Here is a 57671-nt window from a genome sequence, read left to right as displayed (position 1 = left end):
AGGGCGCCGCAAGCGCGAGCCGCTCAACGACATCGGTGATGGCCGCTGATTCAGCGCGCTCGGAGCGCAGGAATTTCAAGCGCGCGGGGGTAGCAAAAAAGAGATCGCGGACCTCGATTGTCGTGCCCTGCCCGCGCGCCGCAGGATAAGGATCACCCTTGCGACCGCCTGTCACATCGAGCGCCAAGGCGTGCGGGGCGTCAGCTGTGCGGGTGGTGATTGAAAGCCGCGCCACCGAGCCGATCGAGGGCAGCGCCTCGCCGCGAAAGCCGAGCGTGCGGATATCAACGAGATCATCATCAGGAAGTTTGGAGGTGGCGTGACGATCAACACAGAGCACGAGGTCGTCGCGGTTCATGCCGGCGCCGTCATCGCTCACCGCAATCAGCGTGCGCCCGCCATCGCGCACGCCGATCTCGATCGACCGCGCCCCCGCATCGATGGCGTTCTCGACCAGCTCCTTGACGACGGATGCCGGGCGCTCGACGACTTCGCCGGCAGCAATACGGCTCTGCAGGGTTTCAGGCAGCTGGCGGACAGGCATGGCGATTCGCACAAAGAGAGGGGTGCAGTATGCCCCGACCCACCAGCCGGCAACAGGTGCCAGCGGCGAAAAACCTGGAGCAAATGGCGCTTGCGCGGAATGGCCATCCGCTCTTGTCTTATTGTTGGTGCAACCGTTATCGAAAAACCGGTTTCCGCTTTTTCAAGAGCACGCGCTAGCGCACGCCTTTTTCGCCAAGCCCCTGCGGGCGCCCGACCAGAACAAAGAACGGATCGGCGGCGAGAAGGCGCCTGGCGACGCGTCTGGCGTCATCAAGCGTCACGGCGCGGATCAGCTCATTGCGCTTGTCGAAATAGTCAATGCCAAGGTCGTCGAGCTGGAGGGCCAGCACCTGACCGGCAATCTTGGCGGACGTATCAAAGCGCAGGAGGAACGAGCCGATGAGGAAGGATTTCGCCTTGTCGAGTTCATCCTGTGTCGGCCCCTCAGCCGCCATGCGCCTGATCTCGTTTTCCATGATCTCGACGGATTGTGCAGCCTTGTCGTTTCTTACCGATGTCGCGCCGACGAGGAGGCCAGCCTTGTCGAAGGGTTGAAGCTGGGTCCCGACCGAATAGGCAAGCCCGCGCTTTTCGCGAATTTCGACCCATAGACGCGATGAAAACGAGCCGCCGCCAAAAATATGGTTCATCACACTGGCGGCGATGAAGTCGGGATCGCTGCGCTTCAATCCGGGCAGAGCGAAGCGGATGATCGTTTGCGGCGTATCGAGGTCAGTGACACGGCGCTCGCCCAAGCCATTGATTTTCGCCTCAGCAATCGGCCGACGGTCGGATGTCGCCGGGAGGGCGGAAAAAACCTTGTCGAGCAGCGGCGCCAGGGTTGCAGCGTCAATGTCGCCCACCACCGCGATCTTGAGCGTGTCGCGGGCGACAATCCTGCGATAAAAGCCGCGCACGTCATCAACGGTTATGGCTGGCACACTCTCCAGCGTGCCCAGGCCGGGGCGCGCATAGGGGTGCCCGGCAAAGACCGTCTGGTTGAACAGGCGGCCGGCGATGGCATTGGGTTCGGTTTCATTCGACCGCAGGCGCGCCAGAACCGACGCACGGACCCGGTCGAGCGCGCCTTGATCAAAGCGCGGCTCGCTCAAGGCCGCCCGCAGAAGATCAAAGGAGGCTTCACGATTGGCGGTGAGCGCGCGGATGGAGCCGGAAAGCGTCTCGGCGCCGGCCGAAAATCCGAGTTCCACGACAAGGCGCTGCATCGCCTGCTGGAAGGCTTCCGAATCAAGTTTGCCCGCGCCCTCATCGAGAAGCGAGGCCATCATATTGCCCACACCCGGCCGGCCTTCCGGATCCTGTGTCGAGCCGCCGCGGAAGGCGAAATCCATGGCAATCAGCGGAACCGAATGTTCCTCAACCAGCCATGCCTCGATGCCTTTGGGCGAGACAACGCGCTGGATGGTGGTGGCTGATGCCGGGCCGCTCCAGGAGAGGGCAAGGAAGGCAGCGAGCCACAGGGCGCTGCGCGTGATCTTCGACATATACATTCTCCGCTTCATCCGCCTCAGCTGCGTTTGCCTTCAGCCCGTGACAGGGTGCCGGTGACCGAGCGGCGCACATCAAGCCATTCGCGGGCCGCCTTGTTGACGTCCTCGACGCGGACCTTGGCGACGCGAGCAGGCCAGGACTGCAATTCTTCCAGGCTCATGCCCTCCATCAGGCTTGACCCGAAAATACGGGCAACCTGGCTCATGCTGTCCTGCGAGGTGATGGCACTGGCAAGCGAGGCGTTGACCGCACGCGCCACCTCGTCCTCGCTCACGCCCTTGTCGACGATTTCGGCAATGACGGCATCGATGGCAGCCTCGATCTGATCGAAACTAACACCGGGGCGCGGATTGGCTGAAAAAACAAATCGCCCGTAATCAAGCCCTGAGCCGGAAAAACCGGCATTGGCGTTGGCCGCGATCTGCCCGTCGATGACCAGCTTCTTGTAGAGCCGGCCGGTCTGGTTGCCGAGGATTTCACTTAGAATATCAAGAGCCTCGATCGTTCCATCCTTCAGCGTGTTGGCTGAAGGGGTCAGATAACTGCGGGTCCAGGACGGCGTCTGCACCCGCGGATCCTGCATGGCAAGGCGACGCGCAGCGCGGGCGGGCGGCTCGGTCGGGCGCTGGCGTTGCAGGTCACTGTCCGCGACGCGGCGTTCTACCTTGCCATAGGTAGCCTCGGCAAGAGCCTTGACCTCGTCGACAGCTACATCGCCGGCAATCACCAGAACCGCATTATTGGGCGTGTAATAGCGTCGGTAAAAGCTGATCGCATCATCGAGTGTCAGGCCACGCATCTCATGATCCCAGCCGATGATCGGGATACGGTAGGGATGATGGAGATAAAGAGCGGCGGCGGTCTGTTCGGCAAATTGTGCGGAGGGAATATTATCAACCACCTGGCGACGCTCTTCCAGAATGACCTCGCGTTCGGAATCAACCACATCCTTGGTGAGACGCAGATTGGTCATGCGGTCGGATTCAAATTCCATCAGCTGTGCCAGACGGGATTTTTCCGTGCGCTGGAAATAGCCGGTGTAGTCCCATGAGGTGAAGGCGTTTTCCTGCCCGCCTATCGCGCCCAGCCATTGCGAAAAACGGCCGGAGGGATGACGCTCGGTGCCCTTGAACATGAGATGCTCGAGAAAATGAGCGATACCTGACTTGCCCTTCGGCTCATCTGCGGAGCCGACCCGGTACCATACCATGTGCATGACCACGCCCAGGCGGCGATCGGGCAGTACCACCACCTGCATACCATTATTCAGAGTAAAGCTGCTGGCGTTCGGGGCAAAGGTTGATACGGGAATGCGCGCTGGCGTGGCCGCGTCCTGAGCGCTGACGGGGCCCCCGCTGGCGAGGATAAGCCCGCACAGAAATATGACGCGCGACATCATCCGCATGGGAAACCTCCGGACTCAGGATCAAACAGGGGATTATGAACGCGGCATGGCGTGGGCAGAGCGTTAATGCTCCAGATGGCAGCCAGGCGGTCGGGAAAAAGGCAATGTACCGTCCGCGACATTCGCCGCTATCAACCGTTCAACAGCCGTTGCCACCACGGACGATCGTCTTTCTGATTTGGCGCTGGTGCTGGCGATGGCGCTCCGACGGCCGAATCCGGTGCCGGGACCCGCAGGCTCGTCGGCGGATCGATCACCGAATTGCGTTTTGCCGCCTTCGCAGCATCAAGTCGCGAGGTATCAATACGGTCGAGCGTTCCTTCGAAGGTGCTATTGGAGCCGTTATTCTGGTCAATATAGTCGCGCGCTTCGCCGACGCGTTCTCTGCGTACGCGATCACGCACATCGACCGTCTCATCGACTTCGAACAAGCTCCATCCGCTGCCTTCCTCCGGCTTGGTCCACCCACGCTCGAGTTCCTCGCGCGAGAGAACGATGCCGCCACCCTCGAAGCGCAGCTCCCGCGGGGCATTTGGATCAGAAGAAGTTCCCGAGCCGCGACCAGCCTCGATCTCTTCGATCGTCAGACGCTTGATCTGATTATCGTCGAACTGTTCCCGCCGCAAACCATCCCGTTGACGGGCGATGCGCTGTTTGCGTGCTTCATCCGGATCGACCGGCCAATTCGGGTTGGCGGCGGCAATTTCAGCCGAATCCTCAGGCGGGCGCAAGCGGCCGGCAGCCTGCGGCGGCGGCAGAGCCAGCGGCGCGCGCGGGGTATAGGTGATTTTTTCGCGTTGCGGGGGGATGATCCCGGCGCTCGCCAGGGCGCCGCCGATCACCCTCTGCTCAAAATTTTCCAGCGGATCCTCGCGAAACTGACCGTTGCGATCAAGTCCTCCGCAGCCGGCAAGCAGCGCTGTTGCACAGGCAATCAGCGCGAAGCGCGCCTGCCAGCGAGACGTCGGATAGGGGTGACCAGACATATTTCGCATCAGAATTGCGCTCCAGGAACCTGCGGCATCACGAGATTCACATTCCCAACCGCCTGTTATCGGCAAAAACGGACTCATACAGCAATGCCGCCACTCCGGCAACAATAGCTACATCGGCAAGGTTAAAGACATACCAGTTGAGGTCGCTTCCTAAAGCGCGCAAATGCAGCAAAAAAAAGTCCGCGACGCCTTCATGGAGAAAACGGTCGATGGTGTTGCCCAGCGCGCCGCCGATGATGAGCGCCAATGACAGTCGGGTCAGCGCGGCGGGCGCGGTGTTGAGCCATAGCCACAAAGCGAGCGAAATGGCGAGCTGGAGAGCGCCAAGGGTCCACTGGCCGCCTGTGCTGTCGAGCGCCAGCAACCCGTAGGACACGCCCTTATTCCACACCAAAACAACGTCGAGAAACGGGGTCAGCGCGACCGGCTGGTGAATGGCGATGTCATAGCTCCACAGCAGCCATAACTTGCTTGCCTGATCGAGCGCACAGATGAGCAGTGCTGCCGCCAGGGCGCGCGGGGCGTGAGCGCTCCACAGGTTTTTCACGCGGCTTCACCCTGTCGGGCTGTCCATTCGCGCATCGCCACCGCATCGCGCGGGGTGATGTCGGGATAGGCCGGATCGGCGCTGGCGGGGTCGAAATATTTCCACGAACGGGCACATTTGCGCCCGGACGCGCGTATCACCTCGACAGCGATTCCCGCCATGTCGGACAGGCGGAAGGCGTCGGCTGGTCCCTCGCCCAGCCGGATGTCAATCGCCGATGTGATGCACAATTCGGCGAAATCGATCGCGTCGACCTCGCCAAGCAATCTTGCATCGGCGATATAGACGACCGGGGCTGCCTCCAGCGATGAGCCGAGGCGCTTTTGCGCCCGCTCGATTTCAAGCGCGCCATTGACCACACGGCGCAAGCGGCGGGCGGCCTCGAAGCGCGAAGCGAGCGCCGGGTCTGTCCAGAAGGCCTCAACAGGTTCGAAAAGCGCGGTATGCACCGAGCCCGCTTCGGATGGATAGCGGGCAAGCCACGCCTCCTCGCAGGTGAAGACGAGGATCGGCGCCAGCCAGGTTGTCATGGCGCGAAAGCAGATGTCGATGACGGTGAGTGCGGCAAGTCTTGTCGGGCTCGATGCCGGATCACAATAAAGTGTGTCTTTGCGGATGTCGAAATAGAAGGCCGAAAGATCGCCCGTCATCAGGGTTGTCATGACCGCGATCACCCGCTTGTAGTCGTAAGCGGCATAGGCGGCGATCACCTCGCGATGCGTCTCGGCCAGACGATGGAGAATATAGCGCTCCAGTTCCGGCATATCGGCAAAGGCCACCAACTGAGCGGGATCGGCATGGGCGAGCGTGCCCAGCGACCAGCGCAGCGTGTTGCGCAGTTTGCGGTAGGTATCGACGAAGTTTTCGACGATCCTGGGGCCTATGCGCAAATCATCCGCATAGTCGGAGGCAGCAACCCACAGGCGCAGAATGTCGGCGCCCGACGATTTGATGACGTCTTGCGGCGCCACGACATTGCCGACCGATTTCGACATCTTCTCGCCCTTCTCATCAAGGACGAAACCATGCGTCAGCACCACGTCGAAGGGCGCCCGCCCGCGCGTGCCGCAGCTCTCCAGCAGACTTGACTGGAACCAGCCGCGATGCTGGTCGGAGCCTTCGAGATACATCACCCGGTCGCGCCCGCCATCGACGATGCGGTGGATGCCATCAAGGGTCGGAAAGTGCTTTGGCGTGTTCAGCACATAGGAATGGGTCGAGCCTGAATCAAACCACACATCCAATACGTCAGTGACCATCTCATAGGTTGCCGGATCGTGGTCGAAGGGGGCAAGGAAGCGCGCGGCAGCGCCTTCCGCAAACCAGGCATCCGCGCCCTCCGCCTCGAAAGCCGCCGCAATCGCCTGATCGACGCGGGCGTCACGCAGCAATTCCTTCGTCTCGCGATGGACGAAGACGGTGATCGGCACGCCCCAGGCGCGCTGGCGGCTCATCACCCAGTCAGGCTTGTTTTCCACCATGCCGCGTATGCGGTTCTGCCCGGAAGCTGGCACCCATTCGGTCTGGCTGATCGCTTCAAACGCGGTCTCGCGCAGGGTTGGCTGATTGTCACCCGCTCGGCCATCGGCTGAGAACGGCCTGTCCATGGCGATGAACCATTGCGGCGTATTCCTGAAGATAACCGGCTTTTTCGAGCGCCAGGAATGCGGATATTGATGCTTGAGGCGGGCGCGCGCCACCAGCATGTTGGCGTCGATCAGCGCCTTGATGACGGCCTCGTTGGCATCGCCCTTGTCGCCGTTTTCCTTGATGACGCGCTTGCCCTCGAACCCGGGAGCCTGCGCGGTATAAACGCTGTCATCATCGACGGTGAAGGGGATGGCGGTGTCGATGCCGCGCTCGGCGAGCGTCCGGCCATTCGCCATCCAGATTTCAAAATCCTCCCGGCCATGGCCCGGCGCGGTATGGACAAAGCCCGTGCCGGCATCATCCGTCACATGGTCGCCATCGAGCAGGGGGACGTCGAAGGTGTAGCCAAGGGATGGCTCACGGCCCTTCTGCCCTTCTCCCCTCGCGGGAGAAGGGAAGGCGGCGAGCGGATGGGAACAGGTGGTCCGGGCCAGGGCGTCGGCTGGAACGTCGCTGACAAAAGACAGCGATATCTTGGCCGAGCTGGCCACATGTTCGGCGAGCTTCTTGGCGATGATGTAGCGCTCGCCGGGCTTCGGCCCGAAGTCGCGCTCATTGGCAGTGACTTCGTATAGGCCGTACTCAATCTTGCGCGAATAGGCGATGGCGCGGTTGCCGGGAAGCGTCCAAGGGGTCGTCGTCCAGATGAGGATGGAGGCATCCTTAAGCTGAGGATGTTCAGGAATGCTCATGGCTGGAACAATGTTGTAAGCTGGAAGAGGCGCTTCCTTCACCGGAAACTTCACCCACACCATATCGCTCTGGTGGTCGTGATATTCGATCTCGGCCTCAGCCAGCGCCGTCTTTTCCACGACCGACCACATCACCGGCTTCGAGCCGCGATAGAGGAGGCCGTTCTCCTTGAACTTCATGATTTCACGCGCGATCTGCGCTTCGGCAGGATAGGTCATGGTCTGATAGGGATTATCCCAGTCACCCGTGACACCGAGGCGCTTGAATTCCTCGCGCTGGATGTTGAGCCAGTTGGTGGCGTAGGCGCGGCATTCGGCGCGGAAGGCGTTGATTGCAGCACCGCTGGAAAGGTCCGGCTTCGGCTTGCCCTTGGCGCGGTATTCCTCCTCGATGCGCCATTCGATCGGCAGGCCGTGACAATCCCAGCCCGGCACGTAGTTTGAATCAAAACCCAGCATTGATTGCGACCGCGTCACCAGATCCTTCAGGATCTTGTTCAGCGCATGGCCGATATGGATGTTGCCATTGGCGTAGGGCGGGCCATCATGCAGCACGAATTTCGGCTTGCCCTTCGCCGCCTCGCGCAACTTCTTGTAAAGATCGATCTTCGCCCAGCGCTCGATGAGCTGCGGCTCGCGCTGCGGCAGGCCGGCACGCATGGCAAAATCGGTCTTTGGCAAAAAAAGTGTCTGCGAATAATCGCGTTCGCCTGATGTCTGGTCGGTCATGGCTCGATCTGGGGTTGAGCGGTCAAATGGCAGGGTTTGTCATGGTGGCGCCCGGTCGGTCCGCCTCGGGCAGCGCGAAGGCTGCACCCGTCAGACGGAGACCGGGCGGCTAATTCGACACTGGCGAACCATGGCGGACCTCATACCCGTCCTATAGCGGCTGCCGGGCGCTGGCGAAAGGGGCAGGCGACGACAGCATCAATTGACGCCTTGCGATGGCATGCGATAGTGCCGGTGACGCGGCAGGACCAAGCCGCCAAGATCATCGACGGGAGTAGACATGGCCAAGGCTTACTGGATCAGCACCTATCATTCGATTTCCGACCCGGCGGGTCTTGCCGAATACGCCAAGATCGCCGGTCCGGTGATTTCAGCCGCCGGCGGGCGCTTTCTGGCACGCGGGATTGCCGACAAGGCCTATGAGGCGGCCGTCAAGGAGCGCACCGTCCTCATCGAATTCGACAGTCTGGAACAGGCGGTCGCCGCCTATGAAAGCGCGGAATACCAGAACGCTGTTGCTATCGTCGTCAAGGCGGCAAAGCGCGATGTGCGGCTGATCAGCGCCGCCTAATCGGCGGCGTCATCTTCGAGTTTCGCCTGCAGGTCGGTGCGTGGCGCGCTCAGCGTCGCACTGACGGCATGGCGGGCGTCATCAACATCGCGCCCCATCCGGGCCACCAGCGCGTCGACAGAGGCAAACCGCGCCTCATCGCGCAGGAAGCGGCAAAATTCGATGCGGATGGACCGGTCGTACAGATCGCCTGAAAAATCCATCACATGAGTTTCAAGGATGGCTGGTCCATCTCCGAACTGGATACGGCGCCCGTAATTGGCGGCCCCCGCATACCAGGCGCCATCTATCCGCACCCTCACGGCATAGACGCCCTGGCGCAAAACGCAGTTGGCCGGCAGGTTCATATTTGCCGTCGGAAAGCCCAGATTGCGCCCGCGCTTGTCGCCGTGAACGACCTCGCCTTCGACTGCCCAGCGCCAGCCAAGATCGCCATTGGCCAGATCAAGGTCGCCAGCCCCCAGCGCCTCGCGGATGAGCGTTGAGGACACGACACGCCCCGCCTTGTCGCTGAAGGCGTCGACATGGGCGGTTGCAAAGCCGTGACGCTGTCCGGCCTCTTCCAGAAATTGCGGTGTGCCGCCCCTGCCGCGGCCAAAATGAAAGTCAAAGCCGGCAATCGCCATCTGCGCCCGCAGCCCATCACAAAGTATTGATTTCACAAAATCTTCCGCAGCAAGTGCAGCCAGTGCCACATCGAAGGGCAGGGCAATGACCGCATCAAGACCGAGGAAGGTGAGAATGCGCGCCTTCAAGGAGAGCGGGGTGAGACGAAAGACCGGCGCATCCGGCTTGAAATAGGTGCGCGGGTGCGGCTCGAACGTCATCGCCAGCGCCGGAACCCGCCGCGCTTTGGCCTCGCTGACCGCGCGCCTGATCACCGCCTGGTGGCCGCGATGGACGCCATCGAAATTACCAATGGCGATGACACCGCCGCGCAAAACATCGGGCACATCATCGGGGCGGGTAAAAATGCGGGTGCGGGACACGTCGTTCATCTGCATGGCGGGCAAGTCTGGTGCCTTGTCGCCAGGCAATGGTCAAGCGCCCGCAAAATTTGTCACGACATTTCGCAAATAAAAATGACGCCCGTTAACGAAAATTTTGGGAGATTTGCCTAATTCTCTCCGCAACACCCGTATCCACCCCTTCGGGTTGTCGTTTAGTTGTCGAAGAGCTCGAATTGGGGAATTCGGGCGCCCCGCGTACTAAGAGGCCGCCATGGCAGTCGATACCACGATGTCCGTACTTGTTGTCGATGACTACAAGACAATGATCCGCATCATCCGCAATCTTCTGAAGCAGATCGGCTTTGAGGATGTTGATGAAGCCAGTGACGGCACGGAGGCGCTGTCAAAGATGAAAGAGCGCAAATACGGGCTTGTCATCTCTGACTGGAACATGGAGCCGATGACCGGCTACGAGCTTCTCAAGGAAGTGCGCTCCGACGCGACGCTGAACCGCACGCCCTTCATCATGGTCACCGCGGAATCGAAAACCGAAAACGTGATCGCCGCGAAAAAAGCTGGGGTGAATAACTACATCGTGAAGCCGTTCAATGCGCAGACATTGAAAGGCAAGATCGAAGCGGTATTTGCTGAATAAATATCCGTTTTTGATGATCTGTCTTAATACTGCGCCCAGGCAATGCTGTGGCGGTGTGGTTGCGTGGAGTGTGTCATGGCCCGGCTGTCGAAAGCTCATCTGTCGCGTCTTGAATCCTATCTGAAGAACGATGATCGATCCGAGCCTTCACTGCGCGACGTCATGGCGCTGGCCGAGCTGACCACCGAATCGCTGCAAAGCTTCTACTCGCGCTTCGACCGCGAGGTTTACGGCGAACTGGTCGGTATCAGCGAATATATTCTCACCATGCGCCGCGAGATCGCCAGCCTTGGCGTTACCGACCTCAAGGAAACGCGCCTGCCATCAGCGGGCATTGAGCTTGACGAAATCGTCCGCTCGACCGAAGAGGCGACCAATACCATCATGACGTGCGCTGAAGATCTGTTCACCCTCGGGCCGGACAGCGACAATCTCAGCGACAAGATCGGCGATGCGGCTACCCGCATCATGGAGGCCTGCGCCTTCCAGGACCTCACCGGCCAGCGCATCGCCAAGGTGGTCGAGACGCTGAAAGCCATCGAATCGCGCGTCTCGCGCTTTGCCGCCGCCGTCGGCTCGACCGAAGGCAAGACGGAGCTTGATGCCAATGAAGAGGCACGCGCCAAACGCAAGCACGATCTGCTGCTCAACGGTCCGCAATCCAAAAGCGACGCCGTCAAGCAAACCGACGTCGATGCCATGATGGCAGGCGGCTCGGACCAGGACGCCATCGACCGCCTGTTTGGCTGAGCGCGCACCAGCCCTCGGCCCTACCAGGACAGACGCCACATCACAGCGCGTGGCGCGACATCAGCTGCGGCGAACGCGGCCTCAAGCGCCGTCATCTCGAGCTTGCCGGGCTTTCCTGCCAGCGCAGCGTGAATCCCGCCGGCGATGAACAATGCATCGATCTGGTTGAGCGCCGCGCCTTTGAGGTCGGTGGCGATCGCATCGCCAATGGCAAGGATCGGGGCGGGTTTGCAGCGCCTGTCGGCGCCGATCATCCCGAGAAGAGACACCGCCTGACGATAAGCCTCGCTATGAGGCTTGCCGAAATAGCGCACCTTGCCGCCGAGCGCGCTGTAAACGGCGGCGATCGCACCGGCGCAAGGGATGAGCCGGGGCCCGCGCTCGACGACGATGTCGGGATTGGCGCACAGCATCGGCAGGCGGCGCGCACTCCATTCATGGCAGCGCTCGCGATAATCCTCGGCGACTTCTGTTTCATCGTTAAACGGGCCGGTGCACACGATGAGATCGGCCTGCTCGACCGGGACCAGCACCACGTCCAGTGCGTCATAGAGCGGCAGATCGCGATCTGGACCAAGATGGAAAACGCGGGCGCCGGGCTGGCTTTCAAGATAAGACCGCGTCATGTCGCCCGAGGTGAGGATAGCGTCATAGGCCGTCTGGGGGACTGAAAGGCGCTCAAGCATCGCCCTGACGGAAGAGTGCGGGCGGGGAGCGTTCGACAGCAAAAGAACCGGATGGCCGCACTCGCGATAACGGATCAGCGCCTCGCAGGCTGGCGCAAACGCCTGATGGCCATCGTGGAGCACGCCCCAGATATCGCAGATAATGGCTCCATACCCATCCGCCAGCTCGGATAGTCCGGAAATGCTGGCGGTCATCGGTGCTTGCAATCTCACGATGCCGCGCGTTGCGCCACCAGGGGGCCTTCGCTCAACACATCGGCGCGCACCGGGCGGGGCGGCGAAAAGAGATTGCCCTGGCCAAAACGCAGATCAAGGTCGAGCAGATCAAGAACGGTGGCCTCCGTCTCGATCTTGTCGGCGATCAGGTCGATGCCATAGCGGGAGAGAAGGCCGGACAAATCAGCAGGGTGAATATCAGATGGCAAGGCGTCTGTGCGACCCAGAAGGAGTTCGGCAGGTACCTTCAGCAGGCGGAAGCCTCGATCCGCAAGATCGCGGGTATTAAGTCGCAGATTGCGCACATGATCGAGCGAAAAACGGAAGCCAAGCTTGCGGATGGCGGAGAGTGATTCAAATTCGAGCGCGCCGAAATCGGCGTAGGCGGCCTGCGACATCTCGATCACGATGGCGCCTGACAGCGCGGAATTGGCAGCGAGGAAATCGACGATTTCTCGAAAGCGGTCACCGTCCGAGAAGGTGGCGGGCGCAAAATTGACGATAACGCCGGCCTCGCGATTGCGCGCCTGAAGGCGGCGCAGCAGGTGGACGACGCGAAACAGCACGCGGCTGTCGAGGCGCCCGGCCATCCCGGCCTCGGCGACCGCTGGCAGAAAATCATCCGCCAGGATGACTTCACCATGCTCATTCTTCAGGTGATAGACGATTTCATACCATTTCACTTTGCGCTGCGGCAGGGTGACGACGGGCTGCAACAGCAAGTCGATACGCCCGCCTTCCATGGCATCGACCACCATGGCCAGAAATTCATCATGGCCCATCGCCGCGAAACGCCCGCGCCGCTGCGGCATGACCGCTGCCTCCATCGCCGGGGGCGGCGCCATCATCATCGGTTCATCGGCCATGTCGGCGGCGGCAGGTGCCGACAGGGTTTCCAGCAATTGCTGCTGGTCGCTCAGCATTCCGGCAAGCTCGCCGATCTGCTTTTGCGCCGCGTGAAGATCGCTGCGAAGTGCCGCAACATCCTGGGCGGCCGTCACCGCACCTGCCGTCTCGATAACCGCGATGCGGTTGGCGAGCATGGCCACATCGCGCGACAGCCTTTCATTGCTGCGGCTCAGATCATCGAAGGTCCGGGTCGTCGCCTTGCGGTCTTCGCGCCGCCAGGTGGTGAATTGCAGGACAATCAGGACGGCAAATCCCGCCAGAGCAAAAATAGCTGATGATTCGATGCCAAACCGCAAGACAAGAAAGGCAATCGCCCCGATGCTGAGCGAAATGATGCCCATGGCGGTAACGATGACGGCCGATGCCAGAAAACCCATGATGCGCCAACCTGCACTTGGCGGCGGCCATGGCGAGCGCCGCACGCGAATCTCGTATGCAGGCATAACTATCACAGGCAAAGCCTTGCGGGTATGGTGAGGCAACAACAGACGATTGAGGAGATCCGATGATGCTCGAACGGCTCAACCCAGCTTCCGCGCCGCAACCGGCTTCCGCCTATTCACAGGCGGTCGCGCACAGCGCTGGCGCCCGCCGGCTGGTCCTTTCCGGGCAGATCGGCATGACGCCCGGGGGCGAGATCGTCGAGGGGCTGGAGGCGCAGATATCGCAGGCTTTTGCCAATTTCATGGCGATCGTCAACGCCGCCGGGCTTGGCCCCGAACATGTCGTCAAAATCGTCGTCTATATGGTCGCCGGCGGCGATGTCGCGGCTTATCGGCGCATTCGCGACAAGGTGTTCGGCGCATATCCGCCGGCCTCCACCTATGTGGTGGTGGCGGGGCTTGCCGATCCGCGCTTTCTGTTTGAAGTCGAAGGCGAGGCCGTCGGCTGAAGCTCTTGACCGCAAGCGCGCCATCGCCACATAGAAGGGCAGCGAACACGTAAGGAGAGAGCCATGCTCACCCTCAATGTCACCGGAATGGATTGCGCCGGCTGCATGAAGGCGGTCGAAAAGGCCGTCAAGCGCGTCGACCCTCAGGCGCAGGTCGCCATCGACCTGCCGAGCGGACTTGTCACCATCCATGGCAGCAGCGAAGAGCGCGGCGATTTCGAAACCTCGATCACCCGCGCCGGCTACGGGCTTAAAGACGTCGCCTGATCCACAGGCCGGCAGGTTACACAATGTTCGCGGTTCTGTTCGAGGTCGTGCCAAAGGCGGAGCGCTACGACGAATACCTGTCGATTGCCGCCGGCCTGCGCCCGGAGCTGCTGGCAAGCCCGGGGTTTCGCGAGAATACGCGCTATGCCAGCCGCGCACGCGCAGGCCTGCTGCTGTCGCTTTCGCTGTGGGACAATGAAAAAGCCCTGATCCGCTGGCGCACCCATGCCGGCCATCATGCCGCGCAGGCGCGCGGGCGCAGCGCTGTGCTGGATCATTACCGCCTGCGGGTTGGCGAGGTCATTGCCCATTCGGCAGATGACATCGGCAGTGGCCGCAGCCGGCTTGACACCACCGACGTTGGCGCCGCCAAGGCGGTCGTCGTCGTCGACGGCCCTGAGGCCGCAGCGCTGAGCGCGCTTCAATGCCAGCGCGATGCCATCGCCGCAGACAGTGATTGTCTTGAGGCGATCACCGAACCGGGCCGCTTCCTGGCACTTCAAGGCTTCGGCGCGGAAGCCGCCGCCTTGGCGGCGGTGGGCAATACCGCACCGCCAGGGCGCCGGATCGCCATCCGCATCATCCGCGATTACGGGATGGATGACCGTCGCGAAGCGGTGCAGTGGATGGCGTAAAACCCGTTCATATTTTTAATGAACGGCCCTTACGATATTCGCCATTTTTTCAAATATTTCCGCAATCTGCACCTCGCTGACGATCAAGGGGGGCGACAGGGCGATGGTATCGCCGGTGACGCGCACCATCATGCCATGATCGTGGAACGCGCTTTCCATCGCGTGATAGCCGCGCACGCCGGGCTTGCCCTCCTGCGGATCAAGATCAATGCCTGCCACCAGACCGCAGGTGCGGATATCAGCAACCCCGCTCATCCCCTTCAGGCTCATTGCCGCATCCGCCCATTTGGCCTCCAGCGATTTTGCCCGCTCGATCAGCCCTTCCGACTTGTAAAGGTCAAGGGTTGCGAGCGCTGCCGCCACGGCCAGCGGATGGGCTGAGTAGGTATAGCCGTGAAACAGCTCGATGACATGTTCCGGCCCGGTCATGAAGGTGTCGTAGAGATTTTTGCGTGCCATGACCCCGCCCATCGGTACCGCGCCCGAGGTAACGCCCTTGGCGAAGGTGATCATGTCGGGAATAACATCATAGCGCTCCGCTGCCCACATCGCACCAAGGCGCCCGAAGCCTGAAATAACCTCGTCGAAAATGAGCAAAATGCCGTGTTTGGCGGTGATCTCGCGCAGCCGCTTCAGATAGCCGACGGGGGGAGGCAGGACGCCCGTGGAGCCGGCCATCGGTTCGACGATGACAGCAGCGATGGTCGAGGCATCATGAAGGGCAACGATGCGCTCCAGCTCGTCGGCCAGATGTGCGCCCCAGGCCGGTTCGCCGACCGAAAAGCGCTGATGGGCGCGGTCATAGGTGTGCGGCAGATGGTCAACGCCGGGGATCAGCGGCCCGTAGAATTTGCGGTTGTTGACGATGCCGCCGACCGAAATGCCGCCAAATCCCGACCCGTGATAGCCGCGCTCGCGACCAATGAGGCGGGTGCGCGCTGCCTCACCGCGCGCGCGGTGATAGGCAATGGCGATCTTGAGGGCGGTGTCGACGGCCTCCGAGCCGGAATTGCAGAAAAACGCGTGATCAAGGTCGCCCGGAGCGCCCGCTGCCAGGCGGCTTGCCAGTTCGAAGGCCTTGGGGTGACCGAACTGAAAGGTCGGCGCAAAATCCAGCTCGGCCGCCTCGCGCTGGATAGCTTCAACGATCGGTTTGCGGCCATGGCCGGCATTGCAGCACCACAGGCCGGCGGTGGCGTCGAGAATGGCGTGCCCCTCGGGCGTGAAATAATGCATGTCCTTGGCACGGGAAATGAAGCGCGGACGCTTCTTGAAGCTGCGATTGGACGTATAGGGCATCCAGAAGGCTTCGAGATTATTCGGGCTTGGTTCGCTGTGGCGGTCGATATCGTAGGCAAAGGCCATGGCTTGATCCTCGGACAGACATGTGCGGATGGAATGAACCCACGCTAGCAGGACGAGGGACACAATCACAAGGCGCATGACTGGCACAAGGCGCATGACTGGCCAGGCACATGACTGGACAGAGGGGGGATGCCGGGTTAGCGCTGGTCGTCGTCATCGCCGCAAGCGAGCGACACGAGGCAAGACAAGACGGAGAGCAGACCACATATGGGCATCGTAGCACTCTACGGCCGGGTCATCGGCCTGCTGGCCTCCGACCGCTGGATCGCCGTTCTTCTGGCAGTATCAAACCTCGCGCTCGCCGGCTTCCAGTTTGCCGAGCCTGTGCTGTTTGGCCGGGTCGTCGACGCGCTTGCCAGTGGCAACAATGCGCTCGTCTATGTCGGCATCTGGGCAGGCGTCGGATTTCTCGGCGTACTCGCCAATGTGCTGATCGCGCTCCACTCCGACCGCCTGGCGCACCGCAGACGGCTTGCCGCCATGTCGAGTTATTTCGAGCATGCGATTGCCCTGCCTCCGACATTTCTCGGCGAGCAGCATTCGGGCCGGCTGATGAAAGTCATGCTGCGCGGCACCGATCAGCTCTTTCATCTTTGGCTGTCGTTTTTCCGCGAACATCTCGGCGCCATTTTTTCGCTGTGCGTCCTCATTCCCAGCGCCCTTTACATGAACTGGCAGATGGCATTGCTGCTGTTTGCGCTGATGGTGATTTTTGCCCTCCTCAATTACGTCGTCGTCAAGCGCACCTACGCGGCGCAGGGCGATGTCGAGCGCTATCACTCTGAGGTGGCGGCGCGGACCGGCGACGTCATGGGCAATGTGACGGTGGTACAGGCCTTCACAAGGCTTGCGGCCGAAGTCGAAGGCGTCAAGACGGCGATGGGACAATTGCTGGCGGCGCAGTATCCCGTGCTCAACTGGTGGGCGACGCTGACGGTCCTGACCAAAGCCTGTTCGACGCTGGCGATGGTGTCGATCTTTGCCCTGGGGACGGTTCTGCATGGTTCGGGCAAGACCAGCGTCGGCGAAATCGTTGCCTTCGTCGGCTTTGCCAATCTCCTCATCGGGCGGCTCGAGCAGCTTTCCGGCTTCATCAATTCGGTCTTCTTCCAGACCCATTCGATCCGTGAATTCTTCGAAGTTCTGGACGCGCGCTCGAACGTGGTCGAAGTGCCGGCGGCGCCGGCGCTGGAGGTGAGCGGCGGCGAGGTGGTCTTCGATGCCGTCACCTATCACTACCCCAACGCGAAGGCCGGCGTCGAAGGCCTGTCGTTTACGGTGAAGCCGGGCGAAACGGTGGCGCTGGTCGGCCCAACCGGATCGGGGAAATCGACTGCCGTCTCCTTCCTCATCCGCTCACGCGATCCAACGAGCGGGCGCATCACCATCGATGGCAAGGATATCCGCGAAGTATCGCTTGCCAGCCTGCGCGCGCAGATCGCGGTTGTCTTTCAGGACCCCGGCCTGTTCAACCGCTCGATCCGCCAGAACCTGCTCATCGGCAAGCCGCAGGCCAATGATCAGGACCTGCTGCGGGCGATCGCTCTGGCAGAAGCAGCCGATTTCGTGCTGGCAAAACCCGACGGGCTCGACACGCACATCACCGAGCGCGGGCAGAATCTCTCAGGTGGCGAGCGCCAGCGTCTGGCGATCGCCCGTGCCATTCTCAAAAACGCGCCGATCCTCATTCTCGATGAAGCGACGTCAGCGCTCGATGTCGAGACGGAATTCAAGATCGCCCGGGCGTTGGAGGAGTTGTCGCGCAACCGCACCACGCTCGTCATCGCCCATCGCCTGTCAACCGTGCGCAAGGCTGACCGCATCATCGTTCTGCGCGAAGGGCGTATCATCGAAACCGGCACTTTCGATGCGCTGGTGGCGCAGGGTGGCTTCTTTGCCAAGCTCGCCGAGCAGGGCGGTTTTCTCGGCGATCCGCGGACACGACAACCGCCAGCGCTTCCTGCCCCGTGATCAGGGGCGGGATGAAACAACAGCTTCAGCCTGCTTGCTTGCCGCACCGCACGAAGACATTTTGTCCGTAGCGGACGTGATTGGCGTTTTCGAGATATTTCAGCGAAAAGATATTACTGTCGCGGACTGACAATTCGCGCGCACCGTAAATCTTCTGCCCTTCGGGCGTGTTGGGAACGATGTAGACACGATTATCCTGCTCGAGAAGCTTCACCTCGACAAGTTTCTCGGCAACATACATTTCGAACGTATCGCTGGTGCGACGATTGATCTTGTAGGGAAGGTTGCAATAGCCGCGCGCCACCTGGACCATACGCCCGACATCGCCTTCATCGTTGAAAGACACCGTGCTCCAGCTGCCGATAAAATAGTCGACCGGCGGTGCCTTGGTGGTGATGGGGCCGGGCCTGGGATTGGCACCGGGGATGGTGGAAGCACTTGGCGCTGGCGCAGCGCCCTGCGCATAAACGCTGCTGGCACTCACAAGGGTCAGGCAGGCAAACAAGGCAAAACAGCGAGACATTAAAAGCTCCGCGGACAAATGGCACATTCCGATCAGGGACTCAGCGCGTCTTAGATCATCACCCGCGAGGATTCAATGCACCCTTTGCACCCGTTCGCGCCCCACTCGCCACTTGCCTCCCGGTGCGGCGTGTTTCATGGCTGTGCCCATGGACCTACCAGCTTTTGACGCCCCGCTCCCGCCCGGCACTCACCTGCGCCAGGCAACCGACACGGATGGAACCGCGATCGCGCGGCTCATCGCCGCGATTTTCGCCGAATACCCCGGTTGCCACTACGCCGCGCAGGAATTTCCCGAATTGACAGCGGTTGCGAGCCATTTTGCCGCGCATGGCGGGCAAATCTGGGTGGTTGAAAACGATGTCGCCAACTCTACCCCATCCGCCACGCAACGTGCCCGCGAACTCATCGCCTGCTGCGCCATCACGCCAACGCGCATCCCGAGCCATTTTGAGCTGAAGAAGGTCTATGTGAACAAGTCATGGCGCGGCAGCGGCCTTGCCCGGCATCTCGTCGCGGTTGCCCTCGATCTGGCGCGCGCTCAAGGAGCAAAGCGTGTCGAACTCTTCAGCGATACGCGCTTTCTGGCGGCCCATCGCTTTTATCAAAAGCTTGGTTTCGTGCAGATCCCCGGCGAGCGCTATCTGGCAGATATCTCACAAAGCTGGGAGTACCATTTCATACGCGACATCGCCACGCCGATGTCTGGTGTCACCAAGGCTTGATGACCCTGCCCGCAGGTTGCAATTGCCAGGCCGGGGTGAAAAGCGTAAAGAGACGAGATTATTGGGTTTGCCGCGTTTTTGAGCGGGCAATTCGCCAATTTTCTCGGCATTCTGTTACACAGGTGGCAGGCGCGACCATAGACGACATCAAAGCGTTGGACTGGAAGACGGATTAGTGAACGCAGCGCGTTTGAAGCGCATATCGATCCTGGGCAGCGAACTCTGAACAATGAAACGTTTTTTAACTCGGTTCTTCCTTCTTTTCCTGGCCGTGGCAGGCGGCCTCTGGTTGCTGCGTGAGCCGCTGTCCGGTCCGCTCAATTCCCATGCGCCAGCGCTTGCCGGCTGGCTGGGGCTTGCTCCCCATAGCGCCGCGAAAGCTGCGGCTGCGCCGGCGCGCAATGTTCCAGCCATTCCGGTTGTCGTCGCCGAAGCAACGCGCCGCGATGTGCCGAATGCCTTTGACGCGGTCGGTACCGTGCAGGCCATCGCCTCGATGTCGATCCGTCCGCGCATCGACAGCCAGATCGTCGAGGTGCATGTCAGCGAAGGGGCGAATGTCAAGGATGGCGATCTGCTGTTCTCGCTTGATGCGCGCACGCTCAAAGCGCAGATCGCTCAGGTTGAAGCGCAGATATCCCGGGACCGCGCCCAGCTTGAACAGGCCAGGCGCGATCTTGTCCGCTTCGAGGGTCTGGTTGCCCAGAAAATCACCACCGAGGTCACCCGGGACAACCAGATGACCGCCGTCAAGGTGGCGGAAGCGACGCTTTCAGCCGATTTGGCCAACCGCGACAATCTGGTAACGCAATTGAGTTTCACCGAAATCCGTTCACCTGTGAACGGTCGGCTGGGCTCACTCCCGGCCAAGGCAGGCTCGATCGTCCGGCAGGCCGATACGGCATCGCTGGCGACGATCAATCAGCTCGATCCGATCTTTGTTGTCTTTGCCTTGCCGCAGGCGCGTCTTGGCGAATTGCAAAGTGCCATGCACTCGGGCTCATCGACCGTCGAAGTCAAGACCTCGCGCGGGATCGTGCGGGGCGAGATCGCTTTCATCGAGAACACCGTCGACACCACGACGGGAACCATCAACGTGAAGGCACGGATGAACAATAGCAGCGAGGCCTTGTGGCCAGGATCATTCGTTCCCGTGCGCATTGTATTGAGCATGCAGGCGGATGCGATCTCTGTTCCCGCCGCCGCTGTCCAACTCGGTCAGAAAAGTCCCTATGTGTTTGTTGTCGACCAGGACAACAAGGCAAGGGTGCGCCCGGTCAATGTGGCACGGACGGTTGATGGCGTCTCGGTGATCGCCGCCGGGGTTGCCGCCGGTGACCGGGTGGTGGTTGACGGAACGCTGCGTCTTGTCGACGGGGCCGCCGTTTTGCTCAAGGATGCGCGCACCGCAGATGATGCGCGGCCACCAGGCAGCAAGAAACCGGCCTCGTGACGCCTTGAACCTGCCCGTGGCGCGCGCCGGTCTCTCACTGTACATGTTGTTCCCCTGTTAGACCGCCCGTCAGGATATTCCGTTACAAAGGCCCGTTCGTCCTCGTTGAAGCCCAGACCATCCAACTGCACCAGAGCGAGATGATCCTATGCTGTCGGAACTGTGCATTCGCCGTCCGGTCATGACCATCCTGATGATGGTATCGTTTCTGGTTGCCGGTCTCTTCGCGCTGCGGCAATTGCCGGTCGCGGCCATCCCCCGCGTTGACTTTCCCACGATCTCGGTAAGCGCAACCTTGCCCGGCGCCAGCCCTGAAACCATGGCGGCCTCGGTCGCCTCGGTTCTGGAGCGCCAGTTCTCGACGATCGCCGGCATTTCCTCGATGACGTCAACCTCGACGCTTGGCAATGTCTCCATCGTTCTGCAGTTTGACCTTAACCGCAGCATCGATGGCGCCGCGCTCGACGTGCAGTCGGCGCTATCGGCGGCACAACGCCGCCTGCCCCAGGATTTGCCGGCGCCGCCAAGCTTCAGGAAGGTCAACCCCGCCGATTTTCCGATTATTTTCCTCTCCCTGTCCTCTCCGACGCTGCCTTTGTCGGTGGTCGACAATTATGCCAGCAACAACATCGTCCAGCGTGTGTCGCAATTGCCCGGCGTTGCCCAGGTGCTGGTATTCGGCAGCCAGAAATACGCGGTGCGCATCCGCGCCGACCTCGACCAGCTTGCGGTGCGCGGCCTGACGCTCACGGATTTGCGCAACGCCATCGCTAACGCCAATTCCAACACGCCGGTCGGCTCGCTCTCGGATGCCTCGCGCACGACCATTCTTGATGCCACAGGACCGGTGCCGCGCGCCGCGCAATACGCCCCCATCGTGGTAGCCTGGCAGAACGGGGCGCCGGTGCGCCTATCCGACGTCGCCAATCCCATCGACAGCGTCGAAAACGACAAGATCGCCTCCTGGCTCAACGGTACGCGCTCCATCGTCATCGCCGTGCAGCGCCAGCCTGATGCCAATACCGTCGAGGTCGTTGATCAGGTCAAGGCATTGCTGCCGCAGATCCGCGCTGAAATTCCGCCTTCGGTCAGCATCACCGTTCTCAATGATCGCTCGATTTCGATCCGCGCCTCGATCGAGGATGTGCAGATTTCGCTTCTGCTGTCAGTCGTTCTGGTGGTGATGGTGATCTACCTCTTTCTCAAGAGCGCGCGGGCCACGATCATTCCTGCCCTTGCCCTGCCGATCTCGCTCATCGGCACGTTTGCGGGCATGTACATGCTCGGCCACTCGGCCGACAATATCTCTCTTCTGGCGCTGACACTGTCGGTCGGCTTTGTGGTCGATGATGCTATCGTCATGCTGGAAAACATCATGCGCCATATTGAAAATGGCGAAGAACCGTTACAGGCAGCCCTCAAGGGGTCGCGAGAAGTCGGCTTCACGATCATATCGATGACGATCTCGCTGGTCGCGGTGTTCATCCCGGTGCTGTTCATGGGCGGCATTGTCGGGCGGCTCTTCAACGAATTCGGCGTCGATATCAGCCTGGCGATCCTCATCTCCGGCGTCGTCTCGCTGACGCTGACGCCCATGCTGTGCGCCCGTCTGCTTCGCGCCCATGATCACGAGGAAAAGCACAACGTCATACTGAGAGGCTTCGACCGCGCCTTTGCTGCCGTCCAGCGCGGCTATGAGCGGACGTTGCGAGGCGCCGTGAAAGCGCCGTCGATCATGCTGATAGCGACGCTCGCCAGCTTTGTGATCACTGTTGTGCTGTTCCGGGATATTCCGAAAGGGTTTTTCCCCACCGAGGACAATGGGTTGATTTCGGTCTCGACCGTCGGTCCGGACGATGCGTCCTTCGATGCCATGGTCCAGCGTCAGTTGGCGGCCGCCGAGATCATCAAGAACGACAAGGATGTCCTGCTCGTCCAATCGACGGTTGGTGGCGGCAATGCGGCCAATACGGTCAATTCGGGGCGCATGTTCATCACCCTGCGCGACAAGCCTGAACGCAAGGATAATATTGTCGACATTATCCAGAGGCTGCGCCGGCAGGTGGCCGGTGTGCCCGGCATCCAGCTGTTCTTCCAGCCTGTCCAGTCCATTTCAGTGGGCGCGGTGCAATCGCGCAGCCTTTATCAATACACGCTGGTCAGTACCGATCTTGAGGCGCTGCGCAGTTTCGCGCCGCAGATCGAAACGCGCATGCGCGCCATTCCTGGCGTCGTTGATGTCACCTCCGATCTTCAGGTGCGCGCCCGCTCGGCGGTGATCGATATCGACCGCGACACGGCCGCCCGCCTTGGCCTGTCGATTGAACAGATCCGCCAGATCCTGTTCTCGGCCTTCGGATCACGTCAGGTTTCGACGATTTTCGCCGATGATACCTATCAGGTCATTCTCGAGGCTGATCCGCGCTATGCTGAGCCTTCGGAAATTCTGCGCCGCCTGACGATCCGCACCCCCGCCAATCTCAATCCCGGCACTGCCGGCACCACGGCAACCCCCCCCAGCACCACAAACCAGGGCGGGACGGGCGGCAATCAGAACACCGGCATCGTCACGTCGACGGCCGGGGCGATCGTGCCGCTCGATGCGATCGCGCGCATCACTGACAAGCCGGCGGCGCTGACAGTTCAGCATGTAGGCCAGCTGCCGGCGGTCACTGTGTCCTTCAACCTGGCGCCGGGCGTGTCGCTTGGCCAGGCAATCGCCGCGATTGAAAAAAGCGCCGAGGACATCGGCATTCCACCGTCGATTGCCAGCAGCTTCCAGGGCACGGCGCAGATTTTCCAGGCGGCGCTGGCTAACCAGACCCTGCTGCTGTTTGCCGCCGTTCTTGTCATCTATATCGTTCTGGGTGTTCTCTATGAAAGCTTCATCCACCCGCTGACCATTCTGTCCGGCCTGCCGACGGCGGGCATCGGCGCCCTTCTGACATTGCGGCTCTTTGGCATGGAATTATCGGTCATTGCCATGATCGGCCTCGTCATGCTGATCGGCATCGTCAAAAAGAACGCCATCATGATGGTTGATTTTGCAATCGAGCGCGGCAAGCAGGGCGCAAGCCCCGAGGCGGCGATCATCGAGGCGGCAACGCTGCGCTTCAGGCCGATCATGATGACGACGCTGGCGGCTATCTGCGGCGCCCTGCCGATCGCTATCGGGGCTGGCGCCGGCGCCGAGCTGCGCCAACCGCTTGGTGTGGCTGTCGTCGGCGGCCTGTGCCTGTCGCAAGTACTGACGCTTTACATCACGCCGGTGATCTATCTCACCTTCGAAAGCCTGTCGCAGCGGTTTTCGGCCTACAATAGCCGGCAGACGAGTGCCGCCGCCGCCGGCCGCGTGGCAGGCGCCCCCACCCCGGCGGAATAAGCCGCCCCCCACCTCCAGCGGCAGCCCCTTGGGTCTTAACCATGGGGGTGATCTGCGCCTTTTTACCCGGCGTTCTTCTTGACTTCCGTGGCCGCCCGCCTTATTTCACCGACGCGGTTGGCACTCACCTGATGTGAGTGCTAATAGACCGCTTGTGCGGTTTATCCGTACATTCACAGAAACGGCATTCAGAAAACACCTGGAGAGAGCCTAAAATGAAATTCCGTCCGTTGCACGACCGTGTGGTCGTCCGCCGCCTCGAGGGCGAGGAAAAGACCAAGGGTGGCATCATTATTCCCGATACCGCCAAGGAGAAGCCGCAGGAAGGGCAAGTTGTTGCCGTTGGAACCGGCGCGCGTGACGAAGCGGGGAAGCTCGTTCCCCTCGACGTCAAAAAGGGCGACCGCATCCTCTTTGGCAAGTGGTCCGGCACTGAAGTCAAGATCGACGGCGAAGAGCTGCTGATCATGAAGGAATCCGACATCATGGGCGTGATCGGCTGACGCCGACTGCCCTTTCGTAACATTCAGGAGAAGAGCACATGGCTGCCAAGGACGTACGGTTTTCGTCCGATGCCCGCGAGAAAATGCTGCGCGGCGTCGAAATTCTCAGCAATGCCGTTAAGGTAACGCTCGGCCCCAAGGGTCGTAACGTTGTCCTCGACAAGTCGTTCGGCGCTCCGCGCATCACCAAGGACGGCGTGACGGTTGCCAAGGAAATCGAACTTGAGGACAAGTTCGAGAACATGGGCGCACAGATGGTGCGTGAAGTGGCCTCCAAGACCAATGATCTGGGCGGCGACGGCACCACGACGGCAACAGTTCTTGCCGCTTCCATCGTCCGCGAGGGCTGCAAGTCGGTTGCCGCCGGCATGAACCCGATGGATCTGAAGCGCGGCATCGACATCGCTGTCGAGGAAGTCCTCAAGGACATCCAGAAGCGCGCCAAGAAGATCAAGACCTCGGCTGAAGTCGCTCAGGTCGGCACCATCTCGGCCAATGGCGACAAGGCCATCGGCGACATGATCGCCGAAGCCATGCAGCGCGTTGGCAATGAAGGTGTGATCACGGTTGAAGAGGCCAAGAGCCTTGAGACCGAACTCGACGTCGTCGAGGGCATGCAGTTTGATCGTGGCTATCTCTCGCCCTATTTCATCACCAATGCCGAGAAGATGGTGGCTGATCTCGAAGACGCCTACATCCTCATTTTCGAGAAGAAGCTGTCGGGCCTCCAGGCCATGCTGCCGGTTCTTGAATCGGTGGTGCAGACCTCGCGTCCCCTCGTCATCATTGCCGAGGACGTCGAGGGCGAGGCCCTGGCAACGCTTGTCGTCAACAAGCTGCGCGGCGGCCTCAAGGTTGCTGCCGTTAAGGCACCGGGCTTCGGTGATCGCCGCAAGGCGATGCTCGAGGATATCGCTATCCTCACCGGTGGTCAGATGATTTCCGAAGATCTCGGCATCAAGCTCGAGAACGTCACCCTCAAGATGCTCGGCCGCGCCAAGAAGGTCGTCATCGAGAAGGAAAAGACCACCATCGTCGACGGCGCTGGTGCGAAGAAGGAAATCGAAGGCCGCGTTGCCCAGATCAAGGCGCAGATCGAGGAAACCACCTCGGACTACGATCGCGAGAAGCTCCAGGAGCGTCTGGCCAAGCTTGCGGGCGGTGTTGCCGTCCTGCGGGTTGGCGGCGCCACCGAGATCGAGGTCAAGGAGCGCAAGGACCGCGTTGATGACGCGCTCAATGCGACCCGCGCCGCGGTTCAGGAAGGCATCGTGCCGGGCGGCGGCGTCGCTTTGCTGCGGGCCAAGCTCGCGGCTGCCAAGCTGACCTCGGATGTCTCCGACATCCAGGCTGGTATCAACATTGTTCTCAAGGCTCTCGAAGCGCCGATCCGCCAGATCGCCGAGAACGCGGGCTGCGAAGGGTCGATCGTTGTCGGCAAGGTCTCCGAGAACAAGTCGCCGACCTTCGGCTTCAACGCCCAGACCGAACAATATGTCGACATGGTCGAGGCGGGAATCATCGACCCGGCCAAGGTCGTGCGTACCGCACTCCAGAACGCCGCTTCGGTTGCCGGTCTCCTCATCACCACCGAGGCGATGATTGCCGAGCTGCCGAAGGACAAGCCTGCCGCTCCCATGGGTGGCGGCGGCGGTGGCATGGGCGGCATGGATTTCTGACGCCCGTCACATCTCTACTGCACATGGCGGAGGCCCGGTTTCGACCGGGCCTTTTGCATTTTTCGGCACTTATTTACGGGCAATTAACCCTAATGGGGCATGAATAGGGCATCTCGAACGGGGGAGTATGCCCGGTGATACGACGCACGATAACCCTATCTTCCCTCGCCGCAGTAGGCTTATCTATCAGCGGGCCGGCAGCCTTGGCAGCTGATCTGACACCGCCGGTGCCCCGGCAAGCCTATGGCGAGGCAGCGGACGGACGAGACGGCGTCTACGTCGCACTGCGCGGCGGCTATAACAGCCTTGATGACAGCGTTTACAATTTTAACAACGTCACGGCGCCGGTCGCCTTCACAACGAAGGCCACCACCTCCTACCGGTCCGGCTACGCCTATTCCGGCGCGCTGGGTTATGATTTCGGCGAGTTCACGCCCGGGTTCGGCTCGCGTATCGAGGTGGAAGTTGGCCAGTTCAGCAACAAGGTGCGCGGGCAGACCCTGTCGACATCTCTTGGCACGGCCACCAGTTTCTCCGGAAACCAGGTCAGCGGTACAACCAACGCCACCACCGGCCTTGTCAACTATTACGTCGATGCCCTGCTCGGACCCTTCAAACCCTTCGCCACGCTCGGCCTTGGCGTCACCAGCGTTAATTTCAGCAACCATCTTGCCGCCGGAAACAGCCTCATCAACAGCACCCGTGTCAGCTGGGCGTGGTCGGGTGGCGGTGGCATCGGCTACGACATCACCGACAACATCACGCTGGAGGCCGCCTACCGCTATCTTGAGCTGCGCGATGTGCAGGTCACATCGGCGGCTGGCACCAACAGCAAGATCAATCTGCGCAACCAGCAGGCGACGCTTGGTGTGCGCGTGCGGTTCTGAGAAACCAGCCCAGGGTTGGAGATTTAACCGGCCTTAACCGATCACCTTTATGATCCCTGACTGGTTCACTGGGGCGCTGGGATCACCGGGCACATGGTACGTTTATCGACAAAGCGCGTTTTTCGCTGGCTGGACGAACGTGGGGTGGGCCCCTTGCAGCTGCACGCCATGACGTTGCTGTGGGCGCTTCTGACCTGTTTTGTCCTCATCACGGTCACGACCGAGATCGTTTTTTCCAATCGCAGCATCGAACGCGAGATCACCGTACAGGCGATCGCGACTGCGCGCACGATCAGCGCCCTGGCGGCGGACCCGCTCGCGTCAGGGCCGCTGGTGAACGCCGCGCCGGTCATCACCACCATGGTTCAGTTCGGCGACATCGAAAGCATCGAGATCATCGATGTCATGACCGCCCAGACCCTGCATGTTGAGCGCTCTCATTTCCGCCTCGACAAGATGTTGCGGGAAGATGATATCGAGATTTTCCGCACCTCCGGGCAAAATCGTCTGGCATCGATTGTCAATCAGCGTGAAGAACGTCTCGAGGTGGTTCTGCCATTCTTCGTCCAGGAAGAAAGCCGCGGGCTGATCCGAACCATATCGACTTATGAATTCCCCGCTCTGAAGCGCCGCGAGGCGATCAGCCGCAGTGCGGTGATCGGCGGTATCTTTCTCTGCCTTGCGCTGCCCGGGGTGTTCTTCCTGATGTCAACGCTGCTGCAACCGATCCGCGAATTGACCAATGCGGCCAAGGATATGACCCGCGGCAGGCTCGTCAATTTCTCACTCGGGCTGAACCGGCCAGACGAAATCGGCAGCCTTGCGCGTTCCTTCAAACGCATGACGGCCCATCTTGCCAAGAGCATGGCCGAAGAGCGCCGCCTGGCCTATGTCGATCCCGTGACGGGCTTGTCCAACCGTGAACGGATGCGCCGGGCGATCGAGAAAGTCGTGACGGTTCCCCCTCACAAGACCTATCAGCGCGGCCTCCTGTTCATCGATCTTGATGGCTTCAAGCAAGTCAACGACATGCTCGGCCATGATCGTGGAGACCGGTTGCTGGAAGCGGTCGGGCGGCGCTTCGAGGCTGTGTGCACGGAGCTCGACTATGATTTGCTGAACTCGCTTGACAGCACATATGATCGTCAAACCGACCGGCGCATTGCGCGCATCGGGCGGCTTGGCGGCGATGAATTCGTCATCATGGCGCGTTTTGAGGGGCTGAGCGGCGCGGAAAAACTGGCGCAGGCGATCATCACCGCTTTGCGCGACCCCTTCCTGATCGATGGTCATCGCCTGGAAGTCGGCGCCTCGATCGGCATCGCCCGCTTTCACGAGGATGGCAATGACGCCTCGACATTGATGCGCCATGCTGATCTGGCGATGTATGAGGCAAAGGAAAAGGGCGGGCGCACCTACTGTGTCTATTCAAGCGAGATGGGGCAGAGAATGCTCGACCATCTCATTCTCGAAATGGAATTGCGGCGCGCCATCGGCAATGACGAGATCGAAGCCTTCTACATGCCGAAGGTTTATCTCGATACCCAGCAGATCTGCGGGTTCGAGGCGCTGGCGCGCTGGCGCCATCCGACCAAAGGTTTGATCCCGCCAGACAAATTCATTCCTATTGCCGAACGCACCGGGATCATCGCGGATATTGACCGCATCATTCTGCGCAAGGCGGTGCGGCAGGCCAAATGGTGGGTGGATCAAGGCACGCCTGTGCCGGTCGCGGTCAACGTGTCACCCATTCACCTTGATCGCCCTGATTTCGCCAGCCACATCGAGCAGGTATTGAGCAAGAACAATCTTGACGGTCGCCTGCTTGAAATCGAAGTGACGGAAACGGCCGCAATGAGAGAGGGATCAGGCATATTTGAGGGGCTTGCCCAATTGAAATCGCAAGGCATACGCATTGCGATTGATGATTTCGGCACCGGATATTCCAATCTTGCCCAACTCTACAAAGTGCCCGCGAACGTCATCAAGATCGATGGCAGCCTGGTGCGAAATCTCGGCAAAAGCGAGGATGCCGAGCTGCTGATCAAGACTGTCGTCACACTTGCCGATCAACTAGGCCTTGATATTGTGGCCGAAGGCGTCGACAGCGAGCTCAAGCACGACAGTCTGAAGAGGCTTGGCTGCAGGATGGGGCAAGGGTTTCTGTATTCACCGCCCATGCCCGTTGCGAAAGCGACCGATTGGCTCTTGGCCAACAACAGCAGTACACCTGCCGATTTATCCTTCTTATCAAATAAAATAGCAATATAAACAGCTCTCTTTTATGGTATTAATTTACCGTATAACCTATGTGACTTGATATTAATGTTTTTTATATTTATAAAAGTTCTCTTTTTTATTTATCCTGAAAAACATCTATATCATTTAGCGCTCTATGCGCATTTACGTATTTATAACCAGTTTCTTTGCCTGAAAGGTTATCTTTCCCCCGTATGGTCGCAAGATCGAGGCAGAACTTTCTCGATCTCGGCTGGGGGTCCGTTGCATGCTGTGGACGAGAATCAGGTCCTATATCAAACGCCAGACGCTTCGCCGCATTGGCGTCCTGCAAATGCGAGCGGCGATGGCGTTGCTGATTGGCATTTGTTCTTTTGGCGGGCTTCTCGTCTATGTCGACCAGGAAATCACCGAACGCGCTCTGAAGAAGGAACTCTTCGATCAGTCCATGTCCTTCTCGCGGATCGTCGCGGCGATGGTCGAGGAGCGTCTCAATCACGGGCAATTGACGGAAGTGGATACGGGCTTCCGCGAGACCCTGCAGCAGATCGCCCGCTCGGCAAATATCGAACATGGTGTTATTCACGATGCCCAGCAGGGCATGTCGCTCGAATTCAGGCCCGACACAACTTTCTTCCTTGAGCATGACATCTGGCCTTGTGTGGAAGAAGTTCTTGAAACCGGTCAGTTCGCCAGCCGCGTCCAGCAGGATCAGATGGCGGTTGCGGTTCCCTTGTTGATCGGGGGCAAGCTGCGCGGCGCGGTATCGGTCATCCAGACGAAGGAATTCTTTGCCTACAAACGCGGCGAGGCCGTTCTGCGCGCGAGCTTTATCGTTGGCGGCTTCAGCGCGATCTTCGTGCCGGTCATGCTGCTGTTGCTGTCAAGGCTGTTGAAGCCTCTCAACCTTCTGACGCGCGCGGCGCGCCAGCTTGCCGGCGGACACCTGCCTGATCTTGCAACGTCAACAAGCAGGCGCGATGAAATCGGCATGCTCTCACGTGCCTTTGGCCGCATGGCCACCACCATCCGTAAAAATTCAGCGGCAGAAAAACGTCTGGCGAACACCGATCCGGTGACCGGGCTGGCCAATCGCGCGCGGATTGAGACGATTATCGCCATGGCGGCGCAGACCCACGCCACCACCATGCAGCCATGGTCGATATTCTTTATCGACCTCGACAAGTTCAAGCGTGTCAATGACACACTTGGTCATCAGGTTGGTGACGAGGTCCTGATGGAAGCTGGCCGCCGCATCAGCGCCGTCTGCGCAGAGCAGGGCTATCATGTCGATGACCCGCTCACCTGCGATGATATGATGACGGGTACCCAGCCGCTTGCCTATAATGCGCGCTTCGGGGGCGATGAATTTGTCGTGGTGACGCGTTCGGCATTGCAGGGCGAGGCCTCGCCTGCCGAACTAGGTCAGGCGATCATCGCTGCCCTCCAGCGGCCGATCCGGGTCGACGCACATGCCATTGATATCGGTGCGTCGATCGGCATCTCGATGATGCCCGAGCATGGCACCAGCCCGACATCGCTGCTGCGCTATGCCGATCTGGCGATGTATGCGATCAAAAAGGCCGGCGGCACCGGTTGCAGGATCTATTCGGAAGAATTGTCAGACAAGGCCGTCTCGGAGATGATCGTCGAGATGGACCTTCATCGTGCGCTGGGTGAGGGCGAGATCGTACCGTTCTACATGCCGAAGATTCGCTTTTCCAATGGCAAGATCAGCGGCTTTGAAGCCCTGGCGCGCTGGCACCATCGCGAAAAGGGCCTCATTCCGCCTGACCGTTTCATCCCCATCGCCGAGGAGCGGGGCCTCATCACCGAAATCGACCGGGCGATCCTGCGCCAGGCAGCCAAACAGGCCGTCATCTGGTGGAAACAGGGGCTGGTCCTGCCGATTGCAGTCAACGTCGCGCCGGTACACTTTGAGCGAGATGACTTCGTGGAATATGTCGAGCGTGTCATCAATGACACAGGGGTCCCCGGTTTCCTGCTTGAGCTTGAGTTCACGGAGACGGCCGCGATGGGCAATTCAACCGATGTGGTTGAAAAAGTGTCACGCCTCAAGAAACTCGGTGTGCGTTTTGCCATTGATGATTTCGGAACCGGCTACTCCAATCTGGCGCAGCTGCGCCGCCTGCCGGTCGATGTCCTCAAGATCGACCGCAGCCTTACCCGCCATATCGAGACGGATTCAGAAGCCAATCTGGTCATCCAGACGGTCATCGCCATGACGCAGCAGATGAAACTCGAAATCGTCGTCGAGGGCGTCGAGAACGACGAGCAATCCGCCATTCTTGGGGCGCTCGGCTGCACCTATGCGCAGGGCTATCTCTACGGCGCGCCAAAATCGCTTGACGATACCACCAGGCTGCTGGCGCCCATGCTGGTTCCCGCAAGCGCCCCGGCGCGCGTCGTCAATGGCTGATCACAGCCGGCCAGAGATCGCCTGCCATAGCGGGTTATTACTCGTAAACACATAGTCGAGCTGGCTGACGCTGACCGTGTCGGCACCAGCCTCACGCAGCCTTTCGACAACTGCAAACACAGCGTCATCGGGCACATGCAGCACGCTGACCCCGGAGGCGGCAATGAAGGGGCGATGCACGCCAAACTTGCGCTCAAGCTCGATCATGAGCGCTGCCGGCACTGCATGGTCGGTGCGCACCTCACGCATCGTCCGTGCACGCGCTTCCGCTGCCAGCCGATCGCATAAAAGGCGCAGGGCGCGACGCGTGTCATCTGTCCACGCCGCTGCGCGTGAGGCGAAAAGAGCAGCCTGGCTGGCAAGAATTTCACCATCGCCGATAACCTTCAGGGCGTTGGCCGCAAGCGTGCTGCCGGTCGTCGTGATATCAACGATGGCATCGGCTGCGCCAGCTGCCGGCGCGCCTTCGGTCGCCCCGAGGCTTTCGACGATACGATAATCAGCGATGTCGTGCCTGGCAAAGAAGGTGCGGGTGAGCCGGACATATTTGGTCGCCACCCGTAAATGGCGCCCGTGACGGGCACGAAAAGACGAGGCGACCTCGTCGAGATCAGCCATGGTGTCGACATCGATCCAGGCGCGCGGCACAGCAACCACAACACGGGCATGAGCAAAGCCCAGCCGCGTTACCGTCAGTGCTTTTGTGTCAACCTCGGCCACGGCCTCGTGGATGAGGTCTTCGCCGGTAATGCCGGCATGGACCTTGCCGGCGGTGATCTCGCGGGCAATTTCGCTGGCCGCCAGATAGGCAATCTCGATCCCGTCAACCCCCCTGATGTGACCGCGGTAATCACGCTCGCCACCGGGCCGCTCAAAACGCAGGCCGGCACGATTGAAAAAGTCCATGACCGCCTGCTGCAGGCGACCTTTGGAGGGTACGGCGAGGATCAACGGGCCGCTCATGGCGCCTCCTCCACGAGGCGTTCCACATAAAGCGAAAAGCCGATCGCTGGAACCGGCACTGGTGCTCCGAGAAGCGTGAACAGACGATCATAGCGACCACCGCCGATGAGAGGGGGCTCACGCCTGCCGGCCGCGACATGGAGTTCGAAAACGAGACCCGAATAATAATCGAGGCGGCGGCCAAAGGCCGATGAAAAAATCATCTCGTCAAGCGCGAGGCCAGCTTTACGGATAGCCTCCAGCCGCGCCGCAAACTCGTCCAGGGCGCCAGCGACCGTCACACCAAGTGGCGCGAGGACAAGACGCGCCGCCATCAACGCATCGCCCGGCGGACCTTCAATGGCAAGGAAGCGCTGCAGCAGGTCAAGATCGGCGGGCGGGCTGATTGCTGCCCTCCGGCTTTCCGCGCGCTCAAGAAAGCGCTCGGCGATGTCCTCAACGCCGCGCCCGCCGGCGGGGCTCAGACCGCCCAGCGCCAGCAAATCAGCCACCAGGGCGCGCGCGCCCTCAGGATCGTTCCGATCGAGAGCCGACATCAGCCCGGCATGGGTCGATATCGGTCGTTTCTGCCCTGCTGGTTGTGTCAGGTCGGTGCCGATGAGGGCGGAGCGGCCAAAATCGCGGGCAAGCTTGCGTCGCCACGCGGCCGGCAGGTCGAGCGCATCGAGAACGCTGCGAAAGAGGCCGACATCGCCAAGGCGCAATTGCGGCTTGGCGACGCCATGGCGGCGGGCGCAGTCAATGGCCAGCGCCAGCAGCCGCGCATCTTCCACCGAGCGGTCGGTGGCGCCGATGGCCTCGACCCCGCCCTGCCAGAATTCGCCCGATCGTCCGGTACGCAGCCGGAAGGCGCGCCCGAAATAGACATAATCCGCGCGACGCGCCGGCTCGCCAGCAGCCATGTGGTCGATGCAGACGGGAATGGTGAGTTCGGGGCGCAGGCACAGATCGCGCCCCTCGCTATCGCTGGTGAGAAACAGGCGCTTGCCTAATTCCTCCCCCGAGAGGTCGATGAAGAGATCGGCTGGAAACAGCAGGCCAGGTTCGCTTGGATGAAATCCCAGCGCCAGGAAGGGCTTGAGAAAACTGTCGCGATCAATGGAAGGCGGCGGGGTTTTCATCGGCGCAACCCGTCAGCCGGCAGCAGGAAAATGACGGGCGAGGATGGCCTGCACGCTCTCAACCAGCGCGCTTTCGTCGACCTCGATCTGGGCCGGGCGCTGCTCTTTGCGCTCAGTGTGGCTTACAATCGCCTCGTCGGCCTTCGCTCCCTCGATCAGATCCTTGATCTGGATTTTACCGGCAGCCTTTTCATCGCCACCCTGAATGATGACGCAGGGGCTTTTGCGGCGGTCGGCATATTTCATCTGGGCTTTCAGGCCAGCAGAGCCGAGATACATCTCAGCCGCAATGCCGGCGGCGCGCAGACGTGCCACCATCGACTGATAATCAGCAAGGCGATCCTTGTCGAAAACTGTCACCACCACGGGGCCCGGCGCATTAAGACCATCAAGGCGGCCAAGGACTTTGAGCGCTGCCGCAAGCCGCGAGACGCCGATTGAAAAACCGGTTGCCGGCACAGGTTCAGGCCGGAAGCGGCCGACTAGCCCGTCATAGCGACCGCCGCCACCGACCGAGCCAAAGCGCACGGGATTGCCCTTCTCATCCTTCACCTCGAAGAGGAGTTCAGCCTCGAAGACCGGGCCGGTGTAATATTCAAGGCCACGGACGACGGAGAAATCGGCTTTGATGCGATCTGGACCGTACCCGGCCGCCTGGATCAAGCCAAACATGTCCTGAATTTCAGCTATACCCTCGCGATAGGCCGCGATAGCGGAGAAGGATTGATCAATCTGAGGGGATGCCATTCTGACAAGAAACAGAGCGCCGTCGACCTGCACCGACGCATGAAGATAGGCGTGAATGGCCGCGATCTCGTTTTCTGCCAGCCCTGCTCCCTTGGTGAAGTCGCCGCTCTCGTCGAGCCGGCCGGACCCGAGAAGCTTGGTGACCTCCTCCCAGGGGAACTTATCCGCCTTGTCAATCGCCCTGAGCACGGTCAGCCTTCGCCCGGCATTCTCCTCGCCGCCAAGGCCGATTGCCTCCATCACGCCGTCGAGGATCTTGCGGTTATTGACCTTGATCACATACTGGCCGCGCGGGATGCCGAGCGCTTCCAGCGCGTCGGCCGCCATCATGCAGATTTCAGCATCCGCCGCTGGCGAGCCTGACCCCACCGTGTCGGCATCAAACTGCATGAACTGGCGAAAGCGCCCCGGCCCCGGCTTTTCGTTTCGGAACACCCAGCCGAGGCGATAGCTGCGATAGGGTTTGGCGAGCGCCTCGAAGTTTTCGGCGACATAGCGCGCCAAGGGTGCCGTCAGATCATAGCGCAGGCTGAGCCAGGCCTCGTCATCGTCCTGAAAGGAGAACACGCCCTCGTTCGGGCGGTCCTGATCGGGCAGGAATTTGCCGAGGCCCTCGGTATACTCGATAAACGGGGTTTCGACCGGCTCGAAGCCGTAAAGTTCATAGACCTTGCGGATTTTGCCCAGCATGGCGTCGGTGGCGCGCAATTCCGACGCCGGGCGATCGGCGAGCCCGCGCGGCAGGCGCGCCTTCAGACGCTGTGGCTTGGCTGGTTTTTGCGACATTTATCCCCGCGCTCACTCTTCACGCGCGGGGATAAACGCTATCCATCGTGGCGGCAAGCGCCGCGAGGCGATCAATCGAAGAGGGCGTCGATCATATCCTGGCTGGCGCGGCCGCCATCATCGGGCAGAGCCGGGCCGTTGAGAAGATGAGCTTCCTCGTCCAGCTCTTCCTCGCGCATCGCCGGCTTGACCTGTTCGAACTCTTCCATGCCACCCCAGATATCCATCATCTGCGTGACCCGCTCATCGACAAAGCGCAGCACGTTGACGATCTTCTGGATGCGCTGGCCGGTGAGATCCTGGAAATTGCAGGCTTCGAATATGCGCAGGATATTTTCCTGGATGTCGAGCGCCATGCCCTGATCGTCACCCTTGAGCTTGGCGGCGAGATTATGGGCGTTCGTCTCGATCTTCTCGGTTGCGGTCAGAATGGTGTTGGTCGCCGATTCCGTACCATCGACGATGGCGTCCAGCTCATCGGAAACACGATGCATCGCACCGCCGGTCTGATTGGACACATGAAGCGCGGCGATTTCCTGCTTGGTGAGATCAATCGCCTCGCGGATGCTGGTGAGCTCTGCCTTCATGCGGCGGGCTTCATCAAGCTCCACCTTGCAGAAATCGATCATTTCGCGGGCGCCCTGGTCAATCACCTGTGCCGGAGCTTCGTTGGCACTGGTGATCTTGGCGTTACGAAATTCCTCGGCCAGCTGCTCAAGCTTGTCCAGAAGCTCGGTGTGGCGCATGGTCGCCATACGGTCAGCAGACGGCGCGGCCTTGCCGCTCTCCTCGATACGAAACACGCGACGCAACGGCAGGCTCATAGACGCAACTCCAAGATGATGATTGCAATCTAGGGATGCCTTCTCAATTCCCGGTTAAGATTGCCGCGCCGTTTATGAAATTTCGAAAATGCGGCTGATCGCCCTGCGTTTTCTGCAAAAAATGGTTAATGAACCGTCTGCAATCGCTTCGCTGCTTATTTTGCGGCACACTCTGGCGCTCTTAGACTTTCGTATCTATGTATTCTCAGTCACGCCGCGCATCCCGCGCGGCCCATCAGGGACACGAGCACACAATGACCCCGCAGGAACGCGACGTCATTCTTGGCATTTTTGACCGCCTTCGGCAGGCCGAAACGTCTAGCCGCGACCCGCTGGCGGAAGCCCTCATCGCTGAGCGGCTGAAGCAGCAGCCCTATGCGCCCTACATCATGGCGCAGCAGATCTATGCGCAGGAACAGGCCCTTCTCAGTCTCCAGCAGCGTTTGCAGGAGGTGCAGGGCGAGCTTGAGCAGGCGAGGGCAGCGCGCCCGCAATCGGGCGGCTTCCTGTCGGGCATTTTCGGTGGTGGTCAGGCCGCGGCCCCTCCCCCGCCGCAGGCCCGGCCAGGCGGGCCGTGGAGCCAGCAGGCCGGGTATGGCGCTCCGCCATCTCCTGGCTATGGCGCTCCACCGCCGCAAGCAGGCCCGTGGGGGGGACAGGCAGCAGCGCCTGCCGGCGGTGGTTTCCTGGCATCCGCGGCAACAACGGCACTTGGCGTTGCCGGCGGCATGATGATTGCCAACGCGCTCGGCAACGCCTTCTCGAATCACGGCGGCAGCAATCAATCGCTTGCCGGCATGGACACAAGCTCGATTGCGCCAACACCGGGCTCGTCCTATGTCGATCCCGATATCAGTCGTGGCTCTGATGCACCCGTACATCAGGCAGCTTACGATCCAGGCGATACAGGCAATGACGATTCCGGCAGCTTTGACAGCGGCGGCTACGACAGTTCGGACGCCTGAGCGCGCTCATCGTTCAATTCACACCATAAAAGAGGCCGCCGGTGATCCCGGCGGCCTTTCCTTTGAGGCGTATCACAGCCTCAGTTGACGACGACGCGTGCGCCCACGCCGACGCGTGAATAGAGATCGACGACATCATCATTGATCATGCGGAAGCAGCCCGACGACACCGCCTTGCCGATGGTGTGCGGTTCATTGGTGCCATGAATGCGATAGAGCGAGGAACCGAGATAAAGCGCGCGTGCCCCCAGCGGATTTGACGGCCCGCCCGGCATGAAGCGCGGCAGATCAGGGCGGCGCGCGATCATCTCGGCAGGCGGGCGCCAATCCGGCCATTCCGCCTTGCGGCTCACTGATGTGTCGCCGCGCCAGCCAAAGCCCTCGCGCCCGACCCCGATGCCATAGCGCAGCGCCGTGCCGTCATCCTGCACGAGATAGAGATGGCGCTCGCTCGAATTGATGACAACCGTGCCCGGTTTGTGCGGACCGCTATAGGGAACCACTTGCTTGCGGAAGCGTGGATCGACCGCAGATGAGGTGCGATTGCCAGCGGGCGGGTTTGGCTGAGGTGGTGCAGCCTGCAGGATCGTGTCGTCATCCTCGGTGTCTTCCACCTCGCGCGGCGCCGGCACGTAAAAGACCCGGCGCCCTGACGGCGCGGTGGCATAGGCGCCGCCATATTGCGGCGCTGGCTCTTCATAAACCTGGGATGGTTTCAGGAAGGGGAGATAGAACCGCGGCTCGCCATGGCGGTAGGCTGGCGGGCGCACAACAACAACGCGCTCATTATAACCGGCATGGGGACGGTAATAGGTCTGGGCCTGGGCGGGGCTGGTTCCCCCACCGACCCAACACATGAGGGCGCCAGCAAACAGCGCCAGGGCGCCGGCAACAAAAGGGGTCCTGATCATCATGGACCATACTCCACGCAACATTACTCAACCCCGGGAAACCATGCCCCGCATCCATGGCCATTTCTTGACCAGCGACGATGGTAACCTTAACCGAGCTTCCTCTTCAAACGGTGAAGGACGGCTTGCGGCGGCGCGGTGTGGTTGCACCAAAATGCAACAGACATGGTGTGAACCAGACCAGCGCGCTGTTCATCACTCGAATAATCAGGTCAGCCGAGCAATTTATAGGCCGGAACGGTGAGGAAGCTTTCGAAACTGTCGGCCATCGTCAGCTCACGAAAGAGGCGGATCGCCTCGGGAAAGCGCCCGGCATCATAGGCCACTGGCGTCAGGGCGTGGCGCAACTGCGTCATTTCATCGCGCAGGAGATCAAGAAAGAGGGCAATCGTCACCTGACGCCCGTCATCCAGCATCGCCTGATGCTGGAGCTGCTGCCAGATCTGGGCGCGCGAGATTTCGGCGGTGGCGGCATCTTCCATCAGGTTATAGAGCGGGACGGCGCCGCGACCGCGCAGCCAGCCCTCGATGTACTGCACACCGACGCGGATATTCTCGCGCAGACCCGCTTCAGTGCGGGTGCCGTGCGGCACGCGAAGCAAATCCTCCGGTCTGACCCGCACGTCAGCGCGCAGATTAGCAAGTTGGTTGGCCTCAGGCAGCATGCGGTCGAAGACTTCAGCTGCAACCGGCACCAGATCGGGATGGGCGACCCAGGTACCGTCATGACCCTCGCGCACTTCGCGCTCCTTGTCGGCCTTGACCGTCGCGAACGCCTCATCATTGGCCGATTTGTCATTTTTCACAGGGATCTGCGCTGCCATGCCACCCATCGCAAAGGCACCGCGGCGATGGCAGGTCTTGACCAGCAGCGCCGCATAGGCGCCAAGAAAATCCTTGCCCATCACCACCTGATTGCGATCAGGCATGAGGAAGGACGGGTTCTTCGACAGTTTTTTGATAAAGGAAAAGATGTAGTCCCAGCGCCCGCAATTGAGCCCGACGATATGGTCGCGCATTTCGTAGAGGATCTCATCCATCTCGAAGGCGGCGGGCAGGGTTTCAACGAGGACGGTCGCCTTGATCGTGCCCGGCTTCATCCCCAGCATCTGCTGGGCCCGCACGAATACCGCGTTCCATAACCGCGCTTCGTGATGGCTCTCAAGCTTCGGCAGATAGAAATAGGGCGCGGTGCCGTGGCGGCTGATTGCCTGGTGATTGAGAAAAAGATAGAGGCCAAAATCAAAGAAAGCGCCGGCGATGGGAACGCCATCCACTGTCATATGCGCTTCCATCAAATGCCAGCCGCGCGGGCGGACAATGAGAACGGCGACGCGCTCCTTCAGCCTGTAAGCCTTGCCACTCAAAGGGTCAGTGAAGGCGAGGCTGCCTGCCCAGCGATCCTTCAGGTTGATCTGGCCGTCGATGTTGTTTGACCAGGACGGCGCGTTGGCGTCCTCGAAATCAGCCATGAACACCTTGGCGCCCGAATTGAGCGCGTTGATGACCATCTTGCGGTCGACCGGGCCGGTGATCTCGACGCGGCGATCCTGCAGATCGGCGGGAATTGACGCCACTTTCCAGTCATCCTCGCGGATGTCGCGGGTCTCATGCAGGAAAATCGGCAGTTCGCCCATGTCAAACCGGCGCTGGCGATCGTCGCGGGCTTTCATCAGCGCCCGCCGCTCGCCCTCGAAGGTGCGGTGGAGATCAGCCAGAAAGGCGAGCGCCTCGGTCGTCAGAACCTCGTCGTAGCGCGGACCGATGGGGCCCAGAATACTTACTCCAAGCGGGGTGGCGACGGCGGTCATGGAGAGAGGCTCCTTACTGCGCACAGTCCCGGGTTTGCCTGTGGCGCCCCCGACGGCGATACCTGGCATGCCAATACGTCTTTGCCAGGTTCGCCGCAAGCATTGCAAAACTCTCTTCCGCAAAATCCCCGTCAGCCGTGCTGAGCCAAGAGCGCATTTTTCATCAGCTTGCGCGGCAAGGGGCCGCCGCTCGCCCAGTCGAGCAGTTCCACGGTGTGGAGAACCGGCACGCCGACGGCGCCCGCCAGCTGCGTCATGCAGCCGATATTGCCGGTGGCCACCACACTTGGCGTCACCTTGGCAATATTGGCGGCCTTGCGCTCACGCAAACGTCCGGCGATTTCAGGTTGAAGAATATTGTAAACGCCGGCTGAGCCGCAGCAGATATGCCCCTCGGGCACCTCCTTGACGACAAAGCCTGCCTTGCGCAGCAAGCCCTGCGCCGTGGTTTTGATCTGCTGGCCGTGCTGCATCGAGCACGCCGAATGATAGGCGACCACCAGCCGGGAAGGCATGGTGGGGGGCTGTACATCAAGCGTCAGCACATATTCGGAGACATCGCGGGTGATGGCCGCCACGCGCGCCGCCTTTTGCGCATAGGCATTATCATCACGGAACATGAAGCCGTAATCCTTCACCGTCGTGCCGCACCCCGAAGCGGTGATGAGGATGGCATCGAGGCCTTGTCCGTCCATCTCGCTGATCCATGCATCGATGTTGCGTCGCGCCTGGTCATGTGAGGCCTCCTGCTTGCCCATGTGATGAACGAGCGCGCCGCAGCACCCCTCGCCTTCAGCAAATACCACTTCAATGCCATGACGGGTGAGGAGGCGCACAGCCGCCTCATTGATTTCGGGCGCCAACACCCCCTGGGCACAGCCGCGCAGCATGGCAACCCGCCCCTGAGGCGGGCCTTCGGGAACGATCGTCACCGGCTCGCTATAGGGCGAGCGCATCGGCACCGTGTCGGGCGCGAGCGCCAACATGGCAACGGTGCGTTTTGCCCACTGGAACGGCAGGGCAGCGAGAAGCGGGCTCGTCACCCTTGCCAGCCTTGCGGCAAAGAGCGACAGGCGGAAGAGTTCGGGGCGGGGCAGAACCGTCGCCAGAACGGCGCGCATCAAGCGGTCAGCGAAGGGGCGCGGGAGCGTCTCTTCGATGTGCTTTCGCGCATGGTCGACGAGATGCATGTAATGGACGCCCGACGGGCAGGTCGACATGCAGGACAGGCAGGAGAGGCAACGATCGACATGGCGTGCCACCTCGACCGTCGCCTTCTTGCCGTTCTCCAGCATATCCTTGATGAGGTAGATGCGCCCGCGCGGGCTGTCGAGTTCATCGCCCAGCAGCAGATAGGTCGGACAGGTGGCGGTGCAGAAGCCGCAATGAACGCAGGTGCGCAGGATCTTTTCGGATTCGCGTGTGTCGGAATCGGCCAGCTGGGCGAGCGAGAATGACGTCTGCATGATTATATCCCCGCATACATGCGGCCGGGATTGAGAATACCCGCCGGATCGAAGGCCTGCTTCAGGCCGCGCGCCAGTTTTTCAACCGCCGTCGCCTGAGGCTCGAATGGAGCGACGCGGCGGCGCAGGGCTTCACCAGCGCGGATGAGTGTCGCGTGGCCGCCACCGGCTTTTGCTGCCGTGCGGACTGCCGTCATATCATCGCCCGCCGCATGCGACAGCCAGACCAGGCCGCCCGCCCAATCATACAGAACGCTTACGTCCATCATCGCCCGCAGGGAATTGACCAGGGCGGCGCTGCGGCTTGGCGGCAGCTGCAGGCGCCAGACGACATGGTCAGCAGGCCCGATGATGGACCGCGCCTCGCCGATCTCGCGCCACAGCACCTGGCTTGGCGCCGTATCGAGGCGCTGCGGCTGTCCGTATTCAGCGAGATCCTCAATCAGGCGCCCGGCGCGATAGGTGATCGAAGCGTCGAACCCTTCAAGCCTCAGGCAGGTGCGCGCGTGATTCCCCTCAGCGATATGCGCGGCGGCGGTGACTTCAAAGGGCGAGGCGACGGCCGCACTCATCAACGCCACCGCCCTGTCGCAACTCAACCCCTCGTAGACCAGCGTCAGGGTCGCGTGAGCGCGCGGCAGAACCTTGAAGGTGATTTCGGTGAGGACGCCCAGCGTGCCATAGGCCCCGGCCATGGCCCGACCGATATCATAGCCGGTGACGTTCTTCATCACCCGCCCGCCCGAGACGATCTCCTCGCCGCGGCCATTGACGAATTTGCAACCGATGATCGCATCACGACAGGCACCGACATGCAGACGGCGCGGGCCGGAGAGATTGGTAGCCACCATGCCGCCGATGGTAGGCTCCCCCGTACTTGCCAGCAGCGGGCGATAATCCGCCGGCTCGAAAGGCAGCATCTGACCTTGTTGCGCCAGAAGATCGGTGACGTGTTGCAGCGGCGTGCCGGCCCGGGCACTGACCACAAGTTCGGCCGGCTCATAAAGCGTGACGCCGGAAAGCCCGCTCACATCAACTGTGATTGCCGCGTCAGTCGGGCGGCCAAGCGCCCGCTTGCTGCCCCCGCCGATGATCTCGATTGCCTGACGCCTTGCCGCAGCGTCGCGAACGATCGATGCCACTTCAAGCGAATTTTGTGGCGCGAGAGACGATACGCTCATGCGGCGCGACCAAGCGGAAGAGGGTGGAGGTTCAGCGGAAATACCTTCGCCGGATTAAGCAGCCAATCGGGGTCGAAGAGCAATTTCACCCGGATCTGCTGGTCAAGATCGACAGAAGTGAACTGCTTTTCCATCAGATCGCGCTTCTCGATGCCAACGCCGTGCTCGCCGGTAAGACAGCCGCCGACCTCAACGCACAGTTCAAGGATCTCATTGCCTGCCTGCTCGGCTCTCTCCAGTTCGTCATCATCATTGGCATTAAACAGAATGAGCGGGTGGAGGTTGCCATCACCGGCATGAAAGACGTTGGCGACCCTGAGGCGGTGATGGGCGACAATCTCGCCGATGCGATTCAGCACATAGGGTAATTGGCCGGTGGGAATCGTGCCATCCATGCACAGATAATCGGCAATGCGGCCGGTGGCGCCAAAGGCCGATTTGCGGCCCTTCCAGATGGCGGCGCTCTCCGCCTCAGACTTTGATACTTTGACGATCCGCGCCCCGTGCTCACGCGCCACCTTTTCGATATGCGTGAGCAGAACGTCGATCTCGGCATCCGCGCCCTCAACCTCGACGATGAGCATCGCGGCAACATCGAGCGGATAGCCGGCATGAGCAAAATCCTCACAGATCCTGATGGCGGTCTGGTCCATATACTCGATTGCGACCGGAATGATCCCCGAGGCGATGATGGCGGCGACACAGGCGCCGGCATCCTCCACCTTGTCAAAGCCAAGCAGGCAGGGGCGCGCCCCTTCGGCTGCGCGCAAGATGCGCAGGGTTGCCTCGGTGACGATACCGAACTGGCCCTCCGACCCGATGATGAGGCTCAGCCAGTCATAGCCTGGCTGGTCGAACGTCTCGCCACCGAAATCGACAATGGTACCATCCAGCAGCACCATGCGCACGCCCAGGATGTTGTTGGTGGTGACGCCGTATTTGAGACAATGCGCGCCGCCTGAATTCATGGCGATGTTGCCGGCAATCGTGCAGGCGAGCTGCGAGGAGGGGTCGGGCGCGTAGAAGAAACCATCGGGCGAAATATGGGTGGTTACCGCCAGATTGGTGATGCCGCTCTGGACCCGCGCCGTGCGGTTGGCGAAATCGACGTCCAGCACCTTGTTCAGCCGCCCGACACCCACCACCACCGCGTCTTCCTGCGGCAGGGCGCCGCCCGAGAGCGAGGTACCGGCACCGCGCGGAATGATCTTCACCCGCTCGCGTGACAGGAACGACAATATGGCCGCGACTTCCTCGGTCGAGCCCGGCAGTACAACCGCCAGCGGCAGGCGGCGATAGGCGGTCAGCGCATCGGTCTCATAGGGCCGGCGCTCATCCTCTTCGGTGATCACCCATTGCGCGGGCACACGCTCCTGCAAGCCGGCAATAATGCGCTCGCGCTTGGCCAGGATAAGCGGATCAGGCTGTGGCATGGCGATCTGGGTCATGGATGTCCTCGCGGGAATGGGATTGGCGGCTGACACCAGACCCCTAGGCGACAAAGCGCTGCTCAGCCTATGCTCAAAACCGGATCAGGAGCAACCTCAACCGGGTTGTGCAAAGCAGGAAGAGTGCGGTGACAGAATTGCTATCGGGACTGAGCGAGATGCAGATCATGGTGCGCGACACGGCGCGCCGCATCGCCAATGAGCGCCTGGCGCCTTTGGCCGAGCGCCTCGACCTTGGCGAGGGGCGGGAGGGAATGCTCGCCAACCTGAAACTCCTGGCCGAAAACGGCTTCATGGGGCTTGCGGTCACCAGTGACTATGGCGGCAGCGAGGCGGGAACGGTCGCTTTCGCGCTGGCGATCGAAGAGCTGGGATATGCGTGCGCCGCGACCGCTGTCACCACTTCGGTGACCAACATGGTGGCGGAAGTCATCCAGACGGTCGGCTCGCCAGAACAGCGCCAGCGCTATTTGCCGCAACTGACAAGTGGCGCCTGTTCCGCCGGCGCCTTCTGCCTGACCGAAGCAGGCGCTGGTTCCGATCCGGCGGGGTTGCGGACGAAAGCGCGGCGCGATGGCAATCATTTTGTTCTGGACGGCGAGAAACTCTATATCACCTCGGCTGAATATGCCGGCGTGTTTGTGGTGTGGGCGGTAACCGACCCCAACGCTCCCAAAGGCAAGGGCGTGTCGTGTTTTCTGGTGGAGGCCGGTACGCCGGGGCTTGTGATCGGCAAGGCTGAACACAAGACGGGCCAGGCCGGCTCATCAACCAATCCGGTGACTTTTGACCAATGCCGGGTGCCGGCAAGCGCCATGATGGGCAAGGAGAATGACGGCTTCCGGGTGGCGGTGGCGGAACTCGCCGGCGGGCGCATCGGGGTGGCGGCGCTGGCACTGGGGATTGCGCGCGCTGCCATGGACAAGGCCAAGGCCTATCTCCTGGAGCGGGAGCAATTCGGCAAGAAACTTGCTGAATTCCAAGGCCTGCAATGGATGGTGGCTGACCGCGAAGTTGATCTTGCCGCCTCCCGCCTCCTCATTCTGGATGCAGCGCGGCTGAAGGAGGCGAAGCTCCCCTTTGCCAAGGCCGCCTCAATCGCCAAGCTTTTTTCATCAGAAGCAGCGGGTCGTGCCACCGACACGGCGGTGCAGATGTTCGGAGGGGCGGGTTATCTGCGCTCCTCGCCCGTCGAGCGCCATGCCAGGGACGCCCGCATCACCCGCATCTATGAGGGAACATCCGAAATCCAGCGCCTCATCATTGCGCGTGAGACGCTGCGCGAGATGGCGTGATTGTAGGGAGACAGGCCGTCATGTGGCCATCCGGCTGGCCATATCAATGCGAATAAAACGCAATTTTTGATGCCATCTGGCACATAACCAGCGCGAGCAACGCGGCGCGCTGGCATTTCGCTCATTTATTGACAGTCTTATTATTTAATAATAGCAATTCTACCATAATCATATCGAGTAAATATTCTACGACAACCAATTCTTTTTCTTTTACATCTTTTCTTATTTTTACAATATCATTTAATAATTTGTTTTCATATATTATTTTGTCACTTTTATCGTTGTCCATTATATGCCCCCTCATTCGCTTATTATATATTTTTATTATTGTATATTAATAAATTATTATCTACTTTTATATGAAATTTTAATTCATTGTATTTTTCTTGTTCAATATTAACCATAACCGCTATGATTTCCATATTATCGTGCATCATTGGCTCCCCTAATGGAATGACATCCCAGCCCAGTTCAAGAAATCTTGGAATCCACCACGTTTCCATTACAATAGTAATTGTATTAAAACCTTCATTAAGGCAATATTCCAATACACCGGCATACATTTTTTTTAAATTAAATACGCTTCTTTTTTCGGGAACAATAAATATCCTCGTCCATTCAACGATATCGTGCCCGCGCTGCACGCCACGAACATTTGCCAGAAATGCAAACACTTCGCTCATCAAATGTGGTTTTATTGTAGGCACGAAACGTGAGCCGCCAATGACACGATTATCTTCCAGCATCAGAAGATAGGTCGCATCATCATTGTCGAATTGATCAATCTCTCGGCCATCCGGCCGATCCAGATCCATCCATTTTCTTTGTTTTACATAAATATCATGACGAATATGGAATTGTTCTTCCATTTGCTCTTGATAAATCGCGCGATTGGCTTTGGTAACCACATGGATCATTGCTCTCTCCTCTGGGCTGGAGGAGATCACAAACGATCAATCGCGACTGTTCCGAAAAATGGGATCAGATCATCAAAAACAGTTACTTTTTATAATAATGATACTGTTCAGTCGAATTAATATATAAAATAGATTATTTTTCAATATTCAAAAATAATTGTAATTTTTGAAAATGAATTGACTCAACAAATATTAATTTCACCACTTTTATACGCCTCAATCACTGTGCGCATTCGCCCTTTTGTATTTAATTTTATCGATGCGCGCTTGATATACATCTCGACACAATCGGTCGATATGCCGATTTTATCTCCAATCTCTTGTGCGCTCATGCCCAGTGACGTCCAGGATAAAACTTCGCGTTCACGGACAGACAGAGGCTTGCTTTTCTTTTTGATGCTTCCAAAACTGACGGCTCGCGAATGAACAAACATCGCGACAAGACCAAGGCAGGACAGGGCCTTGAACGATGAATCGGGCTGGGAGCCGGCAACTGTGACGGCGGCCTGAAATCCATCCAGACTATGCACGGGCACACAGATTCCCTGTCGCATGCCGAAAGATGCCGCCAGATCCATGATCTGTTGTTGCGGTTTTTCGCGTCCAGGCTGAAATGGCGCCTCCGTCCAGCGGAATGCGTTGACCGAGTGAACCGCATGCTGGGCGCAGGGATCAATATCGATGAAATTTTCTTTCAGATACAAGCGGTACCATTCCGGCTTCCAGCCATTCAAAATAATGCAAGAGGACAAATCGTGCCCCTCGGGTGGTATGCCGGTTATCAGCCAGGACGAGTACCCAAATCCATCGAGAAATGTTGTGAATTCACCGAGGAGCGCTTCGCGGGAGTTTATGTTTTTAAGGTGATCGATAAAGCCTAACGCCTCTTCGCCGTATTTGTATAAGGAAGCTGTCATCGGTTATCGCCCCACGAACTGTCTGAGGTTTGATAATGAAGATAGGTGTTTCAATCAAGATATGAAGCTTTTTTTGTCAGACTTATTCAATTTTTCGTGCGCGTGACTGCGACCAGAACGGGAATTGTTGAGTCTTTTTCGCTTATTAAATGACATCAATAAAATTGATGTTGTATACACATTTTCTTACATGAGCGCTGCGTGATTTAGAACAGGCGATGGACATAGGCAGTCACATAGGCGTCGGGACGACCGCGCTCACGCTGGCCGATACCAGCCGACAGGCCAAGCTCGGCACCGAAAAACTCAAAACCGGTGATCGCCAGACCATAGCGATAACCGGTGCCGGCATCTGACACGTTGAAGCCGAGTTCGGGGCCGAATTTGAAGCCCAGAGGCGTCAGAAAACCGACATTGGCGACGGCTGAAAAAGCATTGCGCACGCTTTCATAGCGCAGGAAGAGGGCGGCGTAATAGTCAGGGCTATCGCTCCACACGATCTGTTCCGTGAGCCGCACGCCAAGACGCTGGAACAGTGAAAATCCCACTTCCTCGACGCCCAGCAGGCCAATCCAGCTGGTGGTTGTCCAATCGCCAAAGCGCTGGCGATAGCCCGCCGCCGCTTCGTAATAATAGGTGGGGATGAGGAGTGGCTGAACGCTCAGATTACGGTCGCGAAAGAGGCCGGCGGCGCTGCTGATGCGAAACCGCCAGCCATCGGCCTCATAGTTGAAATCAGGCGTCCAGCTCCATGCGACTTCGGCATAGGCGCTTTCGGACGGCGACAGAAAGGTGGAGATTTCCTGCTTGAAGCGGCCGGGGATGGTCAGTTCATCGCCACGCGCCTGTGCCAAGCCAGCCCACATCAGCCACAGCGCAGCGATTGCCGCGACGCGCTGATTGATGCCCCACGCACTGCTCTCTGCCCGCACGCCACAACCCGAATTATCGACCCCGCCCCCCGGGGAAAGGCTTCATTCAAGAGCGTCAAAAACGCCAAGGCAAGATAACGTTACGTCATACTACATCTTCGCTGCCAGCGACGCCTCGCGGATCTTGCTCAGCGTCGTTGTCGGGGTGATGGCTTCAGGGTCGATGATGATGTGGATCAGCGCACCCTTGGGCGACGTCAGAGCCGAGGCGAAGGCTGGCGCGAAGGCCTCGGTTTCGCGCACCGTGAAGCCGGCAAAACCATACGCCCTCGCAATTGCCGCGAAATCGGGATTGACGATGTCGGAGCCGTGCGGCCGGCCGGGATATTCACGCTCCTGATGCATGCGGATGGTGCCGTAAAGCCCGTTATCGATGACCAGCACGATGATGCCGGCGCCATACTGCGCCGCGGTGCCAAGCTCCTGGATGGTCATCTGCAGGTCGCCATCGCCGGCAAAGCATAAAACGGTACGCTCGGGATGGCGCAATTTGGCCGCCACCGCCGCCGGCAGGCCATAACCCATGGAGCCGGAGGTGGGCGCCAATTGCGTGCCGTAGCGGCGATAGCGGTAGAAGCGATTGGGCCAGCCGGCGAAATTGCCGGCGCCGTTGGCGATGATGGTGTCGGCTGGAACGCAGCTGCGGACGGTTTCCATCACCTCGCGCATCTGCACCTTGCCGGGGATCGGGGCTGGGGCATCGGAAAAGGCGAGATAGGCGTCATGCGCCGCTCCGGCGCTCCCCGCCCACACCGGCTCGCCGATCGGCGGCTCGAGTCCGTCAAGCGCCGCCGCCAGCGGACCTGGAGCTGAAACAACGCCAAGCGCCGGGCGATAGACCTTGCCGATCTCTTCTGCGCCGGCATGGACGTGGATGAGCGTCTGCCTGGGATTGGGAACTGCGAACAAGGTGTAACTCTGCGACGGCATTTCCGACATCTTGCCGCCGATGAGAAGGATAACATCGCAGGCATCGATCCGCGCCCGCAATGCCTGATCGATACCAATGCCGATATGGCCGGCGAAGCATGGATGCAGATGGTCAAACAGATGCTGGCGGCGAAACGACACCATTACCGGCAATTGCCATTTCTCGGCAAAACGCGCCATGCGGTCTGAGGCAAGCTGGTTCCAGCCGCTGCCGCCTAAGATCGCAATCGGGTTTCTGGCGCCCGCTAATAAGCGACGCAAAGCTGCCAGATCACCAAGCCCGATCTGCGGCTCGACGGGAGTGAAGGGCAAAAGGTGCGGCGCTGCCACGCGTTCCGTCAGCATGTCCTCGGGCAGCGACAGGACGACGGGCCCCGGGCGCCCTGAAGTGGCGATAGCAAAGGCCCGGTTGACATATTCGGGAATGCGGGCGGGATCGCGGATTTCGGCCGCCCATTTGGTGATCGGCTGGAAAAAATGGGTGTAGTCGATCTCCTGAAAGGCCTCGCGCTCGAGAAAGCTGCGCTCCACCTGACCGATGAACACAATCAGCGGCACCGAATCCTGCATGGCGATATGGATGCCGGCTGCGGCATTGGTGGCGCCGGGTCCGCGCGTCACGAAACAGATACCCGGGCGTCCGGTGAGGCGGGCGTCAGCGTCCGCCATCATCGCCGCCCCGCCTTCCTGGCGGGAAATCGTCAGGGCGATTGGCGCATCATGAAGGGCGTCGAGCACCGCCAGATAGCTTTCGCCGGGCACCCCATAGGCCCGGTCGACGCCGTTTGCCAGCAGGCAGTCAACGAGAAGCTTGCCACCGGTGACCGTCATCTGCCCGTCCATGTCGTTTCCCCGCTGAGTGTCTGTTATCGAGTGTTTGACCGGCAGGTTACAGCCCCGCGGACCTCACGCCAACCGCCACCGCGCAGCCGACGAGCAATCCCAGAATGTCGTGGCGCGTCACCGCCATCACAACCATGCCGGCGATGACGCCGGCAATGCCGGCCGGGCCGGCTGCAACCGCTCCGGGGACGACGATTGAAACGACAACGGCGCCCGGCAATGCCTCAAGGCCACGCCGCACGCGTGGCGTCAGCGGCACATACCCCATGAGAAAATAGCCAAACGAGCGGCAGACATAGGTGGTCGCCGCCATGGCGAGAATGACCGCAAGGCTGATGGCTTCATTCGTCAAGGAACGCTCCCGCAATAGCGCCGCTCAATGAGCCGAAGAGGATATAGATCTGGCTTGATGTCACCGACTGTGTGATCAGCGCAACGGCCAGCGCCACCAGCCAGGGCAGGGCCTTGCGCGGTCCCTTCCATAGCGGCACCAGAATGCAGGCGAAAAAGATGATCATCACGAGATCAAGGGCGTAGCGTCTGGGGTCAGAGATGAGCGCACCAAGCCACCAGCCGGCGATCGTGGCGAGCAGCCAGCCGGCCCACAAGGCAGCGGCTGCGCCGACATAGGCACCGACATCGCCATGTTCCGTCTTGCCCTCAAGCCGCATCATCATGATCCATGAAGCGTCCGTATTGAGGGCGAGAAGTCCGTAGGCGGGACCGGGCGCGAGGGCAGAGAAGGTCGGGCGCAGCGAGGCGCCCATCAGGATAAGGCGCGAATTGACGATGCCCACCAGCAGACAGATGGTGATGGCGCCTGCCCAGGTCCAATCCATCTGCCAGGCGGAGATGGCGACAAATTGCGCCGCACCCGCAAACACAAGCCCGCTCATCATCGCCGCATCCACCAGGCTCAGGCCCATTTTGGCGGCAACCGCACCAAAACTCACCCCAAAAGCGAGTACGCCCGGAAGCAGGGCAATCACCGAGGCAACGCCTAGACGCAGGCCTGATGGCGAAATGACAACGGATCGTGGCGTGTTCATGCCAGTGGTGATGGAGAATTCTGATGGTGCCGGCAAGTGTCACGAGCGCATGGAAGCCGTGCGTGGCTTATGGCGAGGGGGCGCAGGCGCGCGCCAGCTCCTGAACGCGGTTGCTGCCAGCACTCGTCAAGCTGTTGTCGAGCGTTTGCTGCCACAGGCCGTTTCGTTCGAGCGATGCCTGCGTGCAGGTGCACGCGCTGGCGCAATAATCCACCGTTCGCCCAAAAGCGATACAGGCGCGGCGGCATTCATTGTGAAAGCGTTGCACCGCCGGCCCATCGGCATGGGATGGCGGTTGCGGCTGGAGCGTCGCAACCAGCATGAGGGCGCCAAAGATCAGCGGCTGATGCAGAAGGTAGATGGCGAGCGACCAGCGGCCCATCAAAGCAAGCAGGCGAAAGGGCGGACGATCCGCCTGCCAGCGCGTCCACCAGCCATCAGGCGCCAGATATAATCCAAGACGCGCGGCAAGAATGCCGCTGAGCCCGGCCGACAGCCACGGGAAAAGCGGCACATAATCAACACTCGCCGGGCCATCTGGGGCAAAACCCAGAAAATACCCGACGCCGTAACCGCTTCCCGGCAAAACGACGACGAGAGGGAGCAATAAGGCGATGAGAACGGCCATCGCAACGATAGCGAGCGGCAGCCGCAGGAAGGCCAGGCCAATCAGGCTTGCACAGACAAGGTGATGGAGAATGCCGAAGGCTACAAACGCTTCGCCAATCGCCAGCCGGGTGCCAAGTGTGACGGCGAGCGCGGCAACCATGATGATGGCGAGGCGCCGCCCGAAGGCCGGCCAGACGATCCGTGGCCGTGTTGCCAGAACCAGGCTCACGCCCGCGATAAAGAGAAAGGTCGAGGCGATCACCCGGGCAAAGCCCATCCACAGGGTCGATGACGACAGATCGACACCAAAAAGGTTGAGGAACGACAGATCCCAGCCGGTGTGAAAGATCGCCATGGCGATCAGAGCCACACCGCGCGCCACATCGAGGACAGCAAAGCGGAGCATCCGCTGCGACGGCTCAGGGGCGCTCTTGGTCTCGTCGTTGGTCATGACGATGTGCTACACGAAAATCCGACATGCAGCCCAGCCCGAAATTCGTGATCGGACAACCACCATGCCGCGTTTTGCCGCCAATTTGTCAATGATGTTTACTGAATACGCCTTTCTGGAGCGCTTCGGCGCAGCCGCCCGCGCCGGATTTGCGGCGGTGGAATTTCTCTTTCCCTATGAGTTCGCGCCACAGGATATCGCCGCGCAGCTGAGGGACCATGATCTGCAGCTGGCGCTTTTCAATGCCCCGCCCGGCGATTTTGCCAAGGGAGAGCGTGGTATCGCCGCGCTTGCCGGGCGCGAGAGTGAATTTGACCGCGGCTTTGATCAGGCCCTCCTCTATGCCGATCACCTGAAATGCCCAACCATTCATGTCATGGCAGGTCTTGTCGCTGACAAAGACCGCGATCAGGCTTTCGAGCGCTATGTCGCTTCGCTGACCCGTGTGGCCGCGCGCGCTGCCTCGGCTGGCGTGACGATCGTGCTTGAACCGATCAACACGCGCGACATGCCAGGCTACCTGATCAATCGCAGCGCCGAGGCGAGGCAGGCGATCGCGGCGGTGGGGGCAAAGAATATCCGTCTTCAGCTTGATCTCTACCATCGCCAGATCATGGAAGGCGATCTGTCACGCGCTATCCTCGACAACAGCGATATCACCGGCCATGTGCAGATTGCCGGGCCACCCGACCGCCATGAGCCCGATAGCGGAGAAATCCGCTTCGATCCGCTGTTCGCACTGCTCGATCAGCAAGGCTATGCCGGCTATGTCGGTTGCGAATACCGGCCACGGGGACGAACCGAGGAGGGCTTGTCATGGTTTGCGCCCTATCGGCGCCAAGCGTGACGGCGTTGACGGTTTGGTCACCATAAGTGCACGAAAATGCACGCTCAGGCTGCATATTTGCGAATTGCTAGTTTTCTTCTCGTAAGCCGTTAGCGGGGAGATGCCGATGTACAGCGTTGCTTATCAAGATGATATCGAACAGCGAGCAAGTTCGAAATCGCTCCTGCGCCTTTTGGACCTCTATCGCGACATGGCGGTGGACGGCATGCCGCATTACAGCGATTTCAATCCCTTGAAGCTTGATTCCTATCGCGACTGGATGGCGGTGCTGTTTGCGCAAGCCAATGGCGATTTTCTTTATGGATTTGCCGGGTCGGCACTCAGTGCTTCGCTGTCCTTCGACCTCACCGGCCAGCAGACCTCCCATCTTGGCGAGGAACTCGGAACCTTTCTGGCCGCAACCGCAAGGCAGGCCATCGACAGCGGCAAACCGCTGTTCTCGCTCCATCGTACGTCTCAGACCAATGAGCGCCATCTATGGGAGAGGCTGGTACTCCCGGTCAGGGTTGGCAGCGAAGGTCTGGGAGTGGTGACCTATGGCTGCGTGCGCTCCTTCCAGATTGATCTGGTGCAGGCGCTGTTTGAAGCCAGCGATGATGGCATCATCGGAGCGACGAGCGTGCGCGATGATGCTGGTGTGCCGATCGATGCCTTTGTGCAGACGGTTAACCTGCGTGCCAGCGCCATCCTCGGTATTGCGTTGAGTGAGCTGGAAGGCGTCCCCCTTGGACAGGCTGCACCCATGCTGCGCGACAGCCAGGCGTGGCCTGCCATTATCACGGCCATGCGGGATCAAACGACGATCTCACATGATATCTCCTGGATTGACGCGACGGGAACACGGTGGCTGAAGGTGACGGCCAGCCCGCTTGGCGACGGGGTGGCGGTGGCGATTACCGACATTTCGGTGAACAGGCAGGCGATGCTTGATCTTGACCGCCAGAAAGCCGAATTGACGTATGCCAATCAAGTCCTTGCCGCACAGGCGGAGGAGTTGAGTGAAATTGCCTTCGAGGCCGAACTGGCGCGCGCCAAGCTGAGCGAGGAAATGGCCAAGCGCGTGGAACTTGAGGCCGAGCTGAAGCGGGTGGCGCGCTTTGATCTTCTGACCGGCGTCATGAACCGCCTCGGTTTTGAAGAAGTGGCGCGGCAACACGTGATGACCGCCAAACGGTACAAGAACGAGTTGAGCATGATCCTGGTCGACGCCGATCACTTCAAGGCGATCAACGACAAATTCGGGCATGCGGGCGGCGATCGCGCGTTGAAGCATCTTGCCGGGCTGCTTGCCGATGGCGTGCGCACGGGCATTGATTCGGTTGGCAGAATTGGCGGTGAGGAATTTGCCATCCTGCTGCCGCAAACAGGGCTAGACGGCGCACATCGCCTGGCTGAACGTCTGCGGGCGACGCTCGAAACATCGACGAGTGCCATTGGTGATGACGGTACGACCGCGCAGATCACGGCAAGCTTTGGCGTGGCGACGTTCGGAGGCAAGATCGGCACGCTGGAAAGCCTGATGCAACGCGCCGACATGGCGCTTTACGAGGCCAAAAACTCCGGCCGTAACCGGGTTAACACCGATGATACGATCTCATCGGCGGCCTGACGGCAACACCGCGGCGCAAATGGTACAGCTGAGTGGGGTTGAACCACCGACCTTCGGAGCCACAATCCGACGCTCTAACCAACTGAGCTACAGCTGCCCGTGACGGGGCGATTGAATAGGCTGTCTGCCTGAGAAATTCAAGCGCGACAGCGTGTCATTTCGTGATTGGAACAGAAAAGCCCGGGATCGACCCGGGCTTTCCTTCATTAGAATTTGTCGCCACGGCGCTTTGGCCAGGCGCCATATTACCTTCAGGCGGACTTCTTGAACTGGCTGATGGCCTTCTCGGCAGCAGCCTTCACGGGAGCCTGGATGTCGTTGGCCAGCGACTGCGTCAGACCCTGGAGTTCCTTGGTCTGGGCGGTCATGACTTCGAACTGCGAACGGGCGAACGCGGTCTGCTTCTCGACGAGTTCAGCGACCGAGCGAACGGCCAGCAGGTCCTTGGCGAAATCAAACACGGTCGTCGTGTTGAGCTTGGTGAAATCCAGAACCTTGCCCGAGAGATCGGCAGCGCCCTTGGTATAGGTGGCGTAGGTGTCTTCGACGAGCTCGGTGGTCTCTTCGGCAGCGACCTTCAGCTTCTCATAAGCTTCCTTCGCTTGGGCTACGCCCTTTTCGGCGGCCTCGCGCACGGCTTCGGGAACTTCCATCTTCGGCATCTGGAAGACCTCGGCATCGAACTTCGGCATCTCGAAGGCGGCGGCAGTCTTGGTCTCTTTCTTGGCAGCCATGATTCTCTCCTGAGGACTGATTTTGCAGGTGGTGATGACAGGGCCAGATCAGAGGGGCACTGCCGGGATCGGGGGGTAACGACAACAATAAGGTCGTGTAGCAAGGATTATGGTGCAGTGCAATATATTTTGCACTGCACCTCGATATCAAACGCGCGGCTTCGAAGCTTCGGTGACGATTTTCGACGTCACGGTGCCAATTTCCTTGGCCTGCGTGGTCAGTGTCTTCATCTGGCTCTGCAGGAATTCCTGCTGGAGCGAGGCGATTTCGGTCAGATCCTTGGCGCGCAGCAGCTTCTGCGCGAAAGTGAAGCCGGCAGCGATATTGGCTTCGGCAAACGACATGGCCTTGGCGTTCAGATCCTTGGCGCCCGACTGCATCTGCGTTGCCTGGGATTCCATGGTGGACACGGCCTTGTGGGCCTGCTGAACGAAGGTGTCGAAGGCTTTCTTCGCCTGGTCTACACTCTTTTCCGCCATTTCGCGGACCTGAGGGGGGATTTCCATCTGCGGCATCTGAGCGGCCATGTCTATGTTCCTTGAGCGTGTGGGGCGGGCGACAGCCGCCCGGTACCGCTTCTGATATCAATGTTTATTGTGCAGTGCAACATATTTTTTGCATTGCACGATACTTTATGCAAAACGCTAGCAAGATGCGTAGGTTAACACTAACTTAACGAGGCGATGGACCGCGCGTGCCGGGCGCGCTATCTACATTGAACGGGATGGAGAGGCGCTGGCAGGTCGAGATTGCCGGTGGCCACAGGACGGTTGGTGAGCATGAGCCCGACTGACGGCATGGAGGAGCAAGACCTGCCGCGGGAGCTTGAAGGCTTCGCGCGCGGCCCTCATCCGTGCTTTGCCTTCGATCATGACGGCCGGCTGATTTATGCCAATGATGCCGCAGCCCTTTACTGGGGCATTGCCGATCGCGCCGCGCTTCGTGCCATCGACTGGCCAAAACACGTCGTCGCGCCGGCGCTGCGTCGCCTGTTTCGCAGTCTGGCGAGCGACGCATCGCGGCTTGAGCGTCTTCCCCTGCAGCCCTTCGGGCAATTGCGCCCGTTCATCGCCAGGGTGACGCGGCTGACCTTGGCCGGCGGAACGCGGGTGCTTGTGGTGAGGGGCAGCGAGCCTATGACCACCAGGCGGCCGGTCGGGCGCGCGAAAGCCCTCGGCCCGGTGGCAGGCGGGGTCAGTGCCGATACGAAACCGCCCGCTCCTGGCGCTGAGCGTGTGCCGGCGACCGCTGAGGCTGGTGTCGATATGGCGCCGATAGCCGCAGATGCGCTGCCAGAACCGGTTACTGTTTGCGAACGGCAGGATGTCATCACCACCACGGCGCAAGACAACAGTGCCGCCGGGCTGCCAACGCCAGATGAGATCGCGACTGTTGCGGCAGGCGAGGACATGGCCGAGCCAGCAGCGTTGATCGCCGCGCGCGCCGACACCATGGGCGCGCCGGACATTGTGGCGCCATCGTCCCTTCTGTCACCGCGGGCACAGCGTATCGTTGACCGTCATGAGACGGCGTTACGATTCGTGTGGGAGACTGACGGCGATGGCGTTCTCACCTATGTCTCCCGCGATTTCGTAAGCGCGGTTGGCGCCGGCGCCATGCCGATCGACGATGAGACGTTTGCCGCTTTTGCCCGGCGCATCAACATGACCGGCCACGAGGAGCTGGCGCAAGCCCTGTCGCGGCGTCACGCCTGGTCCGACCTGCACCTCGGCTGGCCGCTTGATGACGGTCCGCAGCGCCTTGATGTCGACTTGTCGGCAGCACCGGCCGAGAATGGCGGCTTTCGCGGGTTTGGTACGGGTCGCGGCCTGAGTGAAGTCGTGCTGGATGATCAGCAAACGGACGATCCGCCGGCAAGCGACATAGTGGCGGCTGACAGCACCATTGAGGCGCGCGATATCGAGCCGGCCGGATCGCCGGGGGTGGGCGAAGCACCAATGCCTGATGCCGCAGCAGGAGGCGAGCAGGCGCCTGGCACGCAGAACGCTGCGATTGCACCCGCGCGCGAGGATAATCGCCCTGACGAGCAGCTGCCGAGCAATGTCGTCAGCTTCCCCGTGACCCCGACGCCGCACGCGCCTGATCGTCGCCTCGAACCATCCGAATCGGCGGCTCTGCGGACCATTGCGCGCGTTCTTGGCGGCCCGATCGGTCTGCCGCGCGCATCCGCCAACGACCTCAAGGCCTTTCTTCCGACGCCACCCCCGGTTCCAACGAGCGAGATGGAGATTGGCGACGTTACGAAAGCCGACGATCGGGGCGCGGAGGCGATGTCAACCGCCGAAGCACCAGCCCACGCCCCGGCGCTGCCCGTCGCCGCTGAACCACCAGCAGCCTCGGCACGGGAGCAGGCCGTCGACAGCGACGACACGGCACGGCTTCTGCGGGAGGCGCGGCTGCGCGAAGCCGAGCTGCGCGCCATCCTCGATACCGCGACAGACGGGATCATCATCCTGTCCGGCCAGGGTCGCATCCTGTCGCTCAATCGCGCCGCCGAGGCGCTTTTCGGTTTTGACAGCGC

Annotated in this window: 50 protein-coding genes and 1 tRNA gene (1 of these 51 running past the window's edge); 20 read left to right on the top strand and 31 right to left on the bottom strand. The window is 60.4% G+C overall.

The features are described from left to right. The 6 genes from mutL to ileS all read right to left on the bottom strand — a co-directional run. Positions 1-544: the beginning of a DNA mismatch repair endonuclease MutL gene (gene mutL / locus ACINK1_RS04765; RefSeq protein ID WP_376802237.1), read on the bottom strand. It extends 1217 nt beyond the left edge of the window; the window shows 544 of its 1761 coding nt (coding positions 1-544); it begins with the start codon at positions 542-544; the stop codon falls past the left edge of the window. Between the two features lie 175 nt (positions 545-719). After that, positions 720-2051 (bottom strand): M16 family metallopeptidase, encoded by a 1332-nt coding sequence (locus ACINK1_RS04760; RefSeq protein ID WP_376802236.1) that lies wholly within the window; start codon positions 2049-2051, stop codon positions 720-722. 23 nt (positions 2052-2074) lie between these two features. Further along, a complete protein-coding gene (locus tag ACINK1_RS04755) occupies positions 2075-3463 on the bottom strand; it encodes a M16 family metallopeptidase (protein ID WP_376802235.1) in 1389 nt (462 codons plus the stop codon). Positions 3464-3594: 131 nt separating this feature from the next. Further along, positions 3595-4458, bottom strand: coding sequence for a hypothetical protein (locus ACINK1_RS04750; protein ID WP_376802234.1), 864 nt, complete (start codon positions 4456-4458; stop codon positions 3595-3597). A 37-nt stretch (positions 4459-4495) separates the two neighbouring features. Next, entirely contained in the window at positions 4496-5005 is a 510-nt protein-coding gene (gene lspA, locus ACINK1_RS04745; protein ID WP_376802233.1) for a signal peptidase II, read from the bottom strand. Then, complete coding sequence (ileS, locus tag ACINK1_RS04740) at positions 5002-8076, bottom strand: isoleucine--tRNA ligase (RefSeq protein WP_376802232.1); 3075 nt, start codon at positions 8074-8076, stop codon at positions 5002-5004. Before ileS ends, lspA begins: the two co-directional genes overlap by 4 nt. Before the next feature lie 280 nt (positions 8077-8356). Here ileS and ACINK1_RS04735 point away from each other — a divergent pair, with 280 nt between their 5' ends. Then, on the top strand, positions 8357-8647 hold the full coding sequence (locus ACINK1_RS04735; protein WP_376802231.1) for a DUF1330 domain-containing protein: 291 nt from the start codon (positions 8357-8359) through the stop codon (positions 8645-8647). Here the strand turns inward: ACINK1_RS04735 and ACINK1_RS04730 are convergent. Then, entirely contained in the window at positions 8644-9645 is a 1002-nt protein-coding gene (locus tag ACINK1_RS04730) for a bifunctional riboflavin kinase/FAD synthetase (RefSeq protein WP_376802230.1), read from the bottom strand. The two genes, ACINK1_RS04735 and ACINK1_RS04730, sit on opposite strands and share 4 nt — an antisense overlap. A 223-nt stretch (positions 9646-9868) precedes the next feature. Between ACINK1_RS04730 and ACINK1_RS04725 the strand changes: the two genes are divergently transcribed. Together ACINK1_RS04725 and ACINK1_RS04720 are read left to right on the top strand one after the other, a co-directional pair. Then, the gene (locus ACINK1_RS04725) at positions 9869-10252 is read left to right on the top strand and encodes a response regulator (protein ID WP_376802229.1); all 384 of its coding nucleotides are present in this window, start codon (positions 9869-9871) and stop codon (positions 10250-10252) included. Between the two features lie 75 nt (positions 10253-10327). Next, positions 10328-11002 carry a protein phosphatase CheZ gene (locus tag ACINK1_RS04720; protein WP_376802228.1) on the top strand — a complete coding sequence of 225 codons (675 nt, stop codon included), beginning with the start codon at positions 10328-10330 and terminating at the stop codon, positions 11000-11002. Positions 11003-11022: 20 nt separating this feature from the next. Here the strand turns inward: ACINK1_RS04720 and ACINK1_RS04715 are convergent, their stop codons facing one another. Next, entirely contained in the window at positions 11023-11901 is an 879-nt protein-coding gene (locus ACINK1_RS04715) for a TIGR01459 family HAD-type hydrolase (protein ID WP_376802227.1), read from the bottom strand. Further along, positions 11898-13256: an EAL domain-containing protein gene (locus ACINK1_RS04710; protein ID WP_376802226.1), complete on the bottom strand. Its 1359-nt coding sequence runs from the start codon at positions 13254-13256 to the stop codon at positions 11898-11900. The genes ACINK1_RS04715 and ACINK1_RS04710 overlap by 4 nt, the downstream gene beginning before the upstream one ends. Positions 13257-13318: 62 nt before the next feature. On the opposite strand from ACINK1_RS04710, the gene ACINK1_RS04705 reads away from it, so the two are divergent. From ACINK1_RS04705 to ACINK1_RS04695, 3 genes are all read left to right on the top strand, one after another. Further along, entirely contained in the window at positions 13319-13705 is a 387-nt protein-coding gene (locus tag ACINK1_RS04705; RefSeq protein ID WP_376802225.1) for a RidA family protein, read from the top strand. Positions 13706-13768: 63 nt separating this feature from the next. Further along, positions 13769-13972 carry a heavy-metal-associated domain-containing protein gene (locus tag ACINK1_RS04700; RefSeq protein WP_376802224.1) on the top strand — a complete coding sequence of 68 codons (204 nt, stop codon included), beginning with the start codon at positions 13769-13771 and terminating at the stop codon, positions 13970-13972. A 23-nt stretch (positions 13973-13995) separates the two neighbouring features. After that, the gene (locus ACINK1_RS04695; RefSeq protein WP_376802223.1) at positions 13996-14607 is read left to right on the top strand and encodes an antibiotic biosynthesis monooxygenase; all 612 of its coding nucleotides are present in this window, start codon (positions 13996-13998) and stop codon (positions 14605-14607) included. Between the two features lie 15 nt (positions 14608-14622). Here ACINK1_RS04695 and ACINK1_RS04690 read toward each other — a convergent pair whose 3' ends face one another. Continuing rightward, a complete protein-coding gene (locus tag ACINK1_RS04690) occupies positions 14623-15972 on the bottom strand; it encodes an aspartate aminotransferase family protein (protein WP_376802222.1) in 1350 nt (449 codons plus the stop codon). Positions 15973-16179: 207 nt separating this feature from the next. On the opposite strand from ACINK1_RS04690, the gene ACINK1_RS04685 reads away from it, so the two are divergent. Next, positions 16180-17943 (top strand): glucan ABC transporter ATP-binding protein/ permease, encoded by a 1764-nt coding sequence (locus ACINK1_RS04685; RefSeq protein WP_376802221.1) that lies wholly within the window; start codon positions 16180-16182, stop codon positions 17941-17943. Between the two features lie 25 nt (positions 17944-17968). On the opposite strand, the gene ACINK1_RS04680 is transcribed toward ACINK1_RS04685, so the two are convergent. Then, the gene (locus tag ACINK1_RS04680) at positions 17969-18466 is read right to left on the bottom strand and encodes a hypothetical protein (protein WP_376802220.1); all 498 of its coding nucleotides are present in this window, start codon (positions 18464-18466) and stop codon (positions 17969-17971) included. A 148-nt stretch (positions 18467-18614) separates the two neighbouring features. On the opposite strand from ACINK1_RS04680, the gene ACINK1_RS04675 reads away from it, so the two are divergent. From ACINK1_RS04675 to ACINK1_RS04640, 8 genes are all read left to right on the top strand, one after another. Next, positions 18615-19190: a GNAT family N-acetyltransferase gene (locus ACINK1_RS04675; RefSeq protein ID WP_376802219.1), complete on the top strand. Its 576-nt coding sequence runs from the start codon at positions 18615-18617 to the stop codon at positions 19188-19190. A 271-nt stretch (positions 19191-19461) separates the two neighbouring features. Next, positions 19462-20643 (top strand): efflux RND transporter periplasmic adaptor subunit, encoded by a 1182-nt coding sequence (locus ACINK1_RS04670; RefSeq protein WP_376802218.1) that lies wholly within the window; start codon positions 19462-19464, stop codon positions 20641-20643. 148 nt (positions 20644-20791) lie between these two features. Continuing rightward, complete coding sequence (locus ACINK1_RS04665; RefSeq protein ID WP_376802217.1) at positions 20792-24025, top strand: efflux RND transporter permease subunit; 3234 nt, start codon at positions 20792-20794, stop codon at positions 24023-24025. Positions 24026-24240: 215 nt separating this feature from the next. Then, positions 24241-24528, top strand: coding sequence for a co-chaperone GroES (gene groES / locus ACINK1_RS04660; protein WP_376802216.1), 288 nt, complete (start codon positions 24241-24243; stop codon positions 24526-24528). 38 nt (positions 24529-24566) lie between these two features. Further along, entirely contained in the window at positions 24567-26207 is a 1641-nt protein-coding gene (gene groL, locus ACINK1_RS04655; protein WP_376802215.1) for a chaperonin GroEL, read from the top strand. A 203-nt stretch (positions 26208-26410) separates the two neighbouring features. Next, entirely contained in the window at positions 26411-27094 is a 684-nt protein-coding gene (locus ACINK1_RS04650; protein WP_376802214.1) for an outer membrane protein, read from the top strand. A gap of 93 nt (positions 27095-27187) precedes the next feature. Then, a complete protein-coding gene (locus tag ACINK1_RS04645) occupies positions 27188-29365 on the top strand; it encodes a bifunctional diguanylate cyclase/phosphodiesterase (RefSeq protein WP_376802213.1) in 2178 nt (725 codons plus the stop codon). Between the two features lie 313 nt (positions 29366-29678). Then, positions 29679-31772, top strand: a complete 2094-nt coding sequence (locus ACINK1_RS04640) for a putative bifunctional diguanylate cyclase/phosphodiesterase (protein WP_376802212.1) — start codon at positions 29679-29681, stop codon at positions 31770-31772. Here the strand turns inward: ACINK1_RS04640 and hisG are convergent, their stop codons facing one another. The 4 genes from hisG to ACINK1_RS04620 all read right to left on the bottom strand — a co-directional run bounded on the left by hisG (position 31773) and on the right by ACINK1_RS04620 (position 36213). Continuing rightward, entirely contained in the window at positions 31773-32735 is a 963-nt protein-coding gene (hisG, locus tag ACINK1_RS04635) for an ATP phosphoribosyltransferase (RefSeq protein ID WP_376802211.1), read from the bottom strand. Continuing rightward, a complete protein-coding gene (locus ACINK1_RS04630; RefSeq protein ID WP_376802210.1) occupies positions 32732-33856 on the bottom strand; it encodes an ATP phosphoribosyltransferase regulatory subunit in 1125 nt (374 codons plus the stop codon). Before ACINK1_RS04630 ends, hisG begins: the two co-directional genes overlap by 4 nt. Before the next feature lie 12 nt (positions 33857-33868). Next, on the bottom strand, positions 33869-35389 hold the full coding sequence (hisS, locus tag ACINK1_RS04625) for a histidine--tRNA ligase (protein WP_376802209.1): 1521 nt from the start codon (positions 35387-35389) through the stop codon (positions 33869-33871). Positions 35390-35460: 71 nt separating this feature from the next. Beyond that, the gene (locus tag ACINK1_RS04620) at positions 35461-36213 is read right to left on the bottom strand and encodes a protein phosphatase CheZ (protein ID WP_376802208.1); all 753 of its coding nucleotides are present in this window, start codon (positions 36211-36213) and stop codon (positions 35461-35463) included. A gap of 254 nt (positions 36214-36467) precedes the next feature. Here ACINK1_RS04620 and ACINK1_RS04615 point away from each other — a divergent pair, with 254 nt between their 5' ends. Further along, a complete protein-coding gene (locus ACINK1_RS04615) occupies positions 36468-37178 on the top strand; it encodes a DUF2076 domain-containing protein (RefSeq protein ID WP_376802207.1) in 711 nt (236 codons plus the stop codon). An 80-nt stretch (positions 37179-37258) separates the two neighbouring features. Here the strand turns inward: ACINK1_RS04615 and ACINK1_RS04610 are convergent, their stop codons facing one another. The 5 genes from ACINK1_RS04610 to ACINK1_RS04590 all read right to left on the bottom strand — a co-directional run bounded on the left by ACINK1_RS04610 (position 37259) and on the right by ACINK1_RS04590 (position 43995). Then, positions 37259-38092: a L,D-transpeptidase gene (locus tag ACINK1_RS04610; RefSeq protein ID WP_376802206.1), complete on the bottom strand. Its 834-nt coding sequence runs from the start codon at positions 38090-38092 to the stop codon at positions 37259-37261. Positions 38093-38301: 209 nt separating this feature from the next. Further along, the gene (gene aceB / locus ACINK1_RS04605) at positions 38302-39900 is read right to left on the bottom strand and encodes a malate synthase A (protein ID WP_376802205.1); all 1599 of its coding nucleotides are present in this window, start codon (positions 39898-39900) and stop codon (positions 38302-38304) included. A 131-nt stretch (positions 39901-40031) separates the two neighbouring features. Next, positions 40032-41366: a glycolate oxidase subunit GlcF gene (glcF, locus tag ACINK1_RS04600; protein WP_376802204.1), complete on the bottom strand. Its 1335-nt coding sequence runs from the start codon at positions 41364-41366 to the stop codon at positions 40032-40034. A gap of 2 nt (positions 41367-41368) precedes the next feature. Beyond that, positions 41369-42547, bottom strand: a complete 1179-nt coding sequence (gene glcE / locus ACINK1_RS04595) for a glycolate oxidase subunit GlcE (RefSeq protein WP_376802203.1) — start codon at positions 42545-42547, stop codon at positions 41369-41371. Further along, the gene (locus ACINK1_RS04590; protein ID WP_376802202.1) at positions 42544-43995 is read right to left on the bottom strand and encodes an FAD-linked oxidase C-terminal domain-containing protein; all 1452 of its coding nucleotides are present in this window, start codon (positions 43993-43995) and stop codon (positions 42544-42546) included. Before ACINK1_RS04590 ends, glcE begins: the two co-directional genes overlap by 4 nt. A 128-nt stretch (positions 43996-44123) precedes the next feature. On the opposite strand from ACINK1_RS04590, the gene ACINK1_RS04585 reads away from it, so the two are divergent. Then, positions 44124-45290: an acyl-CoA dehydrogenase family protein gene (locus ACINK1_RS04585; RefSeq protein ID WP_376802201.1), complete on the top strand. Its 1167-nt coding sequence runs from the start codon at positions 44124-44126 to the stop codon at positions 45288-45290. A gap of 121 nt (positions 45291-45411) precedes the next feature. On the opposite strand, the gene ACINK1_RS04580 is transcribed toward ACINK1_RS04585, so the two are convergent. The 8 genes from ACINK1_RS04580 to ACINK1_RS04545 all read right to left on the bottom strand — a co-directional run bounded on the left by ACINK1_RS04580 (position 45412) and on the right by ACINK1_RS04545 (position 51938). After that, a complete protein-coding gene (locus ACINK1_RS04580; protein WP_376802200.1) occupies positions 45412-45579 on the bottom strand; it encodes a hypothetical protein in 168 nt (55 codons plus the stop codon). Positions 45580-45601: 22 nt separating this feature from the next. Continuing rightward, entirely contained in the window at positions 45602-46207 is a 606-nt protein-coding gene (locus tag ACINK1_RS04575; RefSeq protein ID WP_395760008.1) for an acyl-homoserine-lactone synthase, read from the bottom strand. Between the two features lie 182 nt (positions 46208-46389). Then, positions 46390-47124, bottom strand: a complete 735-nt coding sequence (locus tag ACINK1_RS04570) for a LuxR family transcriptional regulator (RefSeq protein ID WP_376802198.1) — start codon at positions 47122-47124, stop codon at positions 46390-46392. A 206-nt stretch (positions 47125-47330) separates the two neighbouring features. Continuing rightward, positions 47331-48056, bottom strand: coding sequence for a cellulose biosynthesis protein BcsS (gene bcsS, locus ACINK1_RS04565; RefSeq protein WP_376802197.1), 726 nt, complete (start codon positions 48054-48056; stop codon positions 47331-47333). Between the two features lie 90 nt (positions 48057-48146). Then, on the bottom strand, positions 48147-49829 hold the full coding sequence (locus ACINK1_RS04560; RefSeq protein ID WP_376802196.1) for a thiamine pyrophosphate-binding protein: 1683 nt from the start codon (positions 49827-49829) through the stop codon (positions 48147-48149). A gap of 46 nt (positions 49830-49875) precedes the next feature. Continuing rightward, on the bottom strand, positions 49876-50181 hold the full coding sequence (locus tag ACINK1_RS04555) for an AzlD family protein (RefSeq protein ID WP_376802195.1): 306 nt from the start codon (positions 50179-50181) through the stop codon (positions 49876-49878). Next, positions 50171-50878 carry an AzlC family ABC transporter permease gene (locus ACINK1_RS04550; protein ID WP_376802194.1) on the bottom strand — a complete coding sequence of 236 codons (708 nt, stop codon included), beginning with the start codon at positions 50876-50878 and terminating at the stop codon, positions 50171-50173. The genes ACINK1_RS04555 and ACINK1_RS04550 overlap by 11 nt, the downstream gene beginning before the upstream one ends. A 67-nt stretch (positions 50879-50945) precedes the next feature. Continuing rightward, complete coding sequence (locus ACINK1_RS04545; protein ID WP_376802193.1) at positions 50946-51938, bottom strand: DUF1624 domain-containing protein; 993 nt, start codon at positions 51936-51938, stop codon at positions 50946-50948. Positions 51939-52002: 64 nt separating this feature from the next. Between ACINK1_RS04545 and otnI the strand changes: the two genes are divergently transcribed. Both otnI and ACINK1_RS04535 read left to right on the top strand, forming a co-directional pair. Then, entirely contained in the window at positions 52003-52785 is a 783-nt protein-coding gene (gene otnI, locus ACINK1_RS04540) for a 2-oxo-tetronate isomerase (RefSeq protein ID WP_376802344.1), read from the top strand. A 106-nt stretch (positions 52786-52891) separates the two neighbouring features. Then, positions 52892-54394: a GGDEF domain-containing protein gene (locus ACINK1_RS04535; RefSeq protein WP_376802192.1), complete on the top strand. Its 1503-nt coding sequence runs from the start codon at positions 52892-52894 to the stop codon at positions 54392-54394. A gap of 20 nt (positions 54395-54414) precedes the next feature. Here ACINK1_RS04535 and ACINK1_RS04530 read toward each other — a convergent pair. The 3 genes from ACINK1_RS04530 to ACINK1_RS04520 form a co-directional block, all read right to left on the bottom strand. Then, positions 54415-54491, bottom strand: a tRNA-His gene (locus tag ACINK1_RS04530). A 154-nt stretch (positions 54492-54645) separates the two neighbouring features. Beyond that, on the bottom strand, positions 54646-55128 hold the full coding sequence (locus ACINK1_RS04525) for a phasin (protein ID WP_376802191.1): 483 nt from the start codon (positions 55126-55128) through the stop codon (positions 54646-54648). Positions 55129-55275: 147 nt separating this feature from the next. Continuing rightward, entirely contained in the window at positions 55276-55656 is a 381-nt protein-coding gene (locus tag ACINK1_RS04520) for a phasin (protein WP_376802190.1), read from the bottom strand. A 252-nt stretch (positions 55657-55908) separates the two neighbouring features. Between ACINK1_RS04520 and ACINK1_RS04515 the strand changes: the two genes are divergently transcribed. Continuing rightward, positions 55909-57671, top strand: a 1763-nt coding sequence (locus ACINK1_RS04515; protein WP_395760007.1) for a PAS domain-containing protein, incomplete at its 3' end; no start/stop codon positions are given.

Source organism: Raskinella chloraquaticus (SeqCode) (genome assembly GCF_021731865.1).
Classification (GTDB): domain Bacteria; phylum Pseudomonadota; class Alphaproteobacteria; order Rhizobiales; family UBA4765; genus Raskinella; species Raskinella chloraquaticus.
The sequence above is the reverse complement of the archived record's forward strand: the minus strand, read 5'-3'. Positions and strand labels throughout refer to the sequence as shown.

Bases quoted from the DNA above. Each gene is read 5' to 3' on its own strand.
- hisG (WP_376802211.1), bottom strand. From the start codon at position 32,735: ATGAGCGGCCCGTTGATCCTCGCCGTACCCTCCAAAGGTCGCCTGCAG.
- ACINK1_RS04520 (WP_376802190.1), bottom strand. From the start codon at position 55,656: ATGGCCGCTCAGATGCCGCAGATGGAAATCCCCCCTCAGGTCCGCGAA.
- ACINK1_RS04750 (WP_376802234.1), bottom strand. From the start codon at position 4,458: ATGCGAAATATGTCTGGTCACCCCTATCCGACGTCTCGCTGGCAGGCG.
- ACINK1_RS04725 (WP_376802229.1), top strand. From the start codon at position 9,869: ATGGCAGTCGATACCACGATGTCCGTACTTGTTGTCGATGACTACAAG.
- ACINK1_RS04615 (WP_376802207.1), top strand. From the start codon at position 36,468: ATGACCCCGCAGGAACGCGACGTCATTCTTGGCATTTTTGACCGCCTT.
- ACINK1_RS04570 (WP_376802198.1), bottom strand. From the start codon at position 47,124: ATGACAGCTTCCTTATACAAATACGGCGAAGAGGCGTTAGGCTTTATC.
- glcE (WP_376802203.1), bottom strand. From the start codon at position 42,547: ATGAGCGTATCGTCTCTCGCGCCACAAAATTCGCTTGAAGTGGCATCG.
- ACINK1_RS04720 (WP_376802228.1), top strand. From the start codon at position 10,328: ATGGCCCGGCTGTCGAAAGCTCATCTGTCGCGTCTTGAATCCTATCTG.
- hisS (WP_376802209.1), bottom strand. From the start codon at position 35,389: ATGTCGCAAAAACCAGCCAAGCCACAGCGTCTGAAGGCGCGCCTGCCG.
- ACINK1_RS04710 (WP_376802226.1), bottom strand. From the start codon at position 13,256: ATGCCTGCATACGAGATTCGCGTGCGGCGCTCGCCATGGCCGCCGCCA.
- glcF (WP_376802204.1), bottom strand. From the start codon at position 41,366: ATGCAGACGTCATTCTCGCTCGCCCAGCTGGCCGATTCCGACACACGC.
- ACINK1_RS04575 (WP_395760008.1), bottom strand. From the start codon at position 46,207: ATGATCCATGTGGTTACCAAAGCCAATCGCGCGATTTATCAAGAGCAA.
- ACINK1_RS04550 (WP_376802194.1), bottom strand. From the start codon at position 50,878: ATGAACACGCCACGATCCGTTGTCATTTCGCCATCAGGCCTGCGTCTA.
- ACINK1_RS04675 (WP_376802219.1), top strand. From the start codon at position 18,615: ATGGACCTACCAGCTTTTGACGCCCCGCTCCCGCCCGGCACTCACCTG.
- aceB (WP_376802205.1), bottom strand. From the start codon at position 39,900: ATGACCGCCGTCGCCACCCCGCTTGGAGTAAGTATTCTGGGCCCCATC.
- ACINK1_RS04700 (WP_376802224.1), top strand. From the start codon at position 13,769: ATGCTCACCCTCAATGTCACCGGAATGGATTGCGCCGGCTGCATGAAG.
- ACINK1_RS04610 (WP_376802206.1), bottom strand. From the start codon at position 38,092: ATGATGATCAGGACCCCTTTTGTTGCCGGCGCCCTGGCGCTGTTTGCT.
- groES (WP_376802216.1), top strand. From the start codon at position 24,241: ATGAAATTCCGTCCGTTGCACGACCGTGTGGTCGTCCGCCGCCTCGAG.
- ACINK1_RS04695 (WP_376802223.1), top strand. From the start codon at position 13,996: ATGTTCGCGGTTCTGTTCGAGGTCGTGCCAAAGGCGGAGCGCTACGAC.
- ileS (WP_376802232.1), bottom strand. From the start codon at position 8,076: ATGACCGACCAGACATCAGGCGAACGCGATTATTCGCAGACACTTTTT.
- ACINK1_RS04680 (WP_376802220.1), bottom strand. From the start codon at position 18,466: ATGTCTCGCTGTTTTGCCTTGTTTGCCTGCCTGACCCTTGTGAGTGCC.
- ACINK1_RS04560 (WP_376802196.1), bottom strand. From the start codon at position 49,829: ATGGACGGGCAGATGACGGTCACCGGTGGCAAGCTTCTCGTTGACTGC.
- ACINK1_RS04735 (WP_376802231.1), top strand. From the start codon at position 8,357: ATGGCCAAGGCTTACTGGATCAGCACCTATCATTCGATTTCCGACCCG.
- ACINK1_RS04620 (WP_376802208.1), bottom strand. From the start codon at position 36,213: ATGAGCCTGCCGTTGCGTCGCGTGTTTCGTATCGAGGAGAGCGGCAAG.
- ACINK1_RS04685 (WP_376802221.1), top strand. From the start codon at position 16,180: ATGGGCATCGTAGCACTCTACGGCCGGGTCATCGGCCTGCTGGCCTCC.
- ACINK1_RS04535 (WP_376802192.1), top strand. From the start codon at position 52,892: ATGTACAGCGTTGCTTATCAAGATGATATCGAACAGCGAGCAAGTTCG.
- ACINK1_RS04525 (WP_376802191.1), bottom strand. From the start codon at position 55,128: ATGGCTGCCAAGAAAGAGACCAAGACTGCCGCCGCCTTCGAGATGCCG.
- otnI (WP_376802344.1), top strand. From the start codon at position 52,003: ATGCCGCGTTTTGCCGCCAATTTGTCAATGATGTTTACTGAATACGCC.
- ACINK1_RS04590 (WP_376802202.1), bottom strand. From the start codon at position 43,995: ATGACCCAGATCGCCATGCCACAGCCTGATCCGCTTATCCTGGCCAAG.
- ACINK1_RS04705 (WP_376802225.1), top strand. From the start codon at position 13,319: ATGATGCTCGAACGGCTCAACCCAGCTTCCGCGCCGCAACCGGCTTCC.
- ACINK1_RS04580 (WP_376802200.1), bottom strand. From the start codon at position 45,579: ATGGACAACGATAAAAGTGACAAAATAATATATGAAAACAAATTATTA.
- ACINK1_RS04755 (WP_376802235.1), bottom strand. From the start codon at position 3,463: ATGCGGATGATGTCGCGCGTCATATTTCTGTGCGGGCTTATCCTCGCC.
- ACINK1_RS04640 (WP_376802212.1), top strand. From the start codon at position 29,679: ATGGCGTTGCTGATTGGCATTTGTTCTTTTGGCGGGCTTCTCGTCTAT.
- ACINK1_RS04690 (WP_376802222.1), bottom strand. From the start codon at position 15,972: ATGGCCTTTGCCTACGATATCGACCGCCACAGCGAACCAAGCCCGAAT.
- ACINK1_RS04545 (WP_376802193.1), bottom strand. From the start codon at position 51,938: ATGACCAACGACGAGACCAAGAGCGCCCCTGAGCCGTCGCAGCGGATG.
- groL (WP_376802215.1), top strand. From the start codon at position 24,567: ATGGCTGCCAAGGACGTACGGTTTTCGTCCGATGCCCGCGAGAAAATG.
- ACINK1_RS04630 (WP_376802210.1), bottom strand. From the start codon at position 33,856: ATGAAAACCCCGCCGCCTTCCATTGATCGCGACAGTTTTCTCAAGCCC.
- ACINK1_RS04760 (WP_376802236.1), bottom strand. From the start codon at position 2,051: ATGTCGAAGATCACGCGCAGCGCCCTGTGGCTCGCTGCCTTCCTTGCC.
- ACINK1_RS04645 (WP_376802213.1), top strand. From the start codon at position 27,188: ATGGTACGTTTATCGACAAAGCGCGTTTTTCGCTGGCTGGACGAACGT.
- ACINK1_RS04665 (WP_376802217.1), top strand. From the start codon at position 20,792: ATGCTGTCGGAACTGTGCATTCGCCGTCCGGTCATGACCATCCTGATG.
- ACINK1_RS04730 (WP_376802230.1), bottom strand. From the start codon at position 9,645: ATGAACGACGTGTCCCGCACCCGCATTTTTACCCGCCCCGATGATGTG.